Source organism: Povalibacter sp., assembly GCF_036520495.1.
In the GTDB taxonomy this organism is placed as follows: Bacteria; Pseudomonadota; Gammaproteobacteria; order Steroidobacterales; family Steroidobacteraceae; genus Steroidobacter.
Genome location: NZ_DATDJO010000063.1, coordinates 56,649 through 110,477, shown reverse-complemented (window position 1 = coordinate 110,477; position 53,829 = coordinate 56,649). Strand labels below are relative to the sequence as shown.

The window sequence follows — 53,829 nt, the reverse complement described above, 5'->3', positions numbered from 1 at the left end:
ACCCGCCGGACGTATGTTGCGCTGCGGTAGAATCGACGTTCCGATGAACGCGCTGACCGACCGCTTTCTCGATCTGGAAGAACCGCAGGCCGCGGCGCCGCGGCTGCGCGAGATCCCGTACAACTACACGTCGTTCTCGGACCGCGAGATTGTCATCCGCCTGCTGGGGCGGGAGTTGTGGGACCTCCTGGGCGAGCTGCGCGGCGAGCGCCGCACCGGCCGCTCGGCGCGGATGCTGTTCGAGGTGCTGGGCGACATCTGGGTCGTGGAGCGCAACCCGTACCTGCAGGACGACCTGATCGACAATCCCAAGCGCCGCCGCCTGCTGGTCGAGGCGCTGCATCACCGTCTGAACGAAGTCGAGCGCCGGCGCGAACCGGCCGACGCCGAACGCGATGCCAAGGTGGGTCAGTTGCTGATCGCGGCGCGCGCGGCCGTCGAATCCTTCGCTGCCGAGTTCGACCGGGTCGTAACGCTGCGCAAGCGCGCGCGACGCCTGTTCGAACGTCACACACGCAATGACTGCATCCGCTTCGATGCATTTGCGCGCGTCTCGCATGTGACTGATGCAACCGACTGGCGTATCGAGTTTCCTTTCGTCGTACTGTCGCCGGATGCGGAGACCGAAATCCCGGCGCTGGTGCGTGACTGCATCGAACTGGGTCTCACGGTGATCCCGCGCGGCGGCGGCACCGGCTACACCGGCGGTGCGATTCCGCTGACGGCCATGTCGGCCGTCATCAACACGGAAAAGCTCGAGCGGATCGATGCCGTGGAGCAGACCGATCTGCCGGGCGTCGCCGACAAGGTGACGACGATTTTCACCGAAGCAGGTGTCGTGACCCGGCGTGTGTCGGATGCGGCGGAAAAGGCCGGCTTCGTGTTCGCTGTCGATCCGACATCGGCGGATGCGTCCTGTATCGGCGGGAACGTGGCGATGAATGCGGGCGGCAAGAAGGCCGTGTTGTGGGGCACCGCGGTCGACAATCTCGCCTGGTGGCGCATGGTCGATCCGGGAGGCAACTGGCTCGAGGTCACGCGCCTGGCGCACAACCGCGGCAAGATTCACGAAGTCGAGGTCGCTTCGTTCGATCTGGTCTGGAAAGATGGCCGTGAGACACCCGATCGCGCTCGCGTCATCAACACGGCGCGCGTGGATATCGAAGGCCGCACGTTCCGCAAGGTCGGCCTGGGCAAGGACGTCACCGATAAATTCCTCGGCGGATTGCCGGGTGTGCAGAAGGAAGGCTGCGATGGCCTGATCACCTCGGCGCGCTGGGTTCTGCACCGGATGCCGAAGCACATCCGCACCGTCTGCATGGAGTTCTTCGGCCATGCGCGCTATGCGATTCCATCCATCGTCGAGATCAAGACGTTCCTCGATCGCGAAGCGCAGACCACCGGTGTGCAGCTTGCAGGTCTCGAGCATCTGGATGAGCGTTATCTGCGCGCCGTCGGCTATGCCACCAAGTCCAAGCGCGGCACGCTGCCGAAAATGGTGTTGATCGGCGATATCGTCGGTGATGACGAGAATGCCGTGGCCCGCGCCACCTCGGAAGTCGTGCGACTCGCCAATGCACGTTCCGGCGAGGGTTTCGTCGCCGTTGCCCCGGATGCGCGCAAGAAGTTCTGGCTCGATCGTTCGCGCACGGCAGCCATCGCCCGGCATACCAACGCCTTCAAGATCAATGAAGACGTGGTGATCCCGCTCGATCGCATGGGCGACTACACCGACGCCATCGAGCGCATCAACATCGAGCTGTCGTTCAAGAACAAGCTGCAGACGCTCGATCAGCTCGAAACGTACTTCGCCGGCGAACTGGAACTCGGCAAGGTCGACGATCCCGACATGGAGCGGGCTTCGCGACAGGAGTTGCTCGGCGATCGGCAGGAACAGGCACAGCAGGTGCTGGCCGGGGCGCGCGCGCGCTGGCAATACCTGTTCGACAATCTCGACACGCCCGTGCAGCAGGCGCTGCCTGCACTGAGTGATCTCGGCTTTGCGCCGATGCGCGGCGATTTCGAAAAGCGGGTCGAAGCGGAGCCTGCGCTCATCGTGTTCGATCTGGTGCAGGATCGTTCGATCCGCACGTCGTGGAAGAGCGAGGTGCGCTCTCACCTGCGGCGCCTGTTCGTCGGTGGCGCGTTCGCTCCAGTGCTGCAGTCGGCCGAAGAGATTCACAAGCGCGTGCTGCGCGGCCGCGTATGGGTGGCGCTGCACATGCATGCCGGCGACGGCAACGTGCACACCAACATTCCGGTGAACTCCGACGACTACGAGATGCTGCAGGAAGCGAATCGTGCCGTCGAACGCATCATGGGCATCGCACGCAATCTCAACGGTGTGATCTCGGGTGAACACGGCATCGGCATCACCAAGCTCGAGTTCCTTACCGAGGAGGAAACCGCAGAGTTCCGTCGCTACAAGGATCGCATCGATCCGGACGGCCGCTTCAACAAGGGCAAGCTGCTGCCCGGCGGCGATCTGCGCAACGCCTATACGCCGAGCTTCAACCTGATGGGACATGAGTCCCTGATCATGCAGCAGTCGGACATCAATTCCATTTCGGATGCGATCAAGGACTGTCTGCGCTGCGGCAAGTGCAAGCCGGTGTGTGCGACGCATGTGCCGCGCGCGAACCTGCTCTATTCGCCGCGCAACAAGATTCTCGCCACCTCGCTGTTGATCGAGGCGTTCCTCTACGAAGAGCAGACGCGTCGCGGCATTTCGCTGCGCCACTGGGATGAATTCTCCGACGTCGCGGATCACTGCACGGTCTGTCACAAGTGTGTGACGCCGTGTCCGGTCAACATCGACTTTGGCGATGTGTCCATGGCGATGCGCGACCTGCTGCGTCGCATGGGCAAGAAGCGCTTCAATCCCGGTACCGCGGCGTCGATGCTGTTCCTCAACGCCACCAACCCCGAAACCATCAAGCTGACCCGCAAGGCGATGATCGACTGGGGTTTCAAGGCGCAGCGGCTGGCGAACAGCGCGCTGGGCGCGTTCACCTCGGCGCAGACGAAGCGGCCGCCCGCGACGACGGGTAAAGCGCCGTTCAAGGAGCAGGTGCTGCACTTCGTCAACAAGAAGATGCCGGGCGGACTGCCGAAAAAGACCGCGCGTGCCTTGCTGGATATCGAAGATCGCAACTACGTGCCGATCATTCGCGACCCGGTGCGCACGAGCAGCGAGTCCGAGGCGGTGTTTTATTTCCCGGGCTGCGGCTCGGAGCGACTGTTCTCGCAGGTCGGTCTCGCAACGCAGGCGATGCTCTGGCACGTCGGCGTGCAGACCGTTCTGCCGCCGGGCTATCTGTGCTGCGGGTATCCGCAGCGCGGCTCCGGCGACTTCGAGAAAGCCGAGAAAATGATCACCGACAATCGCGTGCTGTTCCATCGCGTCGCCAACACGCTCAACTACCTCGACATCAAGACGGTGGTGGTGAGCTGCGGCACGTGCTACGACCAGCTGCAGGGGTACAAGTTCGAAGAGATCTTCCCCGGCTGCCGCATCATCGACATCCATGAATACCTGATGGAACGCGGTGTGAAACTCGAAGGCGTCACGGGTACGCGCTACATGTACCACGACCCGTGCCATACGCCGATGAAGCAGTACGATCCGCTCAAGGTCGTGAACACGCTCATGAACTCGCAGCTCAATGGCAAGGTCGAGAAAAACGATCGTTGCTGCGGCGAGTCGGGCACGTTCGCCGTTTCCCGCCCGGACATAGCCACGCAGGTCCGCTTCCGCAAGGAACAAGAGATGCGGGCGGGCGCCGAGAAACTGCGCGCCGATGGTTTCAAGGGCGAGGTGAAGATCCTGACGTCCTGCCCATCGTGCATGCAGGGCCTGAAGCGCTACAACGACGATGCGTCGACCGAGGCGGATTACATCGTCGTCGAGATCGCCCGGCACATCCTCGGCGCGGAGTGGCTGCCCGAGTACGTCAAGGCGGCGAACAGCGGCGGCATCGAGCGAGTGCTGGTGTAGTTCCCGCGCGGGACTGAGCACGGACATCGCAATCGGCTACTCTCCCCATTCGCAAGCCGAATGGGGAGGGGACGATGTTCCGATCTGCATGCCGCCTGCTGACAGTACTGACCATTCTGGCGTCTGCGCACACGGGTGCTGCAGAGACCGCCGACCAGGTGATCCAGCGTTTCCAACTCGAGCAGTCGCAGCAACCGGCGAAGGTGCGGCCCGGCTGGCGCAAACCGAAGAAGATCCTCGTGGGTGGCTCTGTCACCCAGATGATCGACGAGTTGCGACGCGACTATCCCGATATCGAATTCATTGCTGCGAAACCCGATCAGGCCGCTGTCCAGGCAAAGGACGCCGATGCCGCGTTCGGCGTGTGCTCCGCGGAAGTTCTTGAGGCGGGTAAATCGATCCTGTGGATCCACCTGGTCTCCGCAGGCGTCGAGAACTGCGTGTCGGTGCCGGGCGTGCGTGAGCGGGATATTCTGCTGACCAACATGCAGCGCATCGGCGGTCCGGTCATTGCCGAGCACGTCATGGCCATGACGCTCGCGTTCACGCGGGGGCTCGATCTGTATATCCCGCAGCAGGCGAAACGCGAGTGGCGCCGCGTGACACCGCCAGGCCGCATGGAAGTCATCAAGGGCAAGACCATGCTGGTCGTCGGACTGGGCGGTATCGGCAGCGAAGTGGCGAAGCGTGCCCACGGCATGGAAATGAAAGTGATCGCAACCCGCGCCAGCGGCCGCACCGGTCCTGACTTCGTCAGTTACGTGGGCTTGCCGGAAGAATTGCCGAAGCTGGCGGCCGATGCGGATTTCGTCGTGAACACGGCCCCGCTCACGCCGCAGACGAAGGGTATTTTCAACGCTGCCTTTTTCAGCCGCATGAAGCCGGGCGCGTATTTCATCAATATCGGGCGCGGCGGCAGCGTCGATACCGATGCGCTGGTCGCCGCCCTGAAGAACCAGCAGATTGCTGGTGCAGGACTCGACGTGACGGACCCCGAGCCGTTGCCTCCCGACCACCCGCTCTGGCAGGCCCCCAACGTCATCATCACCCCGCACGTCTCCAACGACTCCGATCTTGGCGTCGCCGTGCAGGTGACGGTCACCAAGGAGAATCTGCGCCGCTACATCGCCGGTGAACGGATGCTGTCCGTCGTGGATGTCAGTCGCGGGTACTGAAGGCTTAAAAAAGAAGTTCCACGGGGATCACGGGGATCACGGGGAACACCGGGTAGGAAGTACAGCGATCGTTCCGTTCCGTGGTCCCGTGGATATCTTTCTGCGGGTTTCAGGTTCCGGAACTGGAAGGATGGTGAAACGTTTACGGACAAATGCCAGCGGGAAGCAGCAATCGGAAGCTCAGTGATGCGCCCTCGGACGCAGCGTTCTCGTTCGAGCCCGGCCGTAATTGCTGGTGCGTCGAGCAGGCGACGCGCGCGGCATTCCTGGTCGACGGTGATGCGTATTTCAAAGCGTTCGTTGCAGCGGCGCGCAAGGCGCAGCGTTCGATCCTGATCGCAGGCTGGGATTTCCACAGTCGCACCCGGATCCTGTGCGGCGGGGAAGGGAGCGATTGCGATCTGGAGCTCGGGGACTTTCTGAACCGGCTGGCCCAGGAACGACGCGATCTCGAGATCCACATCCTGATCTGGGACTACCCCATGATCTTCGGCATGGATCGCGAGTGGGCGCCCATCTACGGCCTTGGCTGGAAGCCACATCGACGCGTGCACTTTCGGTACGACAACACGCACCCGGTGGGCGGTTCGCACCATCAGAAGGTCGTCGTGATCGATGATAACGTCGCGTTCAACGGCGGCATCGATCTCACATGCAGACGCTGGGACACGTGCGCGCACGACGCGCACGACCGGCTTCGCAAGTACGAAGGCATGCCGTATCCGCCGTTCCACGACATGATGATGGCGGTCGAGGGCGATGCCGCGCGTGCTCTCGGTGACCTGGTGCGCGAGCGCTGGCGCATCGCGACGGGTGACAGGCTGCGGCCGCCAACCGCGCCACGCCGGATGGATTGGGCGCGGCGCCAGCGCGCTGTGAAGCAGCGGGCCGAATCGCGCTGGCCCGAGGAACTCGCGCCCGATATCTGCGACGTTCCCGTGGCCATCTCGCGTACTTCGCCGCCCGTCAACGGTCACAGCGGCACGCGCGAAGTCGAGGCGCTGTATATCGACATGATTGCCGCCGCGCGCCACAGCATCTACCTGGAGAATCAGTACTTCACCGCTGAAAAAATCGGTGCGGCCATCGAGGCGCGGCTCGCCGAACCCGAGGGTCCCGAGATCATCCTGGTGCTGCGCAAGCTCAGTCACGGCTGGCTGGAAGAACTGACGATGGAAGCGCTGCGCACGCGTTTGATCGAGCGGCTCAAAGCGGCGGACAGCCGTGGTCGTCTCAAGGTCGTCTATCCGTACATCGAAGGGCTCACGGAAGGCACCTGCATCGACATTCACTCCAAGATGATCATCGTCGACGACGCGATCGTGCGCATCGGCTCCGCGAATATCGCCAATCGTTCCATGGGACTGGATACCGAATGCGATCTGACGATCGCGGCCGATGGCCGTGAGGACGTGCAGGAAGCGATTCGTGCGCTGCGCGCCTCACTGCTCGGCGAGCATCTGGGGCAGCCGCCGGAGCGGGTGCAGGAAGTGATCAGTCGAACCGGTTCATTGTGTTCCACGCTCGTCGAGCTGCAGCAGGACAGCCGTACGCTGCGCGATCTCGAAGGCGGAGCGCAGACGTCCGAGGGCCTTCTCAATGTCCTGAGCGTCGCGGATCCGGAACGCCCGGTCGGACTGAGCGAACTCGCGAAAATTTTCAGTGCGGACGACGCTGCCGAGCCGGCCCGTGCGCCTGCTGGTCCGGCGTGGGGCAAGATCGCGCTCATCGCCGGCGTATTGATCGGTCTCACCGCGCTATGGCAGCTGACGCCGTTGTCGGAGCTGCTGGATGCGCAGCGCATCATCGCCTGGGCGCAGGCGTTCGGTGGTCTGTGGTGGGCGCCCATCGTGACCATTCTGGCCTACACGCCCGCCTGCCTCGTGATGTTCCCGCGCGCTCCCATCACGCTGTTCGCGGTGGTGGCGTTCGGTCCGTGGCTGGGATTCACGTACGCCATGCTCGGACTCGAGTTCGCAGCCTGGAGCACGTATGCCGCGGGACAGCAGCTGGACCGCGATACGGTGCGGCGCCTGGCGGGACGCAAGCTCAACGACATCATCCAGGTGCTGCGTCGCCGCGGCCTTATCGCGATCACCGCATTGCGTCTGGTGCCGCTCGCGCCGTTCAGTGTCGAGGGCGTCGTGGCCGGCGCCGTCGGCATCAAGTTGTGGCACTTCCTGCTCGGATCTGCGATCGGCATGCTGCCTGGCACGCTGGTGGCAACGGTGTTCGGCGATCAGCTGCACGGAGCACTGATCGAATCCGGTCACATCAACTACTGGCTGCTCGGTTCAGTGCTGCTGGCGACCGCCCTTGCAACCTGGTGGGTGCGGCGCTGGTTGCTGACGTCGGCCAGGCAGCTGCGCGCGGGCGCGGATGGCGTCGGGGAGCAACGAATCTCTGCGAATCATGGTGTCGGTCGCGCCCGCGAAGCCTGACGCCGCCGCGCCGCGCCGCATGGATGCCGGTGCCACGCTCAGCGTCGCCTCTTACAACATTCACAGCGGCGTGGGTCTCGATCGGCACTGCAGCTCGGGGCGCATCGTGCGTGTCCTCAAGGAACTGGATTGCGATCTCTACGCGCTCCAGGAAGTGGATAACCAGCCCGGCGATCACGAGGAATCCCTGCAGCTCGAACGATTCGCCCGCGACATGGACATGACGGCGGTGCCGGGCCTGCGCATCGTGCGTCACACGGGTGAGTACGGCAACGCCATCGTGACGCGCCTGCCCGTGCTCAACGTACGTCGTCACGATCTCAGTCATTCGTGGTTCGAGCCGCGCGGCGCGCTCGATATTCAAGTGGAAGTGGCGGGTGCGCCGCTGCGAGTGATTGCGACGCACCTCGGGCTCCGTCGCAGCGAGCGCAAGGTTCAATGGCGGGCGCTGATGTCGCATCTTGCCGAGGCGCCGCCGGACATGCCGACGATCCTGCTCGGCGATATGAACGAGTGGTATCGACCGGCAGCGACGCTCAGGGAAGCGCATCGCGCATTCGGCGAACCGCCCGCGCCGGTCGGCTTCCCGTCATTCGCTCCCTGTCTTGCACTCACGCGGATCTGGGTGAAGCCGCGCATCGCGCTGCAGTCGGTGACGGTTCATCGCAGCGAGACGGCGCGGCGGGCGTCGGATCATCTGCCGGTGAGGGCGCAGATCGATGTTGATTCGTTGAAGACTGGCTAACTGGCTAACTGGCTAACTGGCTCACTGGCTCACTGGCCAGGCCGACTGGCCAGAAGGAAAGCCGCGATTCTTTCTGTGATTGGCCAGTCGGCCAGTCGGCCAGTCGGCCAGTGAGCCAGTGAGCCAGTGAGCCAGCCGGCCAGCCGGCCAGCCAGTCGGCCAACCGGCCAACCGGCCTGAATAAAAGCCGCGATTCTTTCTGTGATTGGCCAGTCGGCCAGTGAGCCAGTGAGCCAGTGAGCCAGTTAGCCGATCTTCTGTCTCAACGATGCTGAGACAAAATCCTCGCCTTGCTGGCTTCGTATTCCTGTTCGGTCAGGACATTCAGCTCGCGCAGCCGATGATGCTCGCGCATTTCATCGCGCAGGAAATGCGCCGGCGCCTGAGCGCGAACCTGTTTCGCAGCACTGATGTTCTTGATGATCTCGACGATGAAATCCTTGCCGGCTTTGGCAGCGCCGATGCCGCCGACGATGTTCACCAGTACGGCATTGCCGTGAACGCTGGTGAACTGCAACGATTCGGTCGTGCGGCGCAGGAACGCATACACCGCCACGATCGTCGTGACGCTGCCGGTGACGCCGCCGATGAATCCCGGATGCGTCCACAATGTCGTTGCGGTCAGGCTGGCCCAGACGAATGCGGCGGCTGATGCGAGTCCCAGCGTGATCGCAGCGGCAAGACATACCCATGCGATGCTGCGGACCCGCACCGGGCGTGGATTGGCGAAGCGCAGATCCAGCGTGAATTTCTTTGCGGGCTCGCCCGGGCGTTGGTACTGCACGGCGAGGAAGTGATCCTGCAGGATGCGGATCTCCGTGGCGCAACCGCGCAGCTTGCTGCGTAGCGTGTACGTCGAGAGGGTGCGGCGATACGGTTGACGTGCAGGCGCATCGACGTCGGTCGACGCTTCGAGGGAGATGTGCTCAGCCCGTCCCGTGTTTCGGGCAGGCTCGATCCGTACTGACGCGCTCACTTCCGTCCGGCTCCGCCTCCGCGCTCGCTACGGACGCGCGGCTCTGCATGCTCTCGACCCAGGCTATCGACCAGAGACGAGACGATGCTAGGGCCGGCGCTGTGCGGACTGCGAGAACTGCGTCACAGCCGTCATCGCTACAGCAACGGCGATGTGTGCCGTTAGGGAAGACCCTTACGGCAAGCCGCAGGGCGCGAGGCAACTGTTAAATCAACAGCGCCTCGCTGCTGCATCTCAGGTCGAGCCGTCGATCTCGATGAAGCGCAGGAATTCAGCGCGCGTCCGGGCATCGTCGCGGAAATCGCCGAGCATCTTGCTGGTGACCATCGACACGCCGCGCTTGTGCACGCCGCGAGTGGTCATGCACTGGTGCGAAGCGTCGATGACGACACCGACGCCGCGCGGCTTCAGCACTTCGTCGATGCAACGCGCGATCTGCGCTGTCATTTTTTCCTGCACCTGGAAGCGCCGGCAGTAGCCGTCGACGACACGCGCGAGTTTGCTGATGCCCACTACCTTGTTGGTCGGCAGATAGCCCACGTGTGCGCGGCCGATGATCGGCGCCATGTGATGTTCGCAATGCGACTCGAACTCGATGCCGCGCAGGACGATCATCTCGTCATAGCCTTCGACTTCCTCGAAGGTGCGGCGCAGGTAGTCGGCCGGGTCGATGTGATAGCCGGAGAACCAGTCCCGATACGCGCGCACCACGCGGGCGGGCGTGTCTCGCAGGCCTTCGCGATCGGGATCGTCACCGGACCAGCGCAGCAGCGTGCGAACCGCCAGCTGTGCCTGTTCTTCAGTGACTGGGGGCTCGACCGCGCGTGATTTCGAAGCCGCTGTCTTGCGGGAAGCTTTCTTCATGTAGTTACCGTAGTGGGCACTGTTAGTCCGGCATCAAAGGATTGAACATCCTGTTCAAGCTTTTGAGCAGCGAGTCAACGCAGCACTTCTTCCAGGAAGTTCAGCAGGGAAACATACGCACGCCGCTCGGCGTCCGGGTTGTAAAGGAGTCCGAGGTCGGGATTGTTCGCGTGCGGATCGGTGAATGCATGCTTGGTGCGGCCATAGGCGTGCAGCTGCCAATCGACATTCGCCGCTGTCATTTCCTTCTCGAATCCGATCACGTCCTCGACGGGCGCCATCGGATCGTCGTGACCGTGCAGTACCAGCACTTTCGCGACGATCGGCGCCCGCGCCACGCCGGCGGGCGCTTTCAGCAGGCCGTGGATACTGACGACGCCGCGCACCTTCGCGCCGCTGCGCGCCAGGTCCAGTACGCACAGGCCGCCGAAGCAGTAACCCATGGCGGCGATCCGGCGCGAATCAACCTGCGGTAGCCCACCCACGGCGGCGAGGGCCGCATTGATCCGGCGCGACAGCAACGCACGGTCGGCGACCAACGGCTGCATCAGCGCGCTGCATTCCTCGACCGTGGTGCCGGTACGACCCTCGCCGTACATGTCGAGCGCAAACACCGCGTAGCCGAGCCGGGCGAGGTCGCGAGCCTTCTGATTGAACACTTCCTGGCGTCCGCCCCAGGCATGGCTGATGAGGACCGCCGGCAGTGGACCGGGTCTGGCGTCGTCCCACGCCAGGAAGCCCTTGCACGCAGTGTCTGCGTCCGGGTAATCGACGATCTTTTCAGTCAATGCCATGGCCGGCCTCTCGATGGGGGTGTGGCAGGGCCCGGAAGGCTACCCCACTTTGCGCTGCGGTCGAACCCTGGAAGCTCACCGACGGTCGGCCACTGGCTATTGGCCGCTGGCCAGACGGAGAAAGCCTCCTCACTTCAATCCGTAGCCTTCCTCAGGATCGACCCGCGTGTTGGTATCCTGCGCACGGGCCGGGACGGTCAATCAGAACGCAGCGGGAGGAACCAATGCTTCGCTCGATCACAGGTCGATGGATCGTGGCCGTCGCTCTGGGAGCGGCCGTCATGCCGCCCGTCCACGCAGAGATCGTCAATGCCGCACCGAACGGTTTCAATCTGCGCCATGTCGCCGAAGCCGCCGGTGTACCTCCCACTACTGTCTGGGCCGCGCTGTCCGACATCGGCAAGTGGTGGGATCCGGAGCACACCTATTCCGGCGATTCGCGCAACCTGAGCCTCGATCCGGTCGCGGGCGGCTGCTTCTGCGAGAAGCTCAGCCTGTACGCCGGGCTCGAGCACGCGCGCGTCGTCTATGCGCAGCCGGCGAAAACGCTGCGATTGGTCGGCGCCCTTGGCCCCCTGCAGGAATTCGGAGTGTCTGGCGCCCTGACATGGCAGCTCGAAGCCGCAGGCGGCGGCTCGCGCATCACGGTGACCTATAACGTCGGTGGCTTTGCGGACCGGCCGTTAGCCGATTGGGCGCCGATCGTGGACGAAGTCGTCGGCAACCAGGTCAGGCGCCTGGCGCGTTTCGTCGCAACGGGCAATCCCGCGGAAGCCAGGCCCGAACCCAAACCCTGAGAAACAGGAACCTCGCACTGTACGGAGCGTTTTCCCGCCAGCGCAGTCGGAACCAAGGTATGCGAATACTTCAGAAACTCATCATTGCCGGGGTGGCCCTGCTGGCCGCCGCCTGCCAGACCGTCCAGACCACTCAGCCCGGCGCCATCGGAGTCCAGCGCAAGCAGCAGATGCTGGTATCCGAAGCCGAGGTCGAAAAAGGCGCGCAGGTTGCCTATCAGCAGGAACTCGACAAGGCACGCCAGAAGGGCGCGTTGAACGCGGATAAGGGCGCCTATAACCGGGTGCAGGCGATCTCGAAGCGACTGATTCCGCAGACCACGGTCTTTCGCCCCGATGCGGCCAACTGGAAGTGGGAAGTGAATGTCGAAACGACGAACGACGTGAATGCGTACTGCATGCCCGGCGGCAAGATCATGGTGTACACCGGCCTGATCAATCAGTTGCATGCCACTGACGCCGAACTCGCCGCCGTCATCGGGCACGAGATCGCCCACGCATTGCGCGAACACTCGCGCGAGCGGATATCCAGGACCCGCGCGCAGGAACTTGCCCTGGCGGGACTCGCAATTGCCACGGGGGCTGGCAATACCACCATGGCGCTGGCCGATCAGGTGGCTGCCGTCACCTTCACACTGCCGCACAGCCGCGAACAGGAAGCCGAGGCCGATCGCATCGGTCTGGAACTGATGGCGCGGGCCGGTTACGACCCCGACGCCTCGATCACTCTATGGCAGAAGATGGGCAAGCTCGGCGGCGGCTCCAAGTCGGAGTTTTTCAGCACGCACCCGTCGAGCGATTCGCGCATTCGCGACCTGCAGGCCACGGTGCCGAAGGTCGAGCAGCTGTATCAGAACGCGAAGAATCAGTAGCTGAGGACCGGATCGATTTCCTGGTTGGTAGTCATGGCCCGCGGACGCGGGAATCCATTCTTCGGGTCGCGACGAGATGGGCTCCCACCTGCGCGGGAGCGACCAATGAGGTATTTGCCTTTCGTGATGGCAGCGAAGCTGCTCCTATCGCACGATCGCGATCACCGCTACGACGATCGCTGCACTCATTCCCGCCGTGAGCCAGATAGCGCGACGATGCAACGCCGTCACCGCGCGGGTGAGGTTGGCGATCTGCTCTGCCATCTGACTGATCAGTTCGGCCTGCCGCTGTTCGTTCTCCTCGAGCTGGGCAAGGCGCACGGCCACCGCATCAGTGTTTCCGTCGCCGGGGGTCACGGGCGGCGCAGGCAGGCGCTTGGATTTACGCAGCAGTTCGCGCGACACATCGAGAATGGAAGGCACGAGTTGCACGATCTGCAGCCAGGGAAGGGGCATCAACTTACTCCGCGATTCTGGGAAGAATCCTGGATTGGGCCGCAGCAGGCGGGTTCAACGCAAGGACTGTGCATGAGAAGGCCCCGGCATGTCACCACGCCGGGGCCCATCACGAACATGACCGATGCAGGTTACCGCCCTGGCCGCCCTGGCATTACGACTTGGTCCTGTCGTGGGACTTGCCGTGCGCCATGAACTCCGACTTGCTCAGGTAGCCGTCGCCATTCATATCTGCACTGGCGAAGCCATCGGACACACTCTTCTCCGCAGCCGCTTCAGTCTTGCTGATCTGCTGGTCGGCGTTCTTGTCCAGTGCCTCGAACGTTGCGGCGGTGGTCTTGGTCATTTCGTCGCCGGCCATGGCCGCTACGGATAGCAGCGTTGCACTGACAACAGTGATGAGTGTTTTCATGGAGAATCTCCTGTGATGTGAGTGCAGCGGTTGATCATTGCCGGCCGCTGCGGCAGCGAACGCCCATTCAGTCCGCCCCTGCGGATCCCCGTCTTGTCGCGACGAGCTGGACTACGTTCCCCTGCAGAACGCCGGGTGCAATTCCGCGGTTCCGGGGCGCGGTGCACTGCGGCCTGATTCGGTGGCGCGGGTTTTGTGCACTGCAGGTCAGTGAAATTGCCACGATCCGCGTGCCACAACCGCCCGGACGGCGGCCTCGATGCGAGATCTCGCTGCCGCAGGAGGCGTCAGCCGCCGTGTGACTGCGTGCTGCGCCGCGTAAGTGCGAGGCTCCGCAATAGTGAGGCGCGATCGCGGACCGCCGCCATCTCGGCCTCGCTCGCACCGCTCGATGACACCAGCGCGCCCTGCAGATCGAATGTCAGTTCGATCTGCTGCGCACCGAGCAGCGCCGCGCCTGTGTAATGAGTCAGGCGTGCGCCATGGAATTCATACTCTCCCTTCGCGGCATTGCCGGCACCGGACTTGCGCACTTCGCTGATGCGCTGCACGTGCGGACCATCGAAATGCGCCGTGTAGGTCGCTTCCACACCGCCGGCTTTCACGTCGGCGCGTAGCGTATTGCCGGGATCGAGCGACCATTCATCGTCCGCCGCAACGGGGGCGGGTTTCGAGCATCCGACCAGCAGGCAGGCCGCGAGTACGGCAGATCCTGCTGCGTGGACTACACGTTGCATGGGATGCACAGTCTGCAGCTGGCGACTCGGGCTGAACATAATTGGCGATAGCTATCGGTTTTGGGCAATTGTTGCGTACGCGAACCAACATGCCACAGTCGTCAGCGACGTGACCAGCATTCTGCGAACGGCGAACGTGACCCAGCTCACGCGACACTGCGCTGCAATCCTCTACGCTGGTTGCGTCCATCGTTGTCAGGAATGCAGGGAGAGTCCGATGAGCGCCGCCGGTTCACAGGTTCGTCAGAGTGCTGCCAGTGCAGCGCGCACGCAGGCGCCGCAGCAGGCTCCCCGTGCAGCCGCGCGTTCGGCGCCGATGTATGCGTTCGTGTCCTCGGAGATCGAGGATGAATTCAAGCTGCATCTCAACGACATTCCGCGCCAGAACGAATCGCTCGAAGTGGATGGGCTGAAGCCGTCGCTGCTCAGTCGTCTGCTCGAGATGGTTGCGCCGATCGGCAAGTAATCACGCCAATGCGACCGGAGTAATACGCGCGCCCACTTGAATGAGGGGTGCGTGGCGAGCATCGTTACGCGATGCTCCAGAAAATTCTCTATCTCGCGACTGCAGTCCTGTGCGCCTTCACTGCGCGTGCCGATGACGTTCGTTTCGCCGACTCGCAGCAGGCAGTCGTCGAGGTCGCTGATCTCATGGCGCAGCGGCTGGAGCTGATGCAGTTCGTTGCCGCCTGGAAACATGCCCGGTCCATGCCGATCACGGATACGGCACGTGAGCAGGCGGTGCTCGATGCAACGGTGGCGCGCGCCACTGCTCTGGGAATCGAAGCATCTTCGGCTCGCACGCTATTCACACTGCAGATAGAGCTGGCGCGTGACGTGCAATCGCAGTGGATCGATGCGTGGCGCCAGGGAGCGTTGCCGCCCGAGCCGTTGCGCGATCTGAATCGGGATCTGCGCCCGGCGCTGGATGACTTAGGCTCGCGGCTGTTGCAGCAGATCTATCTCGCCCTGCCGGAGTTCGAGCTAGCGGATTTCGCCGCACGCACGGAGGATCTCGGGTCTCGTGTGCGCCCCGCGGCGCTCGCGGGTCGCGTCAGTGAGGCCGATGCCCAAAGATTGGTGCAGGCGCTGGGCGCGTTGCGCCGCACGGAGGGATTGGCGTTGCCGCGATTGCAGGCCGCAAGCGTGCTGCGAATCGGCATGACGGGCGATTACGCGCCTTTCAGCAGCGATGCTGGCGGAACGCTGACTGGCGCGGACGTTGCGATGGCGCTCGATCTTGCGAAAGCACTGCAGCTGCAGCCGGTGTTCGTGCGCACCACCTGGCCGACCTTGATGCAGGATCTACGCGCCGGTCGATTCGATCTGGCAATGAGCGGCATCAGCATCACGCCTGAGCGTGCAGCCATCGCCGCGTTTTCGGCGCCGTACCAGCACGGCGGCAAGACGCCGATCGTGCGCTGCGGCAAGCAGGCGCAGTTCGACACGGTGGCTGAAATCGATCGGCCCGGGGTGCGCGTCGTGGTGAATCCGGGCGGCACCAACGAACAGTTCGTCCGCGAGCGCCTGCAGCGTGCCCGCCTGACCGTGCATCCGGACAATCGCAACATCTTCGACGAGATCCTGGCCGGTCGCGCCGACGTCATGGTCACCGACGATGTCGAGGTCGAGCTGCAGGTGCGCAAACGTCCTGGCCTGTGTCGCGCGACGCCGCAGACCTTCACGCACAGCGACAAGGCGATCCTGCTGCCGCAGGATGGCCCATTTGCCGCTCGCGTGAATGAATGGCTGGCCGCGGAAGTGAAATCGGGCGGAGCTGCGCAGCGCCTGCAGGCAGCGCTCGAGGCGGGCGAGGAGCGATCGTAGTGGCGTCAGCGAAGAAGAACCGAAGATTTCCTCCGGTCATGTTCCCCGTGTACCCCGTGGAGATGCTTTTTCGGATTCGAGATCCCCACTCCACGCGCCAAGTAAGTGCCACTGCTGCTAACCGGTAGCAGGCCGCGGTTGACCGGTGGACGCTTCGTCGGCTCGCCAACTCCGGTATTCTCGCGGGAGTGACGCTTGGACGTTCAATGGGAGGTTACGCATGGGCTGGGTCATCCTGATCGTCGCGGCAGCGGTGCTGCTGTTCTTCGTATCGATCTACAACCGGCTGGTCACAGCCCGTAATGGCTACAAGAACGCGTTCGCGCAGATAGACGTGCAGCTCACCCGTCGCTACGACCTGATCCCCAACCTGGTCGAAACCGCCAAGGGCTACATGAAGCACGAGCGCGAGACGCTCGAAGCCGTGATCACGGCCCGCAACGCCGCGGTGAGCGGATTGAAGGGCGCCGCCGCCAATCCGGGCAATCCTGCTGCTGTTCAGCAGTTGGCCGGCGCCGAGAACGCGCTTACGGGCGCGCTGGGTCGCCTGTTCGCGCTGGCCGAAGCGTATCCGGACCTGAAAGCCAACCAGAACATGATGCAGCTGTCCGAAGAACTCACCACCACCGAGAACAAGGTCGCGTTCGCGCGGCAGGCGTTCAACGATGCAGTGATGGGCTACAACAACACGCGCGAAGTGTTCCCGAACACCATCATCGCCGGCATGTTCGCGTTCTGGCCCGCGCAACTGCTCGAAATCGAATCGCCGCAGAAGCGTGAGGTGCCGCAGGTGAGCTTTGGCTGAGAATGGGCTAGCCGGCTCACTGGCCAACTGGCTAACCGGCCAGAGATGGCAGCTCTTGCCGGTTTGCCAGTGAGCCGGTCGGCCAGTTAGCCAGCCAACAATGAACTTCTTCCAACGTCAGGCCGAGACGCGGCGAGTGTCGCGGCAACTCATCGCGCTGTTCGCGCTCGCGATCATTGCCGTCGTGATCGCCGTGGACTTCGTGCTCTTCACCGTGCTCGCATCGGCGCAGCCCGGCAGCGCCGGATTGATGCTTCCCGACAGGGAGTGGCTCGGCGCTCATCCGGGCGTCGTGATCGTCACGACGCTCAGTGTGATCGGCATCATCGGCTTGTCGAGTCTCTACAAGACAGTGACGTTGAATGGCGGCGGCGGGGTCGTTGCACGCTCCCTCGGGGGCGTACGCGTATCGCCCGACACGACCGATCCCTTGCAACGACGCCTGCTGAATGTCGTCGAGGAGATGTCGATTGCGGCGGGCGTACCCATGCCCGAGGTGTACCTGCTCGAGCAGGAGGTCGGCATCAATGCCTTCGCAGCAGGTCACAATCCTGCGAATGCTGCGATTGCCGTGACACGCGGCACGCTGACGACGCTGAATCGTGCCGAACTGCAAGGCGTGATCGCACACGAGTTCAGCCACATCCTCAACGGCGATATGCGGCTGAATATGCGGCTCATGGGCCTGCTGTTCGGACTTCTGGTCATCGCGCTGATTGCGCGTACGGTCCTGCGCTTTGCGCCGAGCGGTCGCAGCAGTAACAAGAAAGGCGGTGGCGTCGCGTTCATCCTGTTCGCGGCGTTCGTCGTGCTGATCGTCGGCTACGTCGGCCTGTTTTTCGGTCGCCTGATCCAGGCCGCCGTTTCGCGCAGCCGTGAATCGCTGGCAGACGCGTCGGCCATCCAGTTCACGCGCGACCCGCACGGACTGCGGGGTGCGCTGGTGAAGATCGGCGCCGGCGATGCCGGTTCGCGGATCGGCAATCCGGAGGTCGAAGAAGTCGCGCACATGCTGTTCGCGCCTGGGATTTCGCGGTTCTTCGCGACGCACCCGGCGCTGGAAGATCGGTTGAAGGCCATCGATCCACAGTTCGACAAGCGCGAATTCGCGCAGGTTCGCGAGAAACTGGCCGCACAACGACGCGAGTCGGGGCAATCACCGCAAGCGGAGGCTGTTTCTTCCGTACAGAAGCTCCAGGAGCTCCTGGACATTCCTGCTGCGGCCGGCGCCGTGTCGCAGCTGGTCGGCAACCCGGGCACGCTGCACATGGAGGCGGCGCAGGAAATCCGCCAGTCGCTGCCCGAAACACTTTCCGTCGCGGGGCGTCATCCGGGTTCGGCGCGTGCCCTGTTTCTGTCGCTGGCGCTGGATGGACATCCGGCCACCGAGAACGGCAACGGGTGTTCATTGCTCGTCAGCTCGGTGCTGACGTGGCGACGGCAATGGAGTCGTTGCAGGACGATGTCGATGGGTTGCAGCCGCAGCAGCGCATGCCAGTGCTGATGCACGCATTCCCGGCATTGCGGCAGCTCACGCGCGAGGAGCGCATGCAGCTGATGGCATGCCTCAATGGAATGTTGCAGCGGGAAGGCGGCATGTCGCTGCAGACCTATGTGCTGCGCAAACTGGCACAGGTGCATCTGCGCGACGATCTGGATCCGCGCGGCCGGCCGGGTCGCCTGCTGCTCAATGCTGTGACTGGCGATCTGCAGATCCTGTTCGCGGTGCTCGCGCGTCACGGCCATGCGGAGGAGAGCGAAGCGCGACGGGCGTACGAAGCGGGCATGCACTACCTGTTGCCGCGCGAGCGCCCAGCGTATGCGGTTGCCACGAATTGGCCCGTCCAGCTCGATCAGGCCCTGAGCCGGCTGGATCAGCTGGTGCCCGTCGGCAAGGAACAGTTGATCGAGGGGCTGGTCAAGACAATTGGCCACGATGGTCGGTTCACTGTGCCTGAGGCCGAACTGCTGCGTGCTGTCTGTGCAGCATTGCATTGCCCGTTGCCGCCGCTGGCGGCCTGATCGACGAATCCCTGCCACCTCCTGACAGGTTTTTGCGTTTCAATGCATCCGCTGCCGGTCGTTACTGGACGACTGGCTTACAATCGAAGCGTGCGGCCGGCTCACGTCGGCAATCCCCCTAGCTTGTTTCCTCATCCAGCGGCGTCATGTCCGCAGGCAGTCATGTCCCATTCCATCGTCATTCGCGGCGCACGCCAGAACAATCTCAAGAACCTCGATATCGAGTTGCCGACGAATGAACTGATCGTCGTCACCGGCGTCTCCGGTTCAGGCAAGTCCTCGCTGGTGTTCGACACGCTCTATGCCGAAGGGCAACGGCGTTACGTTGAGACGTTCTCGCCGTATGCGCGGCAGTTCCTCGACCGCATGGACAAGCCGCAGGTCGATCGCATCGACGGCATTCCGCCGGCCATCGCCATTGATCAGACCAATCCCGTGCGCACCTCGCGTTCCACGGTCGGCACGATGACGGAACTCAACGATCACTTGAAGCTGCTCTATTCGCGGGCCGCGCAGTTGCACTGCCGTTGCTGCGGCAGGCAGGTGAAGCGCGATTCGGCGGAGACGATACGTCAGGAGATCGCAGCCCGCGTTGCGGCGCTGGGCGAGACCGAACCTCGATTGCTAGTCACCTTCCCCGTTACGGTGCCGCATAACTTTGTCGAGGCCGAGGTCATCGGACTGCTGGAGAAGCAGGGCTATACACGTATCCATGCGCGGCACGAAAGCGCAGTTCCGGCACCGCCGCAGCCGAAGAAGAAGACCAGCAAGAAGCAGCCGCAGGAACGCACGCGCGTCGTCCTCGAGATGATTCAGGATCGCCTGCGATTCGATGTCACAGATTCGGCGCGACTGAGCGAAGCGATCGAAGCGGCGCTGCGTGTCGGGCAAGGTCGGATGTCCGTATATGCGCTCGCAGCGTCGGAACAGACGCCTGCGAGCGTCTGGAAGTTCTCCTCCGATCTGCATTGCCCCGACTGCGACATTCATTACCAGGAGCCGGTGCCGAGCCTGTTCTCGTTCAATTCGGCGCTGGGCGCGTGCGAGAGTTGCCGGGGCTTCGGTCGCATCATCGGTATCGACTTCGGCTTGATCGTGCCGGACGAGAACAAGACGCTGGCGGGCGGCGCGGTCCGGCCCTGGCAGACGGAGTCGTACCGCGAATGCCAGGACGACATGATGCGTTTTGCGCGCAAGCGTGGCATTCCGACCGATACGCCGTGGCATGCGTTGACGCAGGCACAGCGCGATTGGGTGCTGGAAGGCGAGGGCGACTGGTCGAAGCAGGTCTGGTACGGCGTGCGCCGTTTCTTCCAGTGGCTCGAGACCCGCGCGTACAAAATGCACATTCGTGTGTTGCTGTCGAAGTATCGCGCGTACACGCCTTGTGAAACGTGCGATGGCGCGCGGCTCAAGACGGACGCCTTGCTGTGGCGACTCGGTACAGCAGCGCACGCGAAGTCGGCTGGCCATTTCGAGCGCTTCCGTCCGACGGGCGTGCAGTGGAGTGACGACGTCCTGCAGTCATTGCCGGGCCTCAGCATCCACGAACTGATGCTGTTGCCCATCGATCGTTGCCGCGAATTCTTCAATGCGCTGACGTTGCCCGCGCCGCTCGACGAAGCGGCGGATCTGGTCCTGCGCGAAGTGCGCGGGCGTCTGCGCTATCTCATGGATGTCGGCCTCGGCTACCTGACTCTGGATCGACAGTCGCGCACGCTCTCGGGCGGTGAGGTGCAGCGAATCAACCTGACGACGGCGCTCGGTACGTCGCTGGTGAATACGCTATTCGTGCTCGATGAGCCGTCGATCGGCCTGCATCCGCGCGATATGGGTCGCGTCATCGGTGTCATGCGGCGGCTGAAGGAGGCGGGCAACTCGCTGGTCGTCGTCGAACACGATCCGCAAGTCATGCAGGCTGCCGATCGGTTGCTCGATATCGGTCCTGGCCCCGGCGAGCGCGGCGGCGAAATCGTCTTTTACGGCGCACCCGCGCAACTGCACTCGGCGAACAAGTCATTGACGGCGGATTACCTGCTCGGTCGCCGGCAGGTGACGGAGTCCGCACCACCGTCCCGGATAGACACAGAGGTGGCGATCCGGATCCGCGGCGCTCGTCAGCACAACCTCAAAGGCATCGACGTGGACATCCCGCTGCGACACCTCGTGGCAGTGACTGGCGTTTCCGGCTCAGGCAAATCCACGCTCATCCAGGACATCCTGTATCCGGCCTTGCGCAAGCACTTCGGCAAACCGACGGAAATGCCAGGAAGCGTCGACGCGATCGACGGTGCGCAACAGATCAGCGCCGTCGTCATGGTCGACCAGGCGCAAATCGGCCGCACCACGCGTTCGAATCCGGCGAGCTATGTCGGCGCCTTCGATGCGATTCGCAAACTGTTTGCGGCGGAGCCCGTGGCGAAGGAGCGCAGTTACACGATCGGCACCTTCAGCTTCAATTCGGGCAATGGCCGTTGTCCCACCTGCGGCGGCAATGGGTTCGAACATGTCGAGATGCAGTTCCTCTCGGATGTGTACTTGCGCTGCCCGGATTGCAGCGGCAGTCGCTACCGGGCGGAGATTCTCGAGATCAAGCTCACCCGCGTTCGCCAGCAGAACGCGCCGAGCATTGCCGACGTGCTCAACATGACGGTGCACGAGGCGGTGGAGTTCTTTGCGGGCGAGCGTGACGTGCTCGCCACGTTGCAGCCGTTGGCGGATGTCGGTCTCGACTATCTGAAGCTCGGGCAGCCGGTGCCGACGCTCTCGGGCGGCGAAGCGCAGCGCCTGAAGCTCGCCGGTCACCTGGCGGAGAAGGCGTCGTCGAAGGACGGCGGCACCTTGTTCCTGTTCGACGAGCCGACCACCGGCCTGCACTTCGATGACATCGCGAAACTGCTGCGCTCATTCCGGCAGCTGATTGCCGCCGGACACACGGTGCTCGTCATCGAGCACAATCTCGATGTCATCGGTGCGGCGGATTGGCTCATCGATCTGGGTCCGGAAGGCGGCGATGCCGGCGGCGAAGTCGTCGTGATTGGCGCTCCGGTCCATGTCGCGAACCATGCCACATCGCACACTGGCAAGGCGCTGCGAGACTACGCAAAAGCCGCTGGCGACTGGCTGCTTACCGCAAGCAAGCCGCAGAGTGCGGTCGCCGATGCTGGTCCTGCCTACCGCGTCGACGAATCGATCCGTATCCACGGCGCCCGCGAGCACAATCTGAAGAATATCGATGTGGTGCTGCCGCGGAATCGTTTCACGGTGGTCACCGGCGTTTCGGGATCCGGCAAATCGACACTGGCCTTCGACATCGTGTTCGGCGAGGGGCAGCGCCGCTATCTCGAATCGCTGAATGCGTATGCGCGGCAGTTCGTGCAGCCGGCATCGCGTCCCGACGTCGATGCGATTTTCGGTATTTCACCGACGGTCGCGATCGAGCAGCGCACCAGTCGTGGCGGACGCAAGAGCACAGTGGCCACGCTGACAGAGGTCTATCACTTCCTGCGGCTGCTCTACGTGAAGCTGGGTACGCAGTATTGCCCCACCTGTGAAGTCGCCATCGAGCCGCAGAGCTTCGATGCCATCGTGGCCCGTATTCTCAAGGACTACAAAGGCGCGACCCTCACGCTGCTGGCGCCGCTCGTCATCGCCCGCAAGGGTATCTACAAGGATCTGGCGGCCTGGGCCGCGAAGAAAGGCTTTGAGCAGCTGCGGGTCGATGGCGAGCTGCTTTCCACGCGCAAATGGCCGAAGCTGGATCGATTCAAAGAGCATTCCATCGAACTGCCGGTTGCGACCCTAACGGTCGCAGCGAAATCCGAACGCGAACTGCGGGAGGCGCTGACCGTCGCGCTCGAGCATGGCAAAGGAGTAGTCGGTGCGCTCAAGGTGAGCGGAGCGGGTGGCGATCGGCGCGTGCAATTGTTCTCGACGACTCGCGCGTGTCCTTCCTGTGGCAGCAGCTTCGCCGAACTGGATCCGCGCCTGTTTTCGTTCAACTCCAAGCTCGGCTGGTGCGAAGGCTGCTATGGCACCGGCATCGCGATGGACGGCTTCGATGCCGAGCAGAGCGGTGAGGAGAGTGCATGGAATGATGGTTTCGACGGCGAATCGCTGACCTGTGAGGACTGCGAGGGCCATCGACTGAACGCGACGGCGCGGCATGTGTTGTTCCGCGACCAGTCCATCACGACGACGACGGATCTGTCCGTCGCGGACCTGCGCAAACAGTTCCGCCGGCTCAAGCTACAGGGGCGAGAGCAGGAGATCGCGCGCGATGTGCTGGCGGAAATCAGTTCGCGCCTCGAGTTTCTCGAGGACGTCGGACTTGGCTACCTGCAGTTGTCGCGATCGGCGCCCACGCTGTCGGGCGGTGAGGCGCAGCGCATTCGTCTCGCTGCGCAGCTCGGCTCGAACCTGCAGGGCGTCTGCTACATCCTCGATGAGCCCACGATCGGCCTGCATCCGCGCGACAATGCCATTCTGCTCGATACGCTCGACAAGCTGGCCGACAAGGGCAATTCGTTGCTGGTCGTCGAACACGACGAAGACACGATCCGTCGCGCCGACTATGTGGTCGATCTCGGTCCTGGCGCCGGATCGCGCGGCGGCCGCGTCGTTGCGGCGGGCACCGCGGCGGAACTCGAGCGCTCACCGGAATCGGTCACGGGTCGATTGCTGTTGCATCCGCTGTTGCATCCGATTGCGCCGCGTCGACCCATCCACCCCCGAGCACCGTCGCTGACGATCCGGGACGCCCGGTTGCACAACCTGCAAAAACAGAATGTGCGGGTGCCGCTGGGCCGGCTCGTCGTGGTCACGGGTGTTTCCGGTTCCGGAAAATCGACGCTCGCGCGCGACGTCCTGCACGACAATCTGAGCGCTGCCCTGCGCGAACGACGCAAGCAGCCGCAATGGCGCGGCTGTCGCGAAATCGTGGGATGGGACTCGATCGGACGCATTCTCGAAGTCGATCAGACGCCGATCGGCAAGACACCGCGTTCCTGTCCAGCTACGTACGTGGGCTTCTGGGACGCCATTCGTCGACTGTTCGCCGAAACGACCGAGGCTCGCATGCGGGGCTTCGAGCCGACGCGCTTCTCGTTCAATACCTCCGGCGGACGTTGCGAGTCGTGCGAAGGGCAGGGCATGCGGCGGATCGAAATGAACTTCCTGCCGGACGTGCGCGTGACCTGCGATAGCTGCGGCGGCCGGCGCTTCAATCACGAGACGCTCGCCATCGAGTACAAGGGCAAGAGCATTGGCGATGTGCTCATGATGAACGTCGACGAAGCCGTTGAGTTCTTCTCAGCGCATTCACGCATCCATCATGCGTTGCGTCTGCTGCAGGACGTAGGTCTCGGTTACCTCACATTGGGGCAGCAAAGCCCGACCTTGTCGGGTGGCGAGGCGCAACGCATCAAGCTGGTCACCGAGCTGGCGAAGGTCCGGCCCGATGTCGCGCCGCTGCCGGGTGATAAGACGACTGGAACCTTGTATGTGCTGGACGAACCCACGGTCGGGCTGCACATGGCCGATGTCGAGAAGCTGATCCGAGTGCTGCATCGACTCGTCGACGCGGGTAATTCCGTGGTCGTCATCGAACACAATCTCGATGTGATGGCCGAAGCGGATTGGCTGATCGATCTGGGCCCCGAAGGCGGTGAAGGCGGGGGAACGATCGTTGCGCAGGGGTCGCCGGAGGACGTGGTGCGGGTGCGCGGCAAGTCCCACACCGCGCGGATTCTGAAGGAGTTCCTGCGGGAACGTCGCACCGAAGCAGGGAGCTAGGCGCCGGCGGAGACAAGACGAGAGAAGGCTGAGCTATGGGCTAGCGGCCAGAACGGGCCGGGACGAATTCTTTCGTCTTGCCAGGAGCCTGGAGCCAGTACCTGCAGCCTTGCTTCTTCAACCGTCGAGCGCGTGCTCGAGGGCGGCCATGTTGCCCCGCAGCCAGCGGTCGAAGCTGCGAAGCCCGGGATAGAGCTCACGTGACTTGGCGAGATCGGCCTTGCGGTTCGGTACGTAGAGGCGGTTGAACTCGAACATGTTGGCGAGATCGGCCGCGCCTGGAAATGCCATGGCGGCGAACGTTGCATGATCGATGTAGTGGTATTCGACTTTGCGATTGAGCGTCTGCGCCATGATCTGTGCGTATTCGTCGGCCCGCTGATCATCGCCGACAGCGCCTATGAGCTTGTCGCGATACCAGAAAGACTCCCCGAGAATCGCCGCGACGATACCGCCGATGTCCGCGGCCGCGATTGCCGCCAGCGGCGTCGTGCCTTGGGGGAAGCCGAACACGTATGTCCCATCCGCCTGCCGTCGCGGCGGGAAATGGTTCAGGAAATTTTCATAATAGAAGGCAACGTGCAGGTACGTCGCCGGTAGCTCCATCTCGCGCGCGTACTCTTCGATGTGCGCCTTCGTATCGAAATGCGGCACTCTGAGCCGGCCTCCCGAGAGCAGTCTGGTGTGTGGCGACGTGCTCAGGATCGTGTGCTGCACATTGCTGTACCGGATGGCGTCGATCAGGTTCTTGCCCAGCGCGAACTCCTTTTCGCCATGTTCGCAGTAGTTCGTTACCCCGAACGCCGCGTCGCAGTCCCGCAGTGCGGGACGCAATGACGCCGGGTCGTCGAGATTGCCGCGAGCAACCTCCGCACCCGCCTGCTTCAGTGCCATGGCACTGCTGGATTCGGGATGCCGCGTCAGACACCGCACGTTGTAACGCCCCGTTGCCAGCAGATGTCGGGCAACGGAGCCCCCTTGCGCCCCGGTGGCGCCGGTTACGAGAACGCGGATGCTGTTGGTCACGGCGACGACTTTGGTTATTGGGTACGACCGGTCGCCTGGCAGGATCGTCGCACGGAGCGACCTTGGCTATTGGGGGAATGCGAAGGGGCTGGTCGTTGTGGCCGCAACCGCAATCCCACGATTTCCGCGACAACACTGCGGACCGCGGCGTCACTGCTGGATGGGGGTCGACTGTATACAGCGCGTGATGCACCTTCGTGGCCATTCGCAGGTGTTGCTTGCACCGTTACATCACCATTTGTGCGTTGTTGTAACAACGATACGGTATACAACGTTCTTTGCATCGCCTCGTCGCCGCAGATATTGAAAAAACCTAGATTTTGTTGCCGGCAAACAGGGGAGCTGGCTACCAATTGCTAATCCTTAGGTTGTATGCTCAACGCCACGCATGGGGTGGAAGGGCGCGGGTGTTGCTATTGGTGCACTCGCAAGTACGACTCCATGCAACGGGATCGAGGACTGACAAGCAGTCAATACACACTCAAATCATTCCCTCTCGCAGGAGGAATACTTAGATGAAGAAGCATAATTCAGTAAAGCAAGCCGTACGCTACGCGTTATGTAGTGGTGCCGCTGTCGCAGCAATCGTTTCGCTTTCCGCGAACGCTGCAGATACGCCGATCCAGGAGGTCGTGGTTACCGGTTCGCGCATCGCGCAACCGAACATGAGCACGACCAGCCCGGTCACCCAGGTGACTGCGGAGGACATCGCTGTCCAGGGCGTGACGAGGGTGGAAGATCTCATCAACCAGCTGCCGCAAGCTTTCGCTGCGCAGAACGCGACTGTTGCGAACGGCTCCACTGGCACTGCCACGGTCGACCTGCGCGGTCTCGGCTCGCCGCGTACCCTGGTGCTGGTCGATGGTCGTCGTATGCCATACGGCGGCGTGACCTCGGCATCGGCCGCACCCGACCTCAACATGATTCCGGCCGCGATGGTTGAGCGCGTCGAAGTCCTGACCGGCGGCGCCTCTGCCGTGTATGGATCGGATGCGATCGGCGGCGTCGTCAACTTCATCATGAAGAAGGACTTCGAAGGTGTGCAGTTCGACGCCCAGTACGGCCTCTACCAGCACAACAACGACTTCAATGGCCCAGGCCAGACCAAGCTACGTGATGTGATTGCGGCGAACGCCCAGGGGAACCCGCAACAGTTCGCACTTCCAAAGAGCAATGTGACCGACGGCGAGTCGAGGGAATTCAATTTCGTGGTGGGTGCCAGCACCGGCGACGGTCGCGGTAACGTGACACTTTACGGTGGCGTGCGCGATAACAAGGCGGTGCTGCAGCGTGATCGCGACTATTCCGCGTGCTCACTGGTCGCGAATCCGAAGACATCATTTGCATGCGGCGGTTCGCCGACATCGTTCCCGGGTTACTTCTATACGGGTGGAGAGGCTTTCACGATCGACTCGGGGACCGGCAACACCTTCCGGCCCTTCGACGAGAACACGGATCTGTACAACTTCGGTCCGACGAATTACTACCAGCGGCCGGACCGTCGATACACCATGGGTGCGGTTGGTCACTATGAGCTGGCCGAGCACGCCGACGTGTACGCCCAGCTCATGTACACGAACTACGAGTCGGTGGCGCAGATCGCCCCTGGCGGCAACTTCTTCGATTCGAACACCGTCAACTGTGACAACCCGCTCCTGTCGGCGCAGCAGCAAGCCACGATCGGATGTACGCCAGCGATGATCGCGGCCGGCGACGACGCCACGCTGTACATTGCTCGTCGCAACGTTGAAGGCGGCGGGCGTCAGGATCGGTTCTCGAACAGCAGTTTCCGTGGCGTCGTTGGGGTCAAAGGCCCGATCGCGGAATACTGGGATTACGACGTTTACATGCAGTATTCCAAGGGTCAGAGCGCGCCGACGACCAACAACTACTTCCACAAACTACGCATTCCCCGATCGCTGCAGGTGGTCGCTGATCCGGTAACGGGAGCTCCCGTTTGCAAATCCGTGCTTGACGGAACCGACCCGGCTTGCGTGCCGTGGAATCCCTTCCAGATCGGCGGTGTGACGCCCGAGTCCCTCGGCTATCTGCAGGTGCCGGGCATCCAGCGCGGCACCATCGAGCAGGAAATCTACTCCGGCTCGGTGACGGGTGACCTCGGCGGCATCGGCCTGATCAGCCCGGCGGCCTCCGACAGCATCAAGATGGTGGTTGGTGTCGAACATCGCACGGATCACATCGACAACGTGACTGACGACGCGCTGGCTTCGTTCCTGCTGTCTGGCACGGGTGGTCCGACGATCGGTATCGCCGGTTCGACCAAGGTGCTGGACCTGTTCACGGAAATCAACGCTCCGCTGGTGCAGGACAAGCCCTTCGCCGATCAGCTCAGTGTGGAGCTGGCCTATCGCTACTCGGACTATGACGACCTCTCGACCGATACTTACAAGGTCGGTATGGACTGGGCACCGATCGAAGACGTGCGCTTCCGTGCCAGCTACCAGCGCGCGATCCGCGCTGCAAACATCGTCGAGCTGTTCACGGCGCAGGGCTTCAACCTGTTCGACCTGCCGGGCGATCCTTGCGGTGCAGACCTCGCCGGCACCGCCGCGGCGGCCTCTGACGCGGCCTGCTTGGCAACGGGTGTGCCTGCTGGACAATTGCGCTCGCCGAGCCTCGACAGCCCGGCCGGACAGTACAATTTCCTGCAGGGTGGCAATCAGGAGCTCACGCCTGAAAAGTCGGACACATACACCTACGGTATCGTCCTGCAGCCGAGCTTCCTGCCGAAGTTGCAGATGTCCGTCGATTACTTCGACATCAAGATCGACGACACGATCTCCACGTTCGGTGCCGAAAACACGCTCGATGCTTGCTACTTCCAGGCAGACGCTGCAGCGTGCTCTCGCGTCAACCGCGATGCCAACGGCAACTACTGGCGCGGTGACGGCTTCATCGAAGACCTGAACATCAACATCGGTTCGCTTTCGACCAAGGGTTATGACCTAAGCGTGAGCTACTCCGGCGTCGAATTGGGTGGATTCGGTGCGCTGAACTTCAACCTCAGCGGAACGCTGCTGAAGGAATTGCTGACTGAGCCGGGCCCGGGCATCGAAGCGGTGGAGTGCGTCGGCAAGTTCTCCGGTTCCACTTGCGGCACGCCGAAGCCCGAGTGGCGTCATCACTTCCGCGTCGGCTGGTCGTCGCCATGGAGCGTGGACGTGTCGCTCACCTGGCGTTACCTGGATGCCGTCGAGAACATCAACGAGATCACCAACAACATCGACTACAAGCTGGGGGCGCAGAGCTACTTCGACCTCGCGGCGAACTGGAGCGTCACCGAGAAGGCGTCGATCGTGCTGGGCATCAATAACGTGCTGGACGACAATCCGCCGCTGTCCTCGGCCGTGGGTACCACGGGTAACGGTAATACGTACCCGCAGACCTACGAAGCGCTGGGTCGCTGGATCTTCCTGCGCGGGCAGGTCTCGCTGTAAACCCGATCTGAAACTGGTGTGAAACCCGGCGGCGGCCTCGCAAGGGGCCGCCGTTTTTTTTTAGCGTGCTGCGAAGTGTTTGGCCTGCGCAATCTGCGCGGACAGTTCCGGCAGTACGGCCTCGATCTCAGCCGCGTGGCGCCGCCATTTGTCAGCGTGTGGCGTCGAAACGGTGTATCGGGAGAGGTGCAGGGACACTTCAGCCTCGTCCCACTCCAGTCCCACCGCCCCCGACAAGCGGCGCATTTCAGACGCAGGATCCGCCAGCAGCGCGTCGTAGCGGACTATCGTGCACTGCTCGGCCGGGAGAGCCTCCAGATCCTCGATCAACAAACGCGTAGTGGTCTGCCACTGGCTCGCGATGATTTCGTGCAGCGGACGTCCCGCCAGCGCCTGCCATCCTGGCACCAGCAGCAGGGACCAATCCGGGCCGCTCCAGCCGGGCAGCCGTGGGTAAGTACGGAAGCGTCCGGTCGACCAGGCTTCAATCATGCTCGAGAGCACCTGGCGCGGATCGCGATACAGATAGATGAAGTGCGCGTCCGGAAAAACCCGGGCGAGGAACGGAACACGCAACGAGTTTTTCGGTGTTTTCTCGAGCATCCGCACGCGCTGACCTGGTACCGGTGGGCGGCTCTCACGATCCCGCAGTGCTTCGTAGAAACGGCGGCGCAGCACTTCGGCAATGGCTGGCGTGGCATCCTGCGCAAGGAGCCGATTCGATTCGAAACCGCGCGATGCGGGATTGAGCTCCGTAATGCCCTCGATCAACTGATGGCTCTCGTCACCAATCGTGAACAGGTTAGGCGCACGCGAAAGCGTTTCGAAGAGCATCGTCGAGCCGGAGCGCGGCGGGCTGACGATGAAGACGGGCCGATCGAAGACGGCGTCGCGCAGGGTAGCCCTTTCCGCTGGTATGGCTGCGACGCGCGATTCGCGACGCGGCCGCGTTTCGGCATCCACGTTGCTGCGCCGGTCAGCAAGCGCGGGCTGCAACACCCACGCCTCAAGGGCTTCCATCAGCCGCACGCCGTTGGCCAGCACGATGGTGGTTGCGCCCAGAGCGACAATCTCAGTGCGCGATCTCTCGAGCAGCTCCCGATAGCGAGGCCAGCCTTCTCTCCGCTCGCCGAATGCAGACCACAGGCCATGCCAATCGCGCACGAGCGTCAGGAGGCGCTGGCTCACTATCGAAATGGCTGGGTGTGGCTGCGACTCGCTCAGTGCAAAGGCAATGTGCGCGCGCATCTCCCAGGGCGTCATTACGAGCGGTACGTTTTCGGACTCGAAGTCGAGTGCAGGCTGCGCCTGCGATGTGCGCGGTACGAAGTTCGCCTGCCAGGGGCCGGGCCGCCCATGAGGGCGTGACTGGGCAACCAGCCGCCAGAAATCCGAGCCGCCGACCGTATCGGCAACCAGGTGAATGCGCGGCAGCGAGTGATCGTTGATCACGTTGTGCAGGCGCCAGGTATCGAAGATCCAGCACTCGCCTGCGGGCATGTGGATGGTGGCATCGCCGCAGCTGAAGCGCACCGTCGGCTGGGTGACGATCGGCACGTGGACACGCACGCGCTCGCGCCAGTAATAGTTCACGTCGACGTGCGGGGTGACCTCTGCCTGACCCGAAAGGCGCATCAGACGGGTGCGTCCCCAGGTTGCGCCAATGCTGGCCAGCACCTGCTGGAGATACGGGCAGCGTTCCAGGTGTCGCGTCGGACGCATGGGACCGGCCACAGCGTCACTGTCCGGATCACCACCGGTGGTGATCAACGTCAGTGCATCATTGCCCGGATACCCTTGCGGATGCGGTCGCCAAGCCGATTCCTCGATCGCGCGCACCTCGGCTTCGAGCGCCGCTGCATCGAAGCTCAAGGGCAACTGCATGAACGGAAACTGGAGTTTCATTAGAAGATGCGGGATTCACGAAAGTACTGGGATGCGGGTCGGCAGGCTACCCATGGAGAGCGCCAAGTGTCCATCGCCGCGCCGCACAGCGTAAGCTTCCGCGAATCCTAAATGCCCGCTGCGCCAGAGAGATGCAGAACGAACAACGCATGACCGCTGCCGGCCTGCTGGCACGACTGACCGCAACGCCCGATGTTTACCCGCAGAAGCTGGAGGTGGTGCGCGACGCCCTTCTGGCGATCGAATTCACGCAGGCAGCGTACCGTGACGCCAGCTTTCTGGATGACCGCATCCTCGGTCCGGCGACACGCGGTGGCTGGCTGCCGATAGATCGGGTGCTGGAGGCGGCCCGGCAAGTCGAGAATCCCCGGCCGTTGCATTTCATCTTTCACACGGGGCATGTCGGATCGACGCTCATCAGTCGCCTCCTCGACGAGGCCGACGACGTGCTGCCGCTGCGCGAGCCGCTGCCATTGCGCACGCTCGCCGAAGCATTGGATGTGCTGCATCGCCCGGAATCGTTGCTGTCGCCCGAGCGCTTCAATGCGCTGCTCGCCGGAATGACGCGATTGTGGAGCCGGGGTTACACCGCATCAAAATGCGTGATCCTCAAGGCGACGAGCAGTACCGGACGGCTCGCGCCCGCGCTCCTGGCTCAGCCAGGGGTGCGCGCTATCTATGTCAATCAGTGCGCGGAGTCGGCCATCGCGACGCTGCTGGCGGGCGCAAACTCTCCGTTGGATCTGCGCGGTCATGGGCCGGGCCGCATCCAGCGGCTGTGCGCACGCCTCGGTCCACTGACGCCACTGTACGAACTGACGCCGGGCGAAATGGCGGCCATGAGCTGGCTGGCCGAATCCCTGTGCCAACACGAGGTAGTGACGCAATTTCCCGCGCAAGTGCTTCAGGTCGATTTCGATGAGTTCCTGGGCAATATCGCAGACGGCATGCGCCGGGTGCTCGGCCAGTTTGGGCTGGCAGCCGCTGAAGAAACCGTGTCGCGTCTTGCAGGCAGTCCGGTTCTGATGCGCTATTCCAAGGCACCCGAACATCCGTATGGGCCGGCTTTACGACAGCAGGTGCTGGAACAGACGCGTCGCGAACATCGCGTGGAGATCGGTCGCGGTCGCGACTGGCTGGACCGGTTGGCGCAGACGCACGAGGCCGTAGCGGCCGTGCTTTCCTGAGTCAGCGCAGCGGATTGCCTTCCGCGTCCACGAGTCCGGCGGCTGCCAGCCGTTGTAGTACAGGCTGCAGCTCCCGCGCGAAATGCCGCCACTTGTGGATCGAGGAGCGGTAGATGGGCCGCCGCACTTGCGCCGCGCTGGCGGTCGTCGACGCCTTCGACGAGCGATGAAACTCCAGCACGGCGTCTTCCCACGGCAGTCCGCAATGCTCCAGCAGCCTGCGGCTCTGCGTTCCGGGATCGGACACGAGATCCTCGTAGCGAACATCCAGGATGACTCCCGGCATGACGGTATGCCAGTGATCCATCATGCGGCGGTACGCGATGTAGTACTCGGCGAGTTCGTCGAGCTGGTAGGAGAAGTGATACGAATTGATGAACAGCGTCTTGAAGATCGCGTAGCAAGTGTCCATCGGATCGCGCGTCAGGTGCACGATAGCTGCATGCGGCAGTGCCGCATGGATCAGGCCGCAGTAGCGGAAGTTGAACGGCAGTTTGTCAATCACGTAGCGCGCACCGCCAGACAGCTCCCGGACCGCAGCGAGATAACGACGGCCAACATCGGCGAAGTCCATCTGCAGTGATGCTCGAAGCAGATCCGGATCCGCAAGTCCCAGCCGGGCGTGAGCGGTGCGGGCGGCTGCAACCATTTCTTCAGGAAAATCCACGGCCTCGCCTGCCGAAGCGACCTGCGAGTGGTTACCGAGCATCCGTTCCACCAGCGTGGTGCCAGTGCGTGGCATGCCAAGAACGAAAATTGCGCCCGGTGTGGGATCACCTACGGGCAGAGATTGCATCGCTTCAGCAGTGTAGTGCTGCGCGACTTGCAGCATCGAGCGGACGTCATTGCCGACGTCGTAGTCCAGACTCGACCGTTTGATGCGGTTGGCTGACGACAGCGCCTCGAACGAAGATGCGTATTCGCCGAGGTCCTCCAGTTCTTTCGCAAGCGAGTAGGACGACAGCATCCGGTCGATATCGCGCAGCTGAGGCCGTGCCAGGGTCGCGCGCAGATCGGCGATATGGTTCATCTCTGGTGTCGCGGCTCTCAGCTGCGCGCGCACGTGCCACGCAAAGCCGTTGCCAGGCGCGATCTCGAGAACCCGGACCAGCAGCGCGTCAGCCTCAGCCGTTTCGTTCAGATAGAAGTGACTCAACGCCGCCGTATAAAGGAGCTTCGGATCGTCCGGCGTCAACTCCAGGGCGCGATATAGCAAGGACTTGGCGCGTCGAGCATCGTTGGTTTGCATGTACAACGCTGCTACCGCCGACAGCAGACTGGATTCCGCCGGTGCGATCTCGACGGCACGCTCGCCAGCATTCAGTGCTTCGCTGCGACGGCGCAGCGCCAGCAGGATCTGCGCGCGCTTGAGCTGCAACGCCGGATGCTCGCCGTGCTGCGTTTGCGCAGTGGTAACTGTGTCGAGCGCGCGCGGAAAATCGCCACGCGCCTCCTCGATTTCGCTGGCGAGCAGGGCACTCAGTACCCCGGGATTCACTTGAGTCAATCGTACGGAGAGCGCCTCAGCCTCCGGCAGTCGTCCCAGCTGGATGAACTCGCGAGCGAGGCGGACTTGTTGATCGAAATTGACGGTACTCACCTGGCTATTGTAGCCGCGTGTAATTGCATGAGGCGATCGAGTTCCGGACGGGCGAATGAGTCGACGGCCCGCCGCAGTGCTGCGGAAGCTGACTGCTGTTTGGCTGCCACATCGGAAACGAATGCCGAAGTCTTGCCGACAGCGGCTTTGGCGTGACCGCGTGCCGCTGCGGCGATCTGGTCGCGTTGCCGGTCACTGACTGGGAGCGAGAAATGCGGCGCAACCATGTCACAGATGGCGGACGGCAGCGCCTCGTACGGGACTATTCGTCCCCGCCTGGCATCGAGCCGCGAGGCCGCGTTACAGAAGGCGCCGTAGACTTTGGCGACAAGCTCTTCGCGAGATGTGCTGGTGCCATGGGGATCGACGCGGGCCGTGAGCCCGCGCCCGGTATCGTTGCCCGCGCTGAACCAGCCGGGTGGGCTTGCGAGCAGCGATACTCCTACTTCCACTGGGTCGCGCACACTAAGGATCCAGGGCGTCTGCGGAAAGGCGGCGGCCACCACGTCGCAGTACAACGTATTCCAGCTGCTCAGTTTCAGAATGTAAGGACCCCGAGCATGTCGTGAGAAGATGGCACCAAGCGAGTTCAGCGCCGCGGCCACGTCGCTGGCGCTCCAGCGATGCGGAGGCGCAAGCAGTTCGTTCACTGGCTGCGGTTCGGCATACACGACGACATCATCCAGGCGCTTCAGCGATTGCGAGATGAGGGTCGAGCCACAGCGTGCCACGTGAAAGACGATACCGGCCGGTGCCGTGCCGCGTGGCGGCCGACCAATGAGCTCCCGTGGGATCTGTACGACACGCTCCGGCGCCTGAACGCGCGCGACCGTTTCCTGCATGAAGGCATCCTGCAGTTGCGCGCGATCAATCGGACGCAGTGCCACGTACAGGCCTGTCGGATGCAAGGCCGCGCGTACTGGCAGGCCGGTCTCCTCATCGTGTTGCATGGATCGAAGAAAACATGGGCGTCACGCGGGTGTCAACGCAATGATCCTCCCCTGACACCCACGGAATGTCGGTGCCAGGGACGCCAGCATGACGGATGTTGCTGCTTTCTAGCGCTGTTGGGTCGCGCCGCACTCCGGGAATACGTGCGATTGTCTCGCGCATGAATGCATCGCGCATCTCATGGCTGCCTAGGTGTCGAAAACCGCGCAGGCTGGCGAGTGTCCACGCCGCTATCACGCGGATGCTTTCGGGGGCGCGGAGCCATGCCAGGTGCCTTCTCGACATGCACGGAGTGCCGATGCTAGCGTGACACCATGAAGGATCTTGCCGGCTTCATCGCACCGTTCGATGCGGACACGTTCCGATCGCAATACTTTGGCAGGCGCCCGGTCCACATTCGCCGCGAGGCGGCGGGTCGGTCGGCAATCCTGTGCTGGCAGCGGTTCAACGAACTCCTCGGGATCACGCCGTATTGGAACGAGGACACGCTGAAGGTCTATTTCAGGAACCGCGCCGCGCTGCGCGAGAACTACTGCGACACGGGCGACCTGCGCCCAGGGGGCAAGGCGCCGGCCGACCCTGCCAAGGTCAAGGCATTGCTGGGGCTGGGGGCGAGCCTGATTGCGAATCACGTTCACCGCATCTGCCCGGAGGTCGCGACGATCGCTCATGTGCTCGAACGCGAGTTCGCCGCTCGGGTGGCCGCAAATGTCTACTGTTCCTTCAAGGGCGTGCAGGCATTCGGAACTCATTTCGATCTGCACGACGTGTTTGCGTTGCAGGTGGAAGGCGAGAAGACATGGCGCGTTTATGAGGCACGGGCAGATGCGCCCGTTGTGCCGCTGCCACCCGGCGACGAGATCGAGAAATGGCTGACAACGAGTCGCGGGCCGCTGCTGTTTGAAGCTGACATGAAGCCCGGGGACATACTCTATCTGCCGCGCGGCCAGTATCACGACGCACTCACTGGTGCGCAGGCATCCCTCCATGTCTCGTTCGGAGTATCGCCGGCCACCGGGCTGGCGTTGTTCAAGCTCCTGGAGAGTGTGGTGACGCAGGAAAGCGCATTCCGACAGTACCTGCCGGATGCGCGGAATCCGGCCGAGCTCCGAGATCGGCTCGCGCTGCTGGGCGAGAGGATCAAAACAGTGATGACCTCACAGGCGTTTGCGACGGACGTGCTGAACCACCAGCGCGGTCTGGCGGGCGCCAGCGCGGACTATGGGTTGCCGGTGCAGCCGTCGCCGGTGTGGTACTCGATCGCACGGCGTGCGCAGGTTGTGCGGCGCGACAGTGGCTACGTCGCAGTCTTTGAAGAGGGCGAGATCGATCTCGGCGCGACGCATCCGACGGTCGAATGGATCCTCAAGCAGCGCCTGTTCTCGCTGGGGGACGCACTGGCGCGCAATACCAGTGTCGACCCGGCGGAGTTGCGCGGCGTGCTCGCTCAGCTGATCGCGGCCAGCGTGATCGTCGAGACTAAAATGCGCGCGGGAGGCGGGCAGGGTTAGGTCGTCGACCACATTCGCATGAGATTCTGCCGCACCACATCGAGCCGTACGCGGCTCTCCCATTGCATCGCCTTGCCTTCGAGCGCCGCAATTTCATTGAGTTCGTACACCTGCATGCGCTGATGCTGATCCGGGATGTAGCTCTCGATGAAGGTGATCGACACGAGGCGTTGGCCCGCACGCACGGGGATCACCTCGTGCAGGGTCGTCGACGGATAAATGATCGCTTCGCCGCTGTTGCCCTTGAACGGGATGCGCTGATTGCCGATGGAGATGGCCAGTTCGCCGCCCTCATACGCTGACGGATCGTTGATGAATACCGTGCAGGAAAGATCGGAGCGCAGTCGCGCAGATCCGACGGGGAGGAGTGCCGCATCTGCGTGTGCTCCGTACTGCATGCCCGGCTCGTAGCGGCTGAGCAGCGGCGGAGCCACGCGTTTGGGCAGGGCGAAGTCCATGAACTCGCGCGAACGCGACAGCGCGGCGCTCACGACCTGCACGGACTCTGCGTATCTGGGATCTGCCGTATCGACCTGCTGATTGTTCTTGGTCAGATTGGCGGGATTGCTCGCTCGTCCGTCGACGAAGCGCAACTCGTGACTCAGCTGCGTCAACCGCTCGATTTCGGTGGCCATCAGCAGATTGCGGATCTTCAGAAACACGGTCTGGCCTCGCGCTCAGATCTGATTTGAGAGGTTCGTGCCGTTGAAGGCGTCGGTGGCCCCGATGATGCGGTCGATGGTAATCCGTTCTTCGGGTGAGAGGCGCGGATTCCATACGTCGCAGATAAAAACGATGCGTGTCTGGTCGCTGTCGTTCCACGCTTCATGTTCGATCGTATCGTCGAAGATCCAGGCTTCTCCGCTGCGCCATTGTCGCGTGTCGCCCCCGACGCGGAATCCGCAGCCCGCAGGTACGATCAACGGCAGATGCAACACCAGCCGGAAGTTGGCGACCCCCGTGTGAGGAGGGATGCGCGTTTGCGGCTGCAGGGCGGAGAACATCGCTGTCGGCGAGCGCAGGCGTACCTGCGGCTGCGGCACCAAGGTCAGCGCCTGCATCGTCGCCGGCGCGCGCCGGCAGCGTTCCTCGATACGCGTGCCCTTGTCGAAGAAGTGGAAAGCAGTCCAGCGAGGTGAATGGTTGAGTTCACGCCATTGGTCGAGCGGCAGATGGTCGTCGTAGTGGATGTAGGGTGCGAATCCCCGTTGGTCCTCGCGCAGAATCGAGACCAACTCGTGCTGTATGGCCGGCGTCGCCGCTTCGAAATCGGCCAGCCACGGAAACTCTTCGCGCTCGTAGAATTCGATCGCGGGCAGTCCAGGATAAAAATAATCCGAGGGCTCCTGCTGATACCGCATGCGGGTGCGAAGGGTCGTGCCGATGAAGGTATCGATGCGGCGTTGCTCCGCCGGCGTGCATTGACTGCGGGCATCGGCAAGATGATCGTGAATGTACTGACCTAGCTCGCGCGTGTGGCGTTCGTGTACTTCCCGTGCATGCGCCGCCGCCTGCTTCGTGGCTGCATCGAGGTATTGTTCGGGCGGTACATTGGCCAGCGCGGCGCCGTAGCTGGTCGCTGCCCGACGCAGATGCCCTTCGAGTTCGAGCAGCGAGCCGATCATGAGCAGGGCGTGAAAATGCCGTGGCTCGATGCGTAGCACCTCGCGCAGCGCCTGATAGGCGCCGTCTCGGTCGTTCAACTGTCGTCGCACACCGGCGAGCCCGAGCCAGGCGGCGAGATTTTTTCCGTCGATCTGTACGATTTGCGTGAGCAGGGCCTGCGCGCCGGCGAAATCGCCTGCGGACATGGCGCGTCGTGCTGACTGATGCAGGGTGGCCGGATCTGTTGCCATGACTACGGTGTATACGATGAGCTGGCTGCGAATTGCCACCGGCAATATAACCATGAGCCGCATCGCGGCGTAACTACACGCGTGCACGGTCCGTGCGTCATACTTCACACTTCCTTGCGCGAACCCGACCGTCGCTGTCCATGCCAACTACCGATGACGATCTGCGAGCCGGTGTCGAAGCGTTGCGAATGGGCAATGCTGCCCACGCGCGGGACTTGTTTACGCGCTCGCTTGCGGCTGCCAAAACACCGATCCCTGCTCTGCTGGGCCTGGTGCATGCCTGCACGGTGCTGCGTGACCGTGCCGGGCGGGCCGCAGCGCTCGACCGGTTGTTGCAGGTCGACCCTCGCAACGTCCGTGGGCTCATTCTCAAGGCGGACGATCAAGCTGCTGCAGGCGACGTGCGGTCAGCGACCTCTTTTTATCTTGCTGCCATTCACGCCGCGCCTCCCGCAGATCAGTTACCGCCCGATCTGGCTACGGAGGTCCGGCGTGCCCGGGAAATCTGTGATCAGTATTCCGCGCACTATCAGCAATACATCGTGGACCAGTTGGCCGTACGTGGGTTCGATGCGGCCAAATCGAGTGCGCGATTCGCGCAATCCGTCGACATCGTCCTCGGCAGAAAAAAGATTTTCGTCCAGGAGCCGCGGTACTACTACTTCCCCGGACTGCCGCAGATCCAGTTTTATGGACGGGAGCCGTTCCCGTGGCTGACCACAGTAGAGAATGCTGCCGCGGACTTTCGCGAGGAACTGCTCGGCGTGCTGAACGACCCCGGAGCCTTTGCGCCCTATGTGCAAGGCGATACCAATCGTCCACGCAAAGAACAGATGGGCATGCTCAACAATCCTGCGTGGAGTGCGTTCTACCTCTGGAAGAATGGCGATATCGTCGAGGAGAACGCCAAGCGGTGTCCCAGAACCATGGCAGCCTTGCGCAATGTACCGCTGGCGTGCGTGCCGAATCGTTCGCCGTCAGTACTGTTCTCATTGCTCAAGCCGGGCGCTCATATTCCACCGCACAACGGTCTGGTCAATACGCGGCTTATCTGCCACGTGCCGCTCATCGTGCCCGGCTCTTGTCGTTTGCGCGTCGGCAACGATACACGTGTCTGGAAAGACGGCGAGGCCTGGTTATTTGACGACACCGTCGAACATGAGGCGTGGAACGATAGCGACCAGACACGGGTCATACTGCTGTTCGACGTGTGGCGCCCGGAACTTACAGTAGAGGAGCGCAATCTGGTGACTGCGCTGTTCGCTGCGATTGACGCCCACAGCGGGCGCAAGCCGGAATGGTCGATCTGATGTGCATTGCTGAGAACGGAGACCCCGCGTGATTCCAAAGCTGTCTGCCTTTGTATTCGTGGCCCTCTGTGTAGCAACGACGAAATCAGCGTTCGCGGGCGATCCCCTCGCTGACTTGCGCGCTTGTCCCGCGCAGACGGATGACGAGAGGCGCCTGGAGTGCTACGACGCTGCAATGAAGTCGCTACCGGTTGCTGCTGTCCCGGCTGCTTCACCGGCAGTGCCTGCAACGTCCGAGCAGAAATTCGGCTATCGCGGCGACGTTGCGCGCGCCGAACTGGATCGCAAGGCAGCGGAGACCTCGGCGCTCGAGCGTCTGGACGCGCAGGTTATGAAGGCCGAGAAGAGGCCATACGGCGAGTTTGTCGTGACGCTCGACAACGGACAGGTATGGGCTCAGAAACAACTCGAACCCAGTGTGAAGCCCAAGGTCGGCGACTCAGTCACGATCAAGCCCGCCGCATTGGGGTCTTTTCTGCTTGTCACCAAGTCCGGGCGATCCACGCGGGTCACCCGTCTGAAGTGACTGGCGCCGCAATGAGCGAATGCGCTTCGGTGTCGGATTCCGTGGTCTGAGCGACCCGTGGAATCCAGAGGATCGCGGGTGTGCCTGCCCGTCGATCCACGTTGCATGTGCCCCGTGGGATGACATGCGGAATCGTGTGGCGGTAATGCATCTGGGGTGGCGCCGCGATGCGTTGATCGTTCGCGCACATGTGCGATGGGGTCTTTGATTCGTTGCTACAAAGCCCTTCTTTTGATGCTCAAATCCCATTAATGAAGACGTTTTGTTGCTTATTAGCGACATCGTCGCGCGTTTGATGCTCCGTTCCGCGAAACGCGTCGCAGATCTCGCGTTTTTGTTGTGCGTTTGCGCACTTAGGTACTTTCGCGCCGGCCCTGGGTGTACGTTCCGCGCCACATCAGGACGCTGCCGGAATCATTTGCGAAGAAATTCCGCGATGGCCTGCTGCGAGAGGCGGGATTGCCCAATGTCGAATTCCGCCCTCCGGTCCACACCCAATCGCAGGAGGGGTATTCAAAATGTTGGCGAGCAAATCGGTTAGGCGCGCGGTTCATTACACATTGCTGGCCAGTGCGGCAGCAATGATTGCGATGCCGGTACAGGCGCAGGACGAGAACATCCAGGAAGTGGTCGTGACCGGATCGCGTATCCGCATCAAGGACTACGAGGCAATCAGTCCCGTTTCCACGATGACTGCGGATGCGATCAAGGCCACGGGCAGTCTCAATATCGATCAGGTGCTGAATGCGCTGCCACAGGTGGTGCCCGGCCTGTCGGCTTCATCCAACAATCCGTCGGACGGAACCGCGACAGTCGATCTGCGTGGCCTGGGTCCCACCCGCACACTGGTGCTCTTGAACGGTCGCCGTCTCAATCCGTCGGTCAACGACGGCACGGTCGATCTCAACAACATTCCCACGCGTCTGGTCGAGCGTGTCGAAGTGGTGACGGGCGGCGCATCCGCGGTGTACGGCTCTGACGCCATGGCCGGCGTCGTGAACTTCATCCTGAAGGATGATTTCGAAGGCGTCGATCTGGGAATGCAGTACGGCCAGTCCACGCATGGCGATGGCGCTGACTATCAGGTCGACTTCCTGCTGGGCGGCAATTTCGCGGATGACCGCGGCAACATGACCGGTTTCGCAAGTTTCTACAAACGCGAGTCCGTGCTGCAGTCCGCGCGCGATGTGACGCGTATCAACATCGATGATCCACCGGGTTCTGCGACGGGTGAAGCCGGGCGCCTCGACAACCTGCCTGGCAATCCATTTGCCACGGGAAGCAACCGCGCGTTCAACACCGATGGCTCGGTGCGTCCATTCGTCAATACGCTCGATGCCACCGATGGCGGTGATCGTTACAACTTCCCGCCGGTGAACTACCTGCTGACGCCCGCTGAACGGATCACATTGGGCGCGATGGGTCACTTCGACTTCAGCGACAACGTGCAGGCGTACACCGAGTTGTTGTACGTCGACAGTCAGAATTCCGCGCAGCTCGCGCCGACTCCCGCCACGCCGGTCAACGTGTATCCGGACAGCCCGCTGTTGTCGCCGAGCGCGCAGGCATTGCTGGCAGCAAGGCCGGATCCGGATGGCGTTGCCATTTTCCGTCGGCGTATGTCAGAAGTCGGCGCCCGTCTGCAGGAAAACCGCTCGAAGCTGGAGGAAATCACAGTCGGCTTGCGCGGCGATCTCGGCGTGAAGGACTTCGAGTACGATGCCTTCTATCAGTTCGGTCGCACCGAATTCGTCAACTACACCACGAACGACGTGTCGCGCTCGCGGTTCGAGGCGGGCATCGCCGGCTGCCCTGCCGACTACATCCGCTTCCAGCCGGATTGCGTCCCGGTGAATCCGTTCGGTCTTGGCAATATCTCGGCGGCCGCCGCCGATTTCATCCGCCTCAACTTTACAGACACGCTGGTGTTCGAGCGCAACACGGTCGGCGGCTCGATCAACGGAACGTTGTTCGAGATGCCTGCCGGCCCGCTGGGATTTGCGGTCGGCGCCGAATGGCGTGAAGACTCCTCATCGTTCACTCCTGACAAGTCGAAGGAGGACGGCGATATTCTCGGCTTCAACGCGCAGCAACCGATCGATGGCGAGTTCAACGTCAAGGAGCTGTACTTTGAAGCCATCGTGCCGCTGCTGAGAGATCTGCCTGCGGTGCAATCGCTGAGTATGGAGTTGGGCGCTCGCTATTCAGACTACTCGTCGATCGGCGATGTCGTTGCCTACAAGGGCGGCCTGGACTGGAAGCCCATCGACAGTCTGCGTTTCCGCGGCATGTATCAACGGGCCAACCGTGCGCCGAGCGTGTTCGAGCTGTTCCAGGCCGGCGACCAGGGATTCCCGCAGTACACGGATCCCTGCGCGGAACTGGTTCCGGCAGATGACCCGGCGACGGCGGCGTTCTGCGCGCAGCAGGGCATTCCCGATACAGAGAGCTTCATCCAGAACAACGTGCAGGTGGAAACGTTCTTCTACGGCAATCCTGATCTGCAGGAAGAAACGTCGGATACCTACACCATCGGCCTGGTGTTCACGCCAGAATTCGCGAGCGGGCTCTCGGTATCGGTCGACTACTGGTCGATCAAGGTCGAGGACTACATCAATACGCTGGCCGGCGGCGCGCAAGGCATCATCGACGGCTGCTTCGCTGCGCAGGATCTGACCAGCGCTGCCTGCTTCGATCAAACGCTCGGTGTGCCGCTCATCTACCGTGACGCATCCGGCGAATTGAAGGTGAATGCGCCGACGGTGAACGTGTCGGAACTGGAGACTGCCGGTGTCGATCTGCAGCTCAACTATATGATCCCTGTCGGCAAGGGGCTCAGTGCGACGATGCTGCTGACGTACCTGGACAAGTACGTGCTCGACGGCATCGACTACAAGGGATCATCGGGCGGCTACAACATTCTCGGTTCGTTCCCTGAGTACAAGGCGAACCTGCGATTGTCGTATCCGTTCGGTCCGGTCACCGTGAATTACAACCTGCAGTACATCAACGCGATGATCAACCAGGGGAACATTCCGGACTTCGGCGATGATTCGGACTACTTGGCGCCGCCGACTTATTTCTATCACGACGTCAGCGCGGTCTGGAACATCAACGACTCCTACGAGCTTTCGGTCGGCGTGCGCAACATCGAAGACAAGGATCCACCGCTCATCACCTTCGGTGTAGACCAGAACGGCGATCCATCGACCTACGACATGCTGGGTCGCTTCGCGTACGGTTCATTCCGCATGAGGTTCTGATTCGTAACTCGCAATGCGGGCGGCTCTCGTGACAGAGCCGCCCGTTTTTTCATGAGTCGCGAAACCATCCGGTGATCGCAAAACGCGGCTCCCCGGCGAAGGGAGCAACCTGGCTGACCGTGTGACGGACAGGTACGCGAAACAGCACCAGCGTATTGAACTCGGGGCGCCAGGAAGCAGCCACGTCGCCGCGTTCGTCGACGAAGTGCAGCAGACCACCCCAGTCGGCCTGCCAGCGACGTGTCAGGTTCAGGACGTAAGCCACGCGCCGCATCTCGCCGGTCGCGCCGCCGTCGTCGTGCAGCGTCAGGAAGTGACCGGGCCGATACCACGTTGCCTGCGCATCCGCCTTGCGCAGGGTAGTGATGCCCGTGATGTCGCGAATCAGTTCGAGCAGCCGCGGTTCGTTCAGCCATTCGAGCACGCGATGCAAGAGCAATCCCGGGTCGTCGCCGCGCAGATAGGCCGTGACCATCGGGTAGCTGCAGTAGAGGTACTGGAATCGATCGCGCGCCTGGCCGATCACGGCCGGCATGATCTGCTGCTCGCTTACGCGGCTGGCGTCTTTCAGTACGACCGCTGTGCCGCGCTCGTCGCACACGAGCTTCCACGGCACCTCATCGAGCAGGCATTGATGCAGACGCTCCGCGGCACTCGCCGCGAGAAAATTCCGGATACGCACCCGTCCGTGGTGCGCGAACTCGCCTGCGAGAGCGGCCGCATCGAGCGGCGACGAGAGTGCGAATGGAGTCATGAGCGTCGCAGCCATCCGGTGATGCTGTAGCGACCGACCTCGGCGGTGGGCGTGACATAGCTGACGCAGTGCTTCTGCGGTACTCGCAACAGGTTCAGTGCATTGAAGGCGGGCGTAAAGCCTTCGGCGACATGGCCATCGACGTCGATGAATTGCAGTATTCCGCCCCAGTCGACACGCCAGCGCGGCGTGAAGTTCAGCACGTAGGCAGCGAGGCGTTCCTTGCCAGCCTGAAAGTCATCGTGCGCCGTCAGGAAATGCCCGGGACGAAACAGCGTGGCCTGCGCATCGACCAGATTGATGTCGTCGAAGCCGGTGGCTTCACGCGCGAACTGGAGAAATTCGCTCGAGTTCAGGAACTCACAGACCCGCATCAGGTAATGGCCAGGGAATTGCCGGGCAAGATGCAGATCGAACAATGGGAAGCTTGCAAAGAGATACTGGAAGCCCTGCGTGGCTGCCCGATGGACGGTATCTACCAGCAGCACCTGATCAGCGGGCGGCGTGAGGCGCAGTTGTTCGAGCGGCAGGTTGACATTGCGCTCGCCGGAATTGAGTGAGATCTGCCAGGGTGTTTCGCTCTCGAGCGCATGGAAGGTGCGTGTCGCGGACTGCGTCGTGAAAATGCCGGGTACATGCACCCGGCCGCTGCTTTCGAACACTGTGCGAATTGCGGTTCGGTCGAGTCGCTCACTGAGTTGCGGCGACGGATTCTGCGAGTTGGGAGTCATGAATGGCGGGACGGTGCGGGATCGGTTCCCACTGTATAAACCTGCGAGTGCCGCGGCAATCGCGGCTGGCGTGTCAGCCCTGGCATTCATCGCAAAAAAAACGGCGGATGCCTGCGCACCCGCCGTTCGAGTCGGTCGATCGGTTCCCGGCGTCAATCCCGCTCTTCTCCCTTCACTTCGACGTCGCCCGGGTTGTCTGTCACTGACATGGCCACGCGACGGTTCTCTGCGCGACCGTCTGGAGTGGCGTTGCTGGCGATCGGTTTGCTTTCGCCGAAGCCTTCGGAGGTCAGGTTCGCCGGGTTCACGCCCTGTGACACCAGGTACTCACGCACCGATGCTGCGCGGCGCTGCGACAGCTTGAGGTTGTAGGCGTCATTGCCGACGCTGTCCGTGTGGCCTTCCAGCAGGATCTTGAGGCGCGGGAATTTCTTCAAGTCCGCGGCCACTTCGTCGAGGGTCGACTTCGAGTCGCCGGTCAGATTCGCTGAATCGAACTCGAAGTCAACGCCCCGCAGCGTGATTGATCCTTTGCGTGGGCAGCCGACCGCATCGACAGCCACGCCGCGCGGCGTGTCCGGGCACTGATCCTGCGGATCGATAACGCCATCGCCATCCGAATCGGCAGGTGGTGGCGGCGGCGGCGGAGGTGGCGGCGGTGCAGGTGGCGCCGGAGGTGGCGGCACATATGGCGGTGGTCCGAAGTTGAAAGCGAAACCGAGATTCGCGATGTAGTCGTGGAAGTCATCGTGGTTCGGCGTATCCGCGAAGTCGTAGCGCACTTTGACTTCCGGACGCAGCTGGAACACGAAGGTCTTCGCAGCATTCTCGCCGGCATCGATCAGTAGCCCGAGCCCAGCCTGAGCGAGGGGACCGTCCGTGTTGTTATTGTTGCCGCTGTACATGTTGTCCATGTAGCCGGCGCCGAACGTGATGTACGGCGATACGGCGTTCTTGCGGCCGAACACCACCAACGCGTCCAGTGAATAAGGCTGCTGTTTGAGCTCGGCACCGAGATCGTTATCAAAATCCCCGACAAGGCCGTTCAACTCGAGACTCCAGTGCTCGCTCAGGTGCTTGCCGATTCCTAGTCCCCAGTGATAGTCATCGTCCATGTTGCGTGCGTCATCGAGCCACGCGTAGCCATACATGGGATTGATGTACCACTTGCCCGTTTCATCGGCGGCAATGGCTGCGCCACACGCGAGTCCCACCGCCGATATCAGGATTGCGTTTCTGTAGCGTGTTCGCATTGCCAACTCCTTGCGTCAAGGTGTAGTCGCAGGGGGGAAGCGTTGCCCGTCTGCGACTGCGGCAAGGTAGCGGCTCGACGTGGAATTGCTATCCGGGAAAGGAACGGGGTGAGTACGCAAACTACGCGGGAAGTTGCGTTGCCCGGCCGCGACGCGGTGGTGTGGTCGTATCTCAGCGTCGCAAAAAAGCAGGATGGATTACCTGCGAACCAGCGCGAATATTCAATTTCTCGGCAATTCCGGCATTAAGTTCGATGACGCCGAGAGCGTCTGCGCCGGACTCGACAGTCTCGAGCGATTGCGGCCGGGTGTTCGCGGCGACTCTGATGATGCGCCCATCGGCGGCGACGAAGAGCATGTCGAGCGGCAGGACAGTGTTCTTCATCCACATCGCGATCCGCTGCGCGCGTGGATAGATGAAAAGCATGCCCTCGTCTGCGGCCATTTCCCTGACGTACATGAGGCCACGCGCGCGGCGCGTCTCGTTGTCGGCGACCCACACGCGAATCGGGTGGAGCTTGGCATCGAGGCCCGCGATCTGCAGCGTCGAGCGGGGAAAGTCGCGATCCAGCGCCTTCGCATCGTCGCGGCCGCTGTCGGCGCTGGCGATGCTCAGCCACAGCAGTGACATCGCAGTCAGGAAAATCTGTACCTGGCGGATGGATTTCATGTGGCTGCCTTACTGTCGTGCGGATCCTGGGTGGAGTCGGTGTCGTCGAAGTCGACTCTGCCGGCGAAATCGAAGCGGGAGATCAGGATCGATCCTTTGCCGTTGAGCGCGCGGGCCGGCTCAGTGCAGAAGCCGCGGGCCTCGATGCGGTAGACACGCGAGCGGTCGGGAATGCCGATCAACGGCTTCTGGGTCACACGATCCAGCGTGCACTTGTCATCACCCTGCGTACTGTAGAACTCGCCGCTGCCTTCGCGAATCACTGTCACATTGACGGGCAACAGTGTCGCCGTCGCGCCCTCGCGCAGTCCGGAGATGCCGAAGACCAGCACCAGCTGGGACTGTCCTTCGAATGATCCCGTGAAACGTACGCGGATGCCGCCGTCCGTGGGCCGCACAGCCCCAGTGCACCCCGTGCCGGTGTTGCCCCAATCCAGCTCCCGATCGATCGATCCCTTGAGGCGCGCGCGTACATATCCGGATCCGTCGGGCAGGCAGTCAGCGATTACTGTCGCAGTTCCTGCGTCGGATGACGCAGATGCAGGACTTTGTGCATGGACCTTGCACATGACCACCAACGCGAGTGCGCATAGTGGCGTACTCCACCAGTACCGACGGTCGACGTTGTGCCGCCGGGTCGAGGAGAACGACGAATGTCCGAGTGGGGTGACGCAGCCGATCTCGACAGCGAATTCACGCAAGGTGTTCAGCATTCGGGCTACAGTGGCCTTGGGCAGGGAAACGGACGGCGCAACGGCCAGCAGGCCGTGGCTGCCGATCCGCCGGCAACAATGCCCAACGGCCGTTCGCGAGGCAAGCGGCGGAACGACCGGCAGGCTGCGACCTCGGCTACCATGGGTGACAAAACCCTGTCACCGAATGCGAGACGCCCCTCCATGCCAGACGCAGCCACGCCAGCTCGTGTCAACGGTCGCCAACGTGAGGCCACCGGTCAGAAAGCTGCAGCCCGCCGCTACGTCAGCCGGCTGACCCGCAACACCCTCGCCGTCATCATGGCCGGCGGTCGTGGTGAACGGCTGAAACACCTCACCGATTTCCGCTGCAAGCCGGCGACGCCCTTCGGCGGCAAGTTCCGCATCGTCGATTTCGTTCTCTCCAATTGCGTCAATTCGGGCATCCGACGCATCTCCGTGCTGACGCAGTACAAGGCGCATTCGCTCATCCAGCACATCCAGCGCGGCTGGAGCTATCTGCGCGGCGAGTTCGGCGAATTCGTCGAGATCATCCCGGCCCAGCAGCAACTCGGTGACATGTGGTATCGCGGCACGGCGGACGCGCTGTACCAGAACCTGCAGATCATCAAACTGCATCACCCGCGCCACATCCTCGTGCTGGCTGGCGATCATATCTACAAGATGGACTATGGCCCGATGCTCGCGGCGCACGTCGAGAAGAAGGCCGACATCACGGTGGGAGTCGTCGAGGTGCCGCGCGAACAGGCCACCAGTTTCGGCGTCATGACCGTCGACGAGAACATGCGCATCACGCGCTTCGCCGAGAAGCCGCGCGATCCTGAAGGCATTCCGGGACGCGAGGACTACGCGCTCGGCTCAATGGGCATTTACGTCTTCAAGGCGAACCTGCTGTACCGCTTGCTCGAGGAGCAGGCGCACAAGCCCGGCACATCCCATGACTTCGGCCGCGACATCATTCCCGACGCCCTGCAGCATCTGAAGGTGTATGCGTATCCCTTCCGGGACACGCAGACGCGAGTGCAGCAGTACTGGCGCGACGTCGGGACAGTGGACGCCTTCTACGATGCCAACATGGAATTGGTGCACATCGATCCGGAGCTGAACATTTACGACGAGCACTGGCCGATCTGGACTTACCAGCGCCAGTATCCGCCCGCGAAATTCGTGCTCGACGACGCCGGTCGCGTCGGCATGGCGGTGAATTCGATGGTTTCCGGCGGCTGCATCGTTTCGGGTGCGCATGTAAACCAGTCGTTGATGTTCTCCAACGTCAGGGTCGACGAGCGCAGCTACATCGAGCGCTCGGTGCTGTTCCCCGACGTCCGGGTCGGCCCCAGTTGCGTCATCAAGCGCGCCATCATCGATACCGGCGGCATCGTTCCGGCAGGCACCCAGATCGGCGTGAACCCGGAAGAGGACGCGCGGCGGTTCTATATGAGCGAGCAGGGCGTGGCGCTGGTGACCCGCGACATGCTCTCGCGACTGGGGAGATAGCGCCGCCCGGCTCAGGCGGTCGCGGGATTGTGGATCGGTGGGCAGAATTGGGGCATACAATCCGCGATGCCTCTAACAACAACGCCATCTCATCCTATGAAGAAGCTGCGTAGCTGGTCGCTCCTCTGGGTGCTCGCCTGCCTGTCCGCCTGTAGCGCCATGGCGCCCAAGCTGGAGACGCCGCGTCTGACGATCATCAGCGTCGCCATGACCTCCGGCGACATTTTCAGTCAGAACTTCCGGGTGAACCTCAACGTGCAGAATCCCAACGATCGCGACCTGCCGATCAAGGGCATCGAGTACAGGCTGTTCCTGCAGGGAGATTCCTTCGCCGAGGGCACCAGCGCGCGCTCCTTTACCGTCCCGGCCAATGGCGAAACCGAGTTCGACATGACCGTGCGTACGAACTTCGTCAGCAGCGTCGGCCGCCTGCTCACCCGGCTGGGTGGCAAGAAGACCGTGGAGTACGTGCTCGAAGGCAAGGTCATGCTGGCGTCCGGCATGATCCGCACCATCCCGTTCCAGGAAAGCGGCAGCGTGAACCTGGAGACGAAGTTGTGATTCAGACGCCTCGATGGGCCACGTCGATCTGAACGACCTTGACGCACGCGCACGCGCCGGCGAGCCCCGCGCGCTGCTGGCACTGGGCAAGCGGATGCTGGTGGGGGACGGTCTGCGCGCAGCGCCGGCGGAGGCAGCGACATTGCTGCAGAAGGCAGCGGCAGGCGGTGACGCCGAAGCAGCAGCACAACTCTCGGTCTGTACGGCGTGGGGTGTCGGGCTGCCCCGGGATGTTGCTGCCGCACTGGATTATCTGCAGCGTGCAGCCGAGCTGGGCTGGCAGCCCGCGCAACAGGAGCTGCGGGTGCTGGCGCGCCACGGCGGATCTGACTGGACTGCGTTGAGGCGCGCAATCGACATTGGCGCCCTTACAGCCCCGCTTCCGGTCCGCGTCGTGTCCCGGGAACCGCGCATCGTGGTCATCGATGCATTCTGTTCGCCCGACGAATGCACCTGGCTCATCGAACGTGCGCGGCCGCATCTGCAGCGCGCACTGGTGTATCGCGGCAGCCCCAGCGCGCAGGCTGCCGACAGTCGAACCAACACGGAAGCCGCGTTCACGATTTTCCGCGCCGACGTCGTGTTGAACCTGATCCGCGAACGCATGGCCGCAGTGGCCCGTACGTCGACCCTGTTCTTCGAAGTCACGAAGCTGCTGCACTACGATCCCGGCGAACAGTTCGGACTGCATGCCGATTTCCTGCAATTGAACACGCCCGAACTCGTTCGCGAAGTGGAATTGCGCGGTCAGCGTGCCGCCACGTTTCTCACTTATCTGAACGATGGCTACGAGGGCGGCGAGACGGATTTTCCCCGCATCGGGTATCGCTACAAGGGAGCTCGCGGCGACGCGCTGCTATTCAGCAACGTGGACGCTGCCGGAGCGCCCGACTACAGCACGGTTCACACGGGACTCGCGCCGGTCACGGGCGAAAAATGGTTGCTGTCGCAGTGGGTCCGCAGCAAACCGGTCGGATGATCTACGGCAGGAGATGCCGTTCGCGCAGATAGGCCGACAAGGGTTCGAGATGCCGGCTGTAGTGCTGCCAGCGACCCGACGATTGGCGATACACCTGCTGCCGCACCTGCCACATGCTCGCGGTTCTCACCGTCGTCTTGGCCTGCTGGAATGACAGGCACGCGTCCTGCCATTCGAGGCCACAGAATTCCAGCAGTCGACGGGTCGAGTCGCCTGGTTCGCGGACAAACGTGTCGTACTCGAAATCCAGGATGTCGTTGCCGTAGAGCGTCCGCCAATGCGCCATCAAGCGTCGGTATTGGGCGTAGTAGTGCGCGATATCTTCCAGGTCGAGTGCATAGCCCATGCGATGGTCGAGGTGCAGAAAATAAATCGACAGGCAGTTGTCGAGCGCATTGCGTGTCGTGTGAACGATCTGCGCGTCCGGAAACAGTTGCTTGATCAGGCCGATGTACAGGAAATTGTCGGGGCGCTTGTCCGTCACGGTTGCGGCGCCGGGGAAAAGTTGCGCCAGTCCCTCGCGATAGCGTCGGGCGAGTTCGGCCAGTTGCTGCTCGCCGAGAGTGTTCATGCTGTGCGGAAACGGCGCGAGCTGTCGCGCCACGAGCGTCGGCAGGAATGCCAGCTCGCCGCCCGGTGTGACCTGCGAATGCGCGGCGAGAATCTGCTCCGTCAGGGTCGAGCCGGAGCGGAACATGCCGCAGATGAAGACCGGTCGCGGCGCGACGGCAGATGCACCGATCGGCGCTGCCTTGCTGAACGTTGCGATCAGCTCATCGACGAACCGTTCGTGGGCGCTGCGATCGTACAGAACGCTGTTCGACGGCGAGAGCGTCCGACTGTGGCGATTGGCGGCCGTGTAGGCCGCGAAGGCTTCATCGTAGGCGCCGCAGGCATCGAGCATCTTGCCGAGCGCGAAACCGAGGCTCGCCTTGTCGGACGCCGTGGCGTCGTCGCTCGCGAGCGCGTGACGGAGTTTCGCAATCAGTGGATCGTCCGATCCATCGGCCAGTCTCATGCCCGCATAGCGCGCCAGTGCTTCGTAGTGCCGGGGATCGATGGCGAGCAAGCGCTGGTACAACGCGAGTGCCGCGTCGCTGCGGCCGAAATCCTCGTTGAGATTCGCGAGATTGAACAGCGCAGGGACATAGTCGGGATTGAGGTGCAGCGCCGCGTTGAGTTCCTGCTCCGCCTGCGCGTACTGGTGCAGGCCATCCGAGTAGATCACACCGCGATTGAGATGGACTTCTTCGGGCTGGGAGACGCCGCGATCCAGTGCCTGCTGGTAGCAGGCCAGTGCGGCGTTGAACTTTCCCATCTGGCGCTGCAGGCGCCCGAGGTTGTACCAGGTGTCCGTGAGGTGCGGCCAGCGGGCAAGGACCTGCAGGTAGGTTTGCTCCGCTTCGGCCCACCGGCCCGCCTGTCGCAGCCGGTCGGCGCTATACAGCAGGCTCTGCGGATCGAGGCTCATGAGTCGATGCTATCGGACCGTTCAGGACAGCAGGTTTGCGTACATTTTTTCGTACTCCATCCCCTGCGTGTCCCACGAGAAATTCTTCGCCATCCCGTTGCGCATCATTTGCTGCCACGCGTCCTGATCCTTGAACAGGTCGAGTGCAGTATGCAGTGCCCAGCGCATGGCGGGTGGGTCGAAGTCGTTGAACACGACACCGGTGCCTGTACGCGTCGCCGGGTCCCACATCTGCACGGAATCGGCGAGGCCGCCGGTTTTGCGGACGATGGGAACGGTGCCGTACTTGAGGCTGTACATCTGGTTGAGGCCGCACGGCTCGTACATCGAGGGCATGAGGAAGATGTCGCTCGCCGCTTCGATGAGATGCGACAGTTCTTCGTTGTAGCCCCGATGAAAGGCGACGCGATCGGGGAAGCGCTGCTGCAGGTCGTCGAAGAATTCTTCATAGCGGCGTTCGCCGTTGCCGACCGCGGTCAGGCAGCAGTCGCGCCCCGCAAGAATCTCCGGCAGGGTATCGAACAGCAGATCGAAGCCCTTCTGCGCCGTCATGCGCGAGACGATGCCGAACATCGGCGTGGTGACCGGCAGCGGCAGGTTCAGCCAGTCGAGAAAACTGCGCTTGGTGGCGACCTTGCCCGACAGGTCCTGCGGGCTGTAGCGATGTTTGAGGTAGCGGTCCGTCGCTGGATTCCATTCGCCGTAGTCGACGCCGTTGAGAATCCCGACAACGTCGTCGCCGCGTGCACGCAGCGTCGTATCGAGCCCGTGACTACCGATCGGAGAGCGGATTTCCTGCGCGTATGTCGGGCTCACAGTGCTGACCCGGTGCGCGTGCCGTAGTCCTTCACGCAGCCAATTGATCTGGCCGCGGGACAGATCTTCAGGCGAGAGCAGGTGACGGATTTCGCCGCCGGTGTCATAGACAGTACCCGCGCCGAACACGCCCTGGTAACCGATGTTGTGGATCGACATGACAGTGCGCGCCTCATCGAACAGCCGGTCCCACGCATACAGGCTCTTGAGCAGCAAGGGCACGAGCCCCGTATGCCAGTCATTGCAATGAACGATCTGTGGCGCGAAGGCCAGTCGCTGACAGGATTCCAGCACCGCTCGTTGCAGCACGAGAAAGCGCAGATGCTCGTCGGGGGCGTTGGTGTAAAGCGTGGCGCGATCGAAAGCTGCGGGGCAATGCACGAGCATGACAGGGGTCTGCGAACCCGGCAGGGTTGCCGCGAGCAGCGAGAACGAATATCGATGCGGGCCGAGCTTCAGCTCGACGTTCTGCACGTTCGGCACCGGCTGCGGATCGAGTGCGCCGAGGCTGATGCTCGAGTAGAGCGGCATGAACACCCGCACGTCGTGGCCGCGATCATGAAGATAACGCGGCAGGGCCCCGGCAACATCCGCCAGACCGCCGGTCTTGGCGAGCGGTGCAACCTCGGAAGCGATGAAGCAGATGCGTAGCGACATGAAGACCGAAGACGTCGGATAGAGGATGCGACGGCCGGAGCGGGTGCTTCCGGCCCGGGAGGTGAGACCTAGCGAGGCGGATCGTCCTCAGTGCCCGTCTTGTCGCCCGGGGTTGATTCGGCGGCATTCGGCTTGGTATCGCGCGGTGGTGTGAATGCCGACAGCATCGATTCCTGCATCCGCGTCCACATTTCCAGATTCTGGCGCGTCAGCTCCGACATGGCCGCCATCGGCGCATTGGTCATCATGCGACTGAGCTGGGTCTGCACGACTTCCTGTTGCCGCATGAAGGTTTCGACGCTTTTCTCCAGATACGCGCTCAGGAAACCCTGCAGCGAATTGCCATAGAAGCGGATCAAGGATTCCAGCAGCGTCGTCGACAGGATCGGGCGGCCGAACTGTTCCTGGTCGGCAATGACCT

Annotated in this window: 41 protein-coding genes (1 of these 41 cut by a window edge); 21 read left to right on the top strand and 20 right to left on the bottom strand. The window is 62.6% G+C overall.

Annotation, left to right across the window (positions count from 1 at the left end; all coding sequences use genetic code 11):
• Positions 1-43 precede the first annotated feature (43 nt).
• The 4 genes from VIZ63_RS21725 (at position 44) to VIZ63_RS21710 (ending at position 8,358) form a co-directional block, all read left to right on the top strand.
• Positions 44-3,997 (top strand): FAD/FMN-binding oxidoreductase, encoded by a 3,954-nt coding sequence (locus tag VIZ63_RS21725; protein ID WP_331611899.1) that lies wholly within the window; start codon positions 44-46, stop codon positions 3,995-3,997.
• A 74-nt stretch (positions 3,998-4,071) separates the two neighbouring features.
• The gene (locus VIZ63_RS21720; RefSeq protein ID WP_331611898.1) at positions 4,072-5,172 is read left to right on the top strand and encodes a D-2-hydroxyacid dehydrogenase; all 1,101 of its coding nucleotides are present in this window, start codon (positions 4,072-4,074) and stop codon (positions 5,170-5,172) included.
• A gap of 152 nt (positions 5,173-5,324) precedes the next feature.
• A complete protein-coding gene (locus VIZ63_RS21715) occupies positions 5,325-7,613 on the top strand; it encodes a VTT domain-containing protein (protein ID WP_331611897.1) in 2,289 nt (762 codons plus the stop codon).
• Complete coding sequence (locus tag VIZ63_RS21710; RefSeq protein ID WP_331611896.1) at positions 7,585-8,358, top strand: endonuclease/exonuclease/phosphatase family protein; 774 nt, start codon at positions 7,585-7,587, stop codon at positions 8,356-8,358. The genes VIZ63_RS21715 and VIZ63_RS21710 overlap by 29 nt, the downstream gene beginning before the upstream one ends.
• 262 nt (positions 8,359-8,620) lie before the next feature.
• On the opposite strand, the gene VIZ63_RS21705 is transcribed toward VIZ63_RS21710, so the two are convergent.
• The 3 genes from VIZ63_RS21705 to VIZ63_RS21695 all read right to left on the bottom strand — a co-directional run bounded on the left by VIZ63_RS21705 (position 8,621) and on the right by VIZ63_RS21695 (position 10,992).
• Positions 8,621-9,334, bottom strand: a complete 714-nt coding sequence (locus tag VIZ63_RS21705; RefSeq protein ID WP_331611895.1) for a hypothetical protein — start codon at positions 9,332-9,334, stop codon at positions 8,621-8,623.
• Between the two features lie 234 nt (positions 9,335-9,568).
• On the bottom strand, positions 9,569-10,198 hold the full coding sequence (gene folE, locus VIZ63_RS21700) for a GTP cyclohydrolase I FolE (protein WP_331611894.1): 630 nt from the start codon (positions 10,196-10,198) through the stop codon (positions 9,569-9,571).
• Between the two features lie 74 nt (positions 10,199-10,272).
• Positions 10,273-10,992: a dienelactone hydrolase family protein gene (locus VIZ63_RS21695; protein WP_331611893.1), complete on the bottom strand. Its 720-nt coding sequence runs from the start codon at positions 10,990-10,992 to the stop codon at positions 10,273-10,275.
• Positions 10,993-11,216: 224 nt separating this feature from the next.
• On the opposite strand from VIZ63_RS21695, the gene VIZ63_RS21690 reads away from it, so the two are divergent.
• Together VIZ63_RS21690 and VIZ63_RS21685 are read left to right on the top strand one after the other, a co-directional pair.
• Complete coding sequence (locus tag VIZ63_RS21690) at positions 11,217-11,789, top strand: SRPBCC family protein (RefSeq protein WP_331611892.1); 573 nt, start codon at positions 11,217-11,219, stop codon at positions 11,787-11,789.
• 59 nt (positions 11,790-11,848) lie between these two features.
• Entirely contained in the window at positions 11,849-12,661 is an 813-nt protein-coding gene (locus VIZ63_RS21685) for a M48 family metallopeptidase (protein ID WP_331611891.1), read from the top strand.
• A 144-nt stretch (positions 12,662-12,805) separates the two neighbouring features.
• Here the strand turns inward: VIZ63_RS21685 and VIZ63_RS21680 are convergent, their stop codons facing one another.
• The 3 genes from VIZ63_RS21680 to VIZ63_RS21670 all read right to left on the bottom strand — a co-directional run bounded on the left by VIZ63_RS21680 (position 12,806) and on the right by VIZ63_RS21670 (position 14,266).
• Positions 12,806-13,117 (bottom strand): hypothetical protein, encoded by a 312-nt coding sequence (locus tag VIZ63_RS21680; protein WP_331611890.1) that lies wholly within the window; start codon positions 13,115-13,117, stop codon positions 12,806-12,808.
• 154 nt (positions 13,118-13,271) lie between these two features.
• The gene (locus VIZ63_RS21675) at positions 13,272-13,529 is read right to left on the bottom strand and encodes a hypothetical protein (RefSeq protein ID WP_331611889.1); all 258 of its coding nucleotides are present in this window, start codon (positions 13,527-13,529) and stop codon (positions 13,272-13,274) included.
• 287 nt (positions 13,530-13,816) lie between these two features.
• On the bottom strand, positions 13,817-14,266 hold the full coding sequence (locus VIZ63_RS21670; protein ID WP_331611888.1) for a hypothetical protein: 450 nt from the start codon (positions 14,264-14,266) through the stop codon (positions 13,817-13,819).
• 217 nt (positions 14,267-14,483) lie between these two features.
• On the opposite strand from VIZ63_RS21670, the gene VIZ63_RS21665 reads away from it, so the two are divergent.
• The 6 genes from VIZ63_RS21665 to uvrA all read left to right on the top strand — a co-directional run bounded on the left by VIZ63_RS21665 (position 14,484) and on the right by uvrA (position 24,713).
• Positions 14,484-14,732 carry a hypothetical protein gene (locus VIZ63_RS21665; RefSeq protein WP_331611887.1) on the top strand — a complete coding sequence of 83 codons (249 nt, stop codon included), beginning with the start codon at positions 14,484-14,486 and terminating at the stop codon, positions 14,730-14,732.
• A gap of 71 nt (positions 14,733-14,803) precedes the next feature.
• The gene (gene aroQ / locus VIZ63_RS21660; protein ID WP_331611886.1) at positions 14,804-16,093 is read left to right on the top strand and encodes a gamma subclass chorismate mutase AroQ; all 1,290 of its coding nucleotides are present in this window, start codon (positions 14,804-14,806) and stop codon (positions 16,091-16,093) included.
• Between the two features lie 220 nt (positions 16,094-16,313).
• Positions 16,314-16,898 (top strand): LemA family protein, encoded by a 585-nt coding sequence (locus tag VIZ63_RS21655; protein ID WP_331611884.1) that lies wholly within the window; start codon positions 16,314-16,316, stop codon positions 16,896-16,898.
• A 100-nt stretch (positions 16,899-16,998) separates the two neighbouring features.
• The gene (locus VIZ63_RS21650) at positions 16,999-18,402 is read left to right on the top strand and encodes a M48 family metallopeptidase (RefSeq protein WP_331611883.1); all 1,404 of its coding nucleotides are present in this window, start codon (positions 16,999-17,001) and stop codon (positions 18,400-18,402) included.
• Entirely contained in the window at positions 18,342-18,920 is a 579-nt protein-coding gene (locus VIZ63_RS21645; protein WP_331611882.1) for a hypothetical protein, read from the top strand. Before VIZ63_RS21650 ends, VIZ63_RS21645 begins: the two co-directional genes overlap by 61 nt.
• A 162-nt stretch (positions 18,921-19,082) precedes the next feature.
• Complete coding sequence (gene uvrA / locus VIZ63_RS21640; RefSeq protein WP_331611881.1) at positions 19,083-24,713, top strand: excinuclease ABC subunit UvrA; 5,631 nt, start codon at positions 19,083-19,085, stop codon at positions 24,711-24,713.
• Positions 24,714-24,830: 117 nt separating this feature from the next.
• Here the strand turns inward: uvrA and VIZ63_RS21635 are convergent, their stop codons facing one another.
• Complete coding sequence (locus tag VIZ63_RS21635; protein WP_331611880.1) at positions 24,831-25,739, bottom strand: NmrA/HSCARG family protein; 909 nt, start codon at positions 25,737-25,739, stop codon at positions 24,831-24,833.
• 515 nt (positions 25,740-26,254) lie between these two features.
• On the opposite strand from VIZ63_RS21635, the gene VIZ63_RS21630 reads away from it, so the two are divergent.
• Entirely contained in the window at positions 26,255-29,197 is a 2,943-nt protein-coding gene (locus VIZ63_RS21630; RefSeq protein ID WP_331611879.1) for a TonB-dependent receptor plug domain-containing protein, read from the top strand.
• Positions 29,198-29,257: 60 nt separating this feature from the next.
• Here the strand turns inward: VIZ63_RS21630 and VIZ63_RS21625 are convergent, their stop codons facing one another.
• A complete protein-coding gene (locus tag VIZ63_RS21625) occupies positions 29,258-31,102 on the bottom strand; it encodes a sulfotransferase (RefSeq protein WP_331611878.1) in 1,845 nt (614 codons plus the stop codon).
• A 149-nt stretch (positions 31,103-31,251) separates the two neighbouring features.
• Here VIZ63_RS21625 and VIZ63_RS21620 point away from each other — a divergent pair, with 149 nt between their 5' ends.
• The gene (locus VIZ63_RS21620) at positions 31,252-32,289 is read left to right on the top strand and encodes a hypothetical protein (RefSeq protein ID WP_331611876.1); all 1,038 of its coding nucleotides are present in this window, start codon (positions 31,252-31,254) and stop codon (positions 32,287-32,289) included.
• Position 32,290: 1 nt separating this feature from the next.
• On the opposite strand, the gene VIZ63_RS21615 is transcribed toward VIZ63_RS21620, so the two are convergent.
• Positions 32,291-33,889, bottom strand: coding sequence for a tetratricopeptide repeat-containing sulfotransferase family protein (locus tag VIZ63_RS21615; protein ID WP_331611875.1), 1,599 nt, complete (start codon positions 33,887-33,889; stop codon positions 32,291-32,293).
• Complete coding sequence (locus VIZ63_RS21610; RefSeq protein ID WP_331611874.1) at positions 33,886-34,839, bottom strand: hypothetical protein; 954 nt, start codon at positions 34,837-34,839, stop codon at positions 33,886-33,888. The genes VIZ63_RS21615 and VIZ63_RS21610 overlap by 4 nt, the downstream gene beginning before the upstream one ends.
• A gap of 315 nt (positions 34,840-35,154) precedes the next feature.
• Between VIZ63_RS21610 and VIZ63_RS21605 the strand changes: the two genes are divergently transcribed.
• Positions 35,155-36,351: a cupin domain-containing protein gene (locus tag VIZ63_RS21605; protein WP_331611873.1), complete on the top strand. Its 1,197-nt coding sequence runs from the start codon at positions 35,155-35,157 to the stop codon at positions 36,349-36,351.
• Here the strand turns inward: VIZ63_RS21605 and VIZ63_RS21600 are convergent.
• Both VIZ63_RS21600 and VIZ63_RS21595 read right to left on the bottom strand, forming a co-directional pair.
• Positions 36,348-37,013, bottom strand: a complete 666-nt coding sequence (locus tag VIZ63_RS21600; protein ID WP_331611872.1) for a Fe2+-dependent dioxygenase — start codon at positions 37,011-37,013, stop codon at positions 36,348-36,350. The two genes, VIZ63_RS21605 and VIZ63_RS21600, sit on opposite strands and share 4 nt — an antisense overlap.
• A 15-nt stretch (positions 37,014-37,028) precedes the next feature.
• Positions 37,029-38,207, bottom strand: a complete 1,179-nt coding sequence (locus tag VIZ63_RS21595) for an aspartyl/asparaginyl beta-hydroxylase domain-containing protein (protein ID WP_331611871.1) — start codon at positions 38,205-38,207, stop codon at positions 37,029-37,031.
• A 140-nt stretch (positions 38,208-38,347) separates the two neighbouring features.
• Here VIZ63_RS21595 and VIZ63_RS21590 point away from each other — a divergent pair, with 140 nt between their 5' ends.
• From VIZ63_RS21590 to VIZ63_RS21580, 3 genes are all read left to right on the top strand, one after another.
• A complete protein-coding gene (locus VIZ63_RS21590; RefSeq protein ID WP_331611870.1) occupies positions 38,348-39,517 on the top strand; it encodes an aspartyl/asparaginyl beta-hydroxylase domain-containing protein in 1,170 nt (389 codons plus the stop codon).
• Between the two features lie 28 nt (positions 39,518-39,545).
• Positions 39,546-40,043 (top strand): hypothetical protein, encoded by a 498-nt coding sequence (locus VIZ63_RS21585; RefSeq protein WP_331611869.1) that lies wholly within the window; start codon positions 39,546-39,548, stop codon positions 40,041-40,043.
• A 518-nt stretch (positions 40,044-40,561) separates the two neighbouring features.
• Positions 40,562-43,306, top strand: a complete 2,745-nt coding sequence (locus VIZ63_RS21580) for a TonB-dependent receptor (protein WP_331611868.1) — start codon at positions 40,562-40,564, stop codon at positions 43,304-43,306.
• A 49-nt stretch (positions 43,307-43,355) separates the two neighbouring features.
• Here the strand turns inward: VIZ63_RS21580 and VIZ63_RS21575 are convergent, their stop codons facing one another.
• From VIZ63_RS21575 to VIZ63_RS21555, 5 genes are all read right to left on the bottom strand, one after another.
• Positions 43,356-44,060 (bottom strand): 2OG-Fe(II) oxygenase, encoded by a 705-nt coding sequence (locus tag VIZ63_RS21575; RefSeq protein WP_331611867.1) that lies wholly within the window; start codon positions 44,058-44,060, stop codon positions 43,356-43,358.
• The gene (locus VIZ63_RS21570; RefSeq protein WP_331611866.1) at positions 44,057-44,791 is read right to left on the bottom strand and encodes a 2OG-Fe(II) oxygenase; all 735 of its coding nucleotides are present in this window, start codon (positions 44,789-44,791) and stop codon (positions 44,057-44,059) included. Before VIZ63_RS21570 ends, VIZ63_RS21575 begins: the two co-directional genes overlap by 4 nt.
• A gap of 152 nt (positions 44,792-44,943) precedes the next feature.
• Positions 44,944-46,044, bottom strand: coding sequence for an OmpA family protein (locus VIZ63_RS21565; RefSeq protein WP_331611865.1), 1,101 nt, complete (start codon positions 46,042-46,044; stop codon positions 44,944-44,946).
• A gap of 172 nt (positions 46,045-46,216) precedes the next feature.
• Positions 46,217-46,714, bottom strand: coding sequence for a DUF192 domain-containing protein (locus VIZ63_RS21560; RefSeq protein WP_331611864.1), 498 nt, complete (start codon positions 46,712-46,714; stop codon positions 46,217-46,219).
• Positions 46,711-47,427, bottom strand: a complete 717-nt coding sequence (locus VIZ63_RS21555) for a hypothetical protein (protein WP_331611863.1) — start codon at positions 47,425-47,427, stop codon at positions 46,711-46,713. Before VIZ63_RS21555 ends, VIZ63_RS21560 begins: the two co-directional genes overlap by 4 nt.
• A gap of 183 nt (positions 47,428-47,610) precedes the next feature.
• Here VIZ63_RS21555 and glgC point away from each other — a divergent pair, with 183 nt between their 5' ends.
• From glgC to VIZ63_RS21540, 3 genes are all read left to right on the top strand, one after another.
• Positions 47,611-48,924, top strand: coding sequence for a glucose-1-phosphate adenylyltransferase (gene glgC, locus VIZ63_RS21550; protein ID WP_331611862.1), 1,314 nt, complete (start codon positions 47,611-47,613; stop codon positions 48,922-48,924).
• A 96-nt stretch (positions 48,925-49,020) separates the two neighbouring features.
• Positions 49,021-49,485: an LEA type 2 family protein gene (locus tag VIZ63_RS21545; RefSeq protein ID WP_331611860.1), complete on the top strand. Its 465-nt coding sequence runs from the start codon at positions 49,021-49,023 to the stop codon at positions 49,483-49,485.
• Between the two features lie 13 nt (positions 49,486-49,498).
• Positions 49,499-50,464 carry a 2OG-Fe(II) oxygenase gene (locus tag VIZ63_RS21540; protein ID WP_331611858.1) on the top strand — a complete coding sequence of 322 codons (966 nt, stop codon included), beginning with the start codon at positions 49,499-49,501 and terminating at the stop codon, positions 50,462-50,464.
• A gap of 1 nt (position 50,465) precedes the next feature.
• Here VIZ63_RS21540 and VIZ63_RS21535 read toward each other — a convergent pair whose 3' ends face one another.
• The 3 genes from VIZ63_RS21535 to phaR form a co-directional block, all read right to left on the bottom strand.
• On the bottom strand, positions 50,466-51,935 hold the full coding sequence (locus tag VIZ63_RS21535) for a tetratricopeptide repeat-containing sulfotransferase family protein (protein ID WP_331611857.1): 1,470 nt from the start codon (positions 51,933-51,935) through the stop codon (positions 50,466-50,468).
• Between the two features lie 21 nt (positions 51,936-51,956).
• Positions 51,957-53,408 (bottom strand): glycogen synthase, encoded by a 1,452-nt coding sequence (locus VIZ63_RS21530; RefSeq protein WP_331611856.1) that lies wholly within the window; start codon positions 53,406-53,408, stop codon positions 51,957-51,959.
• Between the two features lie 68 nt (positions 53,409-53,476).
• Positions 53,477-53,829 carry the 3' portion of a polyhydroxyalkanoate synthesis repressor PhaR gene (gene phaR / locus VIZ63_RS21525; RefSeq protein WP_331611855.1) on the bottom strand. 169 nt of this gene lie beyond the right edge of the window, so the window shows 353 of its 522 coding nt (coding positions 170-522); its start codon lies off the right edge, out of view; it ends in the stop codon at positions 53,477-53,479.

Coding starts and splice junctions, on each gene's coding strand:
- VIZ63_RS21620 (WP_331611876.1), top strand. CDS start 31,252: ATGACCGCTGCCGGCCTGCTGGCACGACTGACCGCAACGCCCGATGTT.
- VIZ63_RS21610 (WP_331611874.1), bottom strand. CDS start 34,839: ATGCAACACGATGAGGAGACCGGCCTGCCAGTACGCGCGGCCTTGCAT.
- VIZ63_RS21555 (WP_331611863.1), bottom strand. CDS start 47,427: ATGCTGAACACCTTGCGTGAATTCGCTGTCGAGATCGGCTGCGTCACC.
- VIZ63_RS21570 (WP_331611866.1), bottom strand. CDS start 44,791: ATGACTCCCAACTCGCAGAATCCGTCGCCGCAACTCAGTGAGCGACTC.
- VIZ63_RS21665 (WP_331611887.1), top strand. CDS start 14,484: ATGAGCGCCGCCGGTTCACAGGTTCGTCAGAGTGCTGCCAGTGCAGCG.
- VIZ63_RS21685 (WP_331611891.1), top strand. CDS start 11,849: ATGCGAATACTTCAGAAACTCATCATTGCCGGGGTGGCCCTGCTGGCC.
- VIZ63_RS21695 (WP_331611893.1), bottom strand. CDS start 10,992: ATGGCATTGACTGAAAAGATCGTCGATTACCCGGACGCAGACACTGCG.
- VIZ63_RS21545 (WP_331611860.1), top strand. CDS start 49,021: ATGAAGAAGCTGCGTAGCTGGTCGCTCCTCTGGGTGCTCGCCTGCCTG.
- VIZ63_RS21630 (WP_331611879.1), top strand. CDS start 26,255: ATGAAGAAGCATAATTCAGTAAAGCAAGCCGTACGCTACGCGTTATGT.
- VIZ63_RS21675 (WP_331611889.1), bottom strand. CDS start 13,529: ATGAAAACACTCATCACTGTTGTCAGTGCAACGCTGCTATCCGTAGCG.
- VIZ63_RS21575 (WP_331611867.1), bottom strand. CDS start 44,060: ATGACTCCATTCGCACTCTCGTCGCCGCTCGATGCGGCCGCTCTCGCA.
- VIZ63_RS21530 (WP_331611856.1), bottom strand. CDS start 53,408: ATGTCGCTACGCATCTGCTTCATCGCTTCCGAGGTTGCACCGCTCGCC.
- VIZ63_RS21605 (WP_331611873.1), top strand. CDS start 35,155: ATGAAGGATCTTGCCGGCTTCATCGCACCGTTCGATGCGGACACGTTC.
- VIZ63_RS21645 (WP_331611882.1), top strand. CDS start 18,342: ATGGAGTCGTTGCAGGACGATGTCGATGGGTTGCAGCCGCAGCAGCGC.
- VIZ63_RS21720 (WP_331611898.1), top strand. CDS start 4,072: ATGTTCCGATCTGCATGCCGCCTGCTGACAGTACTGACCATTCTGGCG.
- VIZ63_RS21715 (WP_331611897.1), top strand. CDS start 5,325: ATGCCAGCGGGAAGCAGCAATCGGAAGCTCAGTGATGCGCCCTCGGAC.
- VIZ63_RS21655 (WP_331611884.1), top strand. CDS start 16,314: ATGGGCTGGGTCATCCTGATCGTCGCGGCAGCGGTGCTGCTGTTCTTC.
- VIZ63_RS21725 (WP_331611899.1), top strand. CDS start 44: ATGAACGCGCTGACCGACCGCTTTCTCGATCTGGAAGAACCGCAGGCC.
- VIZ63_RS21540 (WP_331611858.1), top strand. CDS start 49,499: ATGGGCCACGTCGATCTGAACGACCTTGACGCACGCGCACGCGCCGGC.
- VIZ63_RS21680 (WP_331611890.1), bottom strand. CDS start 13,117: ATGCCCCTTCCCTGGCTGCAGATCGTGCAACTCGTGCCTTCCATTCTC.
- VIZ63_RS21625 (WP_331611878.1), bottom strand. CDS start 31,102: ATGAAACTCCAGTTTCCGTTCATGCAGTTGCCCTTGAGCTTCGATGCA.
- VIZ63_RS21670 (WP_331611888.1), bottom strand. CDS start 14,266: ATGCAACGTGTAGTCCACGCAGCAGGATCTGCCGTACTCGCGGCCTGC.
- folE (WP_331611894.1), bottom strand. CDS start 10,198: ATGAAGAAAGCTTCCCGCAAGACAGCGGCTTCGAAATCACGCGCGGTC.
- VIZ63_RS21650 (WP_331611883.1), top strand. CDS start 16,999: ATGAACTTCTTCCAACGTCAGGCCGAGACGCGGCGAGTGTCGCGGCAA.
- VIZ63_RS21580 (WP_331611868.1), top strand. CDS start 40,562: ATGTTGGCGAGCAAATCGGTTAGGCGCGCGGTTCATTACACATTGCTG.
- VIZ63_RS21565 (WP_331611865.1), bottom strand. CDS start 46,044: ATGCGAACACGCTACAGAAACGCAATCCTGATATCGGCGGTGGGACTC.
- VIZ63_RS21560 (WP_331611864.1), bottom strand. CDS start 46,714: ATGAAATCCATCCGCCAGGTACAGATTTTCCTGACTGCGATGTCACTG.
- VIZ63_RS21595 (WP_331611871.1), bottom strand. CDS start 38,207: ATGGCAACAGATCCGGCCACCCTGCATCAGTCAGCACGACGCGCCATG.
- glgC (WP_331611862.1), top strand. CDS start 47,611: ATGCCAGACGCAGCCACGCCAGCTCGTGTCAACGGTCGCCAACGTGAG.
- VIZ63_RS21535 (WP_331611857.1), bottom strand. CDS start 51,935: ATGAGCCTCGATCCGCAGAGCCTGCTGTATAGCGCCGACCGGCTGCGA.
- VIZ63_RS21710 (WP_331611896.1), top strand. CDS start 7,585: ATGGTGTCGGTCGCGCCCGCGAAGCCTGACGCCGCCGCGCCGCGCCGC.
- uvrA (WP_331611881.1), top strand. CDS start 19,083: ATGTCCCATTCCATCGTCATTCGCGGCGCACGCCAGAACAATCTCAAG.
- VIZ63_RS21590 (WP_331611870.1), top strand. CDS start 38,348: ATGCCAACTACCGATGACGATCTGCGAGCCGGTGTCGAAGCGTTGCGA.
- aroQ (WP_331611886.1), top strand. CDS start 14,804: ATGCTCCAGAAAATTCTCTATCTCGCGACTGCAGTCCTGTGCGCCTTC.
- VIZ63_RS21690 (WP_331611892.1), top strand. CDS start 11,217: ATGCTTCGCTCGATCACAGGTCGATGGATCGTGGCCGTCGCTCTGGGA.